General features: G+C 69.9%; 51 protein-coding genes (1 of these 51 running past the window's edge). 22 read left to right on the top strand and 29 right to left on the bottom strand.

All coding sequences use genetic code 11. The features are described from left to right. The 4 genes from OG413_RS42105 to OG413_RS42090 form a co-directional block, all read right to left on the bottom strand. Nucleotides 1-209 carry the 5' portion of a TIGR03084 family metal-binding protein gene (locus OG413_RS42105; protein ID WP_266815092.1) on the bottom strand. 595 nt of this gene lie to the left of the window's left edge, so the window shows 209 of its 804 coding nt (coding positions 1-209); the start codon lies at nucleotides 207-209; the stop codon falls past the left edge of the window. 117 nt (nucleotides 210-326) lie between these two features. Then, complete coding sequence (locus tag OG413_RS42100; RefSeq protein WP_266815090.1) at nucleotides 327-794, bottom strand: thioesterase family protein; 468 nt, start codon at nucleotides 792-794, stop codon at nucleotides 327-329. A 173-nt stretch (nucleotides 795-967) separates the two neighbouring features. Continuing rightward, nucleotides 968-2,626, bottom strand: a complete 1,659-nt coding sequence (locus OG413_RS42095; RefSeq protein ID WP_266815088.1) for an FAD-dependent oxidoreductase — start codon at nucleotides 2,624-2,626, stop codon at nucleotides 968-970. Then, a complete protein-coding gene (locus OG413_RS42090) occupies nucleotides 2,623-3,153 on the bottom strand; it encodes a DUF5987 family protein (protein ID WP_266815508.1) in 531 nt (176 codons plus the stop codon). The genes OG413_RS42095 and OG413_RS42090 overlap by 4 nt, the downstream gene beginning before the upstream one ends. Nucleotides 3,154-3,471: 318 nt before the next feature. On the opposite strand from OG413_RS42090, the gene OG413_RS42085 reads away from it, so the two are divergent. Then, on the top strand, nucleotides 3,472-4,572 hold the full coding sequence (locus tag OG413_RS42085) for a transcriptional regulator (protein WP_266815086.1): 1,101 nt from the start codon (nucleotides 3,472-3,474) through the stop codon (nucleotides 4,570-4,572). Nucleotides 4,573-4,597: 25 nt separating this feature from the next. Then, nucleotides 4,598-5,374 (top strand): helix-turn-helix domain-containing protein, encoded by a 777-nt coding sequence (locus OG413_RS42080; RefSeq protein WP_266815084.1) that lies wholly within the window; start codon nucleotides 4,598-4,600, stop codon nucleotides 5,372-5,374. 65 nt (nucleotides 5,375-5,439) lie between these two features. On the opposite strand, the gene OG413_RS42075 is transcribed toward OG413_RS42080, so the two are convergent. The 9 genes from OG413_RS42075 to OG413_RS42035 form a co-directional block, all read right to left on the bottom strand. After that, entirely contained in the window at nucleotides 5,440-6,789 is a 1,350-nt protein-coding gene (locus OG413_RS42075) for a cytochrome P450 (RefSeq protein WP_266815082.1), read from the bottom strand. After that, the gene (locus tag OG413_RS42070) at nucleotides 6,786-7,334 is read right to left on the bottom strand and encodes a flavin reductase family protein (protein ID WP_266815080.1); all 549 of its coding nucleotides are present in this window, start codon (nucleotides 7,332-7,334) and stop codon (nucleotides 6,786-6,788) included. The genes OG413_RS42075 and OG413_RS42070 overlap by 4 nt, the downstream gene beginning before the upstream one ends. After that, nucleotides 7,331-7,795, bottom strand: a complete 465-nt coding sequence (locus OG413_RS42065) for an acyl-CoA thioesterase (RefSeq protein WP_266815078.1) — start codon at nucleotides 7,793-7,795, stop codon at nucleotides 7,331-7,333. Before OG413_RS42065 ends, OG413_RS42070 begins: the two co-directional genes overlap by 4 nt. Before the next feature lie 5 nt (nucleotides 7,796-7,800). Further along, nucleotides 7,801-13,614, bottom strand: a complete 5,814-nt coding sequence (locus OG413_RS42060) for a type I polyketide synthase (protein ID WP_266815076.1) — start codon at nucleotides 13,612-13,614, stop codon at nucleotides 7,801-7,803. Next, nucleotides 13,611-14,729: an enediyne biosynthesis protein gene (locus tag OG413_RS42055; RefSeq protein WP_266815074.1), complete on the bottom strand. Its 1,119-nt coding sequence runs from the start codon at nucleotides 14,727-14,729 to the stop codon at nucleotides 13,611-13,613. The genes OG413_RS42060 and OG413_RS42055 overlap by 4 nt, the downstream gene beginning before the upstream one ends. Then, the gene (locus OG413_RS42050; protein WP_266815072.1) at nucleotides 14,726-16,654 is read right to left on the bottom strand and encodes a CRTAC1 family protein; all 1,929 of its coding nucleotides are present in this window, start codon (nucleotides 16,652-16,654) and stop codon (nucleotides 14,726-14,728) included. Before OG413_RS42050 ends, OG413_RS42055 begins: the two co-directional genes overlap by 4 nt. Then, nucleotides 16,651-17,637, bottom strand: coding sequence for a DUF1702 family protein (locus OG413_RS42045; RefSeq protein ID WP_266815070.1), 987 nt, complete (start codon nucleotides 17,635-17,637; stop codon nucleotides 16,651-16,653). The genes OG413_RS42050 and OG413_RS42045 overlap by 4 nt, the downstream gene beginning before the upstream one ends. A 95-nt stretch (nucleotides 17,638-17,732) precedes the next feature. Continuing rightward, a complete protein-coding gene (locus OG413_RS42040; RefSeq protein WP_266815068.1) occupies nucleotides 17,733-18,716 on the bottom strand; it encodes a DUF1702 family protein in 984 nt (327 codons plus the stop codon). Between the two features lie 139 nt (nucleotides 18,717-18,855). Next, the gene (locus OG413_RS42035) at nucleotides 18,856-19,299 is read right to left on the bottom strand and encodes a helix-turn-helix domain-containing protein (protein ID WP_266815066.1); all 444 of its coding nucleotides are present in this window, start codon (nucleotides 19,297-19,299) and stop codon (nucleotides 18,856-18,858) included. Between the two features lie 143 nt (nucleotides 19,300-19,442). Between OG413_RS42035 and OG413_RS42030 the strand changes: the two genes are divergently transcribed. Together OG413_RS42030 and OG413_RS42025 are read left to right on the top strand one after the other, a co-directional pair. Beyond that, entirely contained in the window at nucleotides 19,443-20,006 is a 564-nt protein-coding gene (locus tag OG413_RS42030) for a hypothetical protein (protein ID WP_266815064.1), read from the top strand. Between the two features lie 10 nt (nucleotides 20,007-20,016). Continuing rightward, nucleotides 20,017-20,487, top strand: a complete 471-nt coding sequence (locus OG413_RS42025) for a hypothetical protein (RefSeq protein ID WP_266815062.1) — start codon at nucleotides 20,017-20,019, stop codon at nucleotides 20,485-20,487. A gap of 123 nt (nucleotides 20,488-20,610) precedes the next feature. On the opposite strand, the gene OG413_RS42020 is transcribed toward OG413_RS42025, so the two are convergent. Beyond that, complete coding sequence (locus OG413_RS42020) at nucleotides 20,611-21,852, bottom strand: transposase (RefSeq protein ID WP_266815060.1); 1,242 nt, start codon at nucleotides 21,850-21,852, stop codon at nucleotides 20,611-20,613. A gap of 320 nt (nucleotides 21,853-22,172) precedes the next feature. Between OG413_RS42020 and OG413_RS42015 the strand changes: the two genes are divergently transcribed. Then, entirely contained in the window at nucleotides 22,173-22,778 is a 606-nt protein-coding gene (locus OG413_RS42015) for a TetR/AcrR family transcriptional regulator (protein ID WP_266815058.1), read from the top strand. A gap of 78 nt (nucleotides 22,779-22,856) precedes the next feature. On the opposite strand, the gene OG413_RS42010 is transcribed toward OG413_RS42015, so the two are convergent. Continuing rightward, nucleotides 22,857-23,579 carry an SDR family NAD(P)-dependent oxidoreductase gene (locus tag OG413_RS42010; protein WP_266815506.1) on the bottom strand — a complete coding sequence of 241 codons (723 nt, stop codon included), beginning with the start codon at nucleotides 23,577-23,579 and terminating at the stop codon, nucleotides 22,857-22,859. Between the two features lie 171 nt (nucleotides 23,580-23,750). Next, a complete protein-coding gene (locus OG413_RS42005; RefSeq protein ID WP_266815504.1) occupies nucleotides 23,751-24,416 on the bottom strand; it encodes a ScbR family autoregulator-binding transcription factor in 666 nt (221 codons plus the stop codon). Between the two features lie 144 nt (nucleotides 24,417-24,560). On the opposite strand from OG413_RS42005, the gene OG413_RS42000 reads away from it, so the two are divergent. Continuing rightward, complete coding sequence (locus tag OG413_RS42000) at nucleotides 24,561-25,478, top strand: ScbA/BarX family gamma-butyrolactone biosynthesis protein (protein ID WP_266815056.1); 918 nt, start codon at nucleotides 24,561-24,563, stop codon at nucleotides 25,476-25,478. A gap of 642 nt (nucleotides 25,479-26,120) precedes the next feature. After that, complete coding sequence (locus tag OG413_RS41995) at nucleotides 26,121-27,563, top strand: phage/plasmid primase, P4 family (protein WP_266815502.1); 1,443 nt, start codon at nucleotides 26,121-26,123, stop codon at nucleotides 27,561-27,563. A gap of 140 nt (nucleotides 27,564-27,703) precedes the next feature. Here the strand turns inward: OG413_RS41995 and OG413_RS41990 are convergent, their stop codons facing one another. Beyond that, a complete protein-coding gene (locus OG413_RS41990) occupies nucleotides 27,704-28,105 on the bottom strand; it encodes a DUF6009 family protein (protein WP_266815054.1) in 402 nt (133 codons plus the stop codon). Nucleotides 28,106-28,286: 181 nt separating this feature from the next. Beyond that, complete coding sequence (locus tag OG413_RS41985; RefSeq protein WP_266815052.1) at nucleotides 28,287-29,246, bottom strand: hypothetical protein; 960 nt, start codon at nucleotides 29,244-29,246, stop codon at nucleotides 28,287-28,289. 232 nt (nucleotides 29,247-29,478) lie between these two features. On the opposite strand from OG413_RS41985, the gene OG413_RS41980 reads away from it, so the two are divergent. Next, nucleotides 29,479-30,069, top strand: coding sequence for a carboxymuconolactone decarboxylase family protein (locus OG413_RS41980; RefSeq protein WP_266815050.1), 591 nt, complete (start codon nucleotides 29,479-29,481; stop codon nucleotides 30,067-30,069). Nucleotides 30,070-30,097: 28 nt separating this feature from the next. Here OG413_RS41980 and OG413_RS41975 read toward each other — a convergent pair whose 3' ends face one another. The 3 genes from OG413_RS41975 to OG413_RS41965 are packed head-to-tail and all read right to left on the bottom strand — an operon-like array spanning nucleotide 30,098 to nucleotide 33,158. Beyond that, nucleotides 30,098-30,499: a DUF6009 family protein gene (locus OG413_RS41975; protein ID WP_266815048.1), complete on the bottom strand. Its 402-nt coding sequence runs from the start codon at nucleotides 30,497-30,499 to the stop codon at nucleotides 30,098-30,100. Continuing rightward, entirely contained in the window at nucleotides 30,496-32,049 is a 1,554-nt protein-coding gene (locus OG413_RS41970; protein WP_266815046.1) for a phage/plasmid primase, P4 family, read from the bottom strand. Before OG413_RS41970 ends, OG413_RS41975 begins: the two co-directional genes overlap by 4 nt. Then, entirely contained in the window at nucleotides 32,046-33,158 is a 1,113-nt protein-coding gene (locus OG413_RS41965) for a bifunctional DNA primase/polymerase (protein ID WP_266815044.1), read from the bottom strand. The genes OG413_RS41970 and OG413_RS41965 overlap by 4 nt, the downstream gene beginning before the upstream one ends. 747 nt (nucleotides 33,159-33,905) lie before the next feature. Between OG413_RS41965 and OG413_RS41960 the strand changes: the two genes are divergently transcribed. Both OG413_RS41960 and OG413_RS41955 read left to right on the top strand, forming a co-directional pair. Further along, nucleotides 33,906-35,144 carry a ParA family protein gene (locus OG413_RS41960; protein ID WP_266815042.1) on the top strand — a complete coding sequence of 413 codons (1,239 nt, stop codon included), beginning with the start codon at nucleotides 33,906-33,908 and terminating at the stop codon, nucleotides 35,142-35,144. Beyond that, a complete protein-coding gene (locus tag OG413_RS41955) occupies nucleotides 35,141-36,334 on the top strand; it encodes a ParB/RepB/Spo0J family partition protein (RefSeq protein WP_266815040.1) in 1,194 nt (397 codons plus the stop codon). The genes OG413_RS41960 and OG413_RS41955 overlap by 4 nt, the downstream gene beginning before the upstream one ends. Nucleotides 36,335-36,484: 150 nt before the next feature. Here the strand turns inward: OG413_RS41955 and OG413_RS41950 are convergent, their stop codons facing one another. Continuing rightward, nucleotides 36,485-36,880, bottom strand: a complete 396-nt coding sequence (locus tag OG413_RS41950; RefSeq protein WP_266815038.1) for a VOC family protein — start codon at nucleotides 36,878-36,880, stop codon at nucleotides 36,485-36,487. Nucleotides 36,881-37,029: 149 nt separating this feature from the next. Further along, a complete protein-coding gene (locus OG413_RS41945) occupies nucleotides 37,030-37,956 on the bottom strand; it encodes a nitroreductase/quinone reductase family protein (protein WP_266815035.1) in 927 nt (308 codons plus the stop codon). Between the two features lie 1,157 nt (nucleotides 37,957-39,113). On the opposite strand from OG413_RS41945, the gene OG413_RS41940 reads away from it, so the two are divergent. The 3 genes from OG413_RS41940 to OG413_RS41930 all read left to right on the top strand — a co-directional run bounded on the left by OG413_RS41940 (nucleotide 39,114) and on the right by OG413_RS41930 (nucleotide 42,246). Continuing rightward, a complete protein-coding gene (locus OG413_RS41940) occupies nucleotides 39,114-40,163 on the top strand; it encodes a bifunctional DNA primase/polymerase (protein WP_266815500.1) in 1,050 nt (349 codons plus the stop codon). Then, nucleotides 40,160-41,698, top strand: coding sequence for a phage/plasmid primase, P4 family (locus OG413_RS41935; RefSeq protein WP_266815033.1), 1,539 nt, complete (start codon nucleotides 40,160-40,162; stop codon nucleotides 41,696-41,698). The genes OG413_RS41940 and OG413_RS41935 overlap by 4 nt, the downstream gene beginning before the upstream one ends. A gap of 161 nt (nucleotides 41,699-41,859) precedes the next feature. Further along, complete coding sequence (locus OG413_RS41930; RefSeq protein ID WP_073724379.1) at nucleotides 41,860-42,246, top strand: DUF6009 family protein; 387 nt, start codon at nucleotides 41,860-41,862, stop codon at nucleotides 42,244-42,246. A gap of 90 nt (nucleotides 42,247-42,336) precedes the next feature. Here the strand turns inward: OG413_RS41930 and OG413_RS41925 are convergent, their stop codons facing one another. Both OG413_RS41925 and OG413_RS41920 read right to left on the bottom strand, forming a co-directional pair. Next, nucleotides 42,337-42,927, bottom strand: coding sequence for a UbiX family flavin prenyltransferase (locus OG413_RS41925; RefSeq protein WP_266815498.1), 591 nt, complete (start codon nucleotides 42,925-42,927; stop codon nucleotides 42,337-42,339). 115 nt (nucleotides 42,928-43,042) lie between these two features. Then, nucleotides 43,043-44,482 (bottom strand): UbiD family decarboxylase, encoded by a 1,440-nt coding sequence (locus OG413_RS41920; protein WP_266815030.1) that lies wholly within the window; start codon nucleotides 44,480-44,482, stop codon nucleotides 43,043-43,045. Between the two features lie 217 nt (nucleotides 44,483-44,699). Between OG413_RS41920 and OG413_RS41915 the strand changes: the two genes are divergently transcribed. Continuing rightward, nucleotides 44,700-45,725, top strand: coding sequence for an Lrp/AsnC family transcriptional regulator (locus OG413_RS41915; protein ID WP_266815028.1), 1,026 nt, complete (start codon nucleotides 44,700-44,702; stop codon nucleotides 45,723-45,725). 62 nt (nucleotides 45,726-45,787) lie between these two features. Here the strand turns inward: OG413_RS41915 and OG413_RS41910 are convergent, their stop codons facing one another. Next, nucleotides 45,788-46,732, bottom strand: a complete 945-nt coding sequence (locus tag OG413_RS41910) for an NADP-dependent oxidoreductase (RefSeq protein ID WP_266815496.1) — start codon at nucleotides 46,730-46,732, stop codon at nucleotides 45,788-45,790. 114 nt (nucleotides 46,733-46,846) lie between these two features. Between OG413_RS41910 and OG413_RS41905 the strand changes: the two genes are divergently transcribed. Then, nucleotides 46,847-47,806 (top strand): GlxA family transcriptional regulator, encoded by a 960-nt coding sequence (locus tag OG413_RS41905; protein ID WP_266815026.1) that lies wholly within the window; start codon nucleotides 46,847-46,849, stop codon nucleotides 47,804-47,806. A gap of 179 nt (nucleotides 47,807-47,985) precedes the next feature. Then, on the top strand, nucleotides 47,986-48,348 hold the full coding sequence (locus OG413_RS41900) for a DUF1330 domain-containing protein (protein ID WP_266815024.1): 363 nt from the start codon (nucleotides 47,986-47,988) through the stop codon (nucleotides 48,346-48,348). 21 nt (nucleotides 48,349-48,369) lie between these two features. On the opposite strand, the gene OG413_RS41895 is transcribed toward OG413_RS41900, so the two are convergent. The 3 genes from OG413_RS41895 to OG413_RS41885 all read right to left on the bottom strand — a co-directional run bounded on the left by OG413_RS41895 (nucleotide 48,370) and on the right by OG413_RS41885 (nucleotide 50,884). Further along, entirely contained in the window at nucleotides 48,370-49,326 is a 957-nt protein-coding gene (locus OG413_RS41895; RefSeq protein WP_266815022.1) for an alpha/beta fold hydrolase, read from the bottom strand. An 83-nt stretch (nucleotides 49,327-49,409) separates the two neighbouring features. Further along, complete coding sequence (locus tag OG413_RS41890; protein WP_266815020.1) at nucleotides 49,410-50,654, bottom strand: beta-ketoacyl synthase; 1,245 nt, start codon at nucleotides 50,652-50,654, stop codon at nucleotides 49,410-49,412. Further along, nucleotides 50,651-50,884 carry an acyl carrier protein gene (locus OG413_RS41885; protein WP_073724391.1) on the bottom strand — a complete coding sequence of 78 codons (234 nt, stop codon included), beginning with the start codon at nucleotides 50,882-50,884 and terminating at the stop codon, nucleotides 50,651-50,653. Before OG413_RS41885 ends, OG413_RS41890 begins: the two co-directional genes overlap by 4 nt. Nucleotides 50,885-51,129: 245 nt before the next feature. Here OG413_RS41885 and OG413_RS41880 point away from each other — a divergent pair, with 245 nt between their 5' ends. From OG413_RS41880 to OG413_RS41855, 6 genes are all read left to right on the top strand, one after another. Next, entirely contained in the window at nucleotides 51,130-51,795 is a 666-nt protein-coding gene (locus OG413_RS41880; RefSeq protein WP_266815016.1) for a class I SAM-dependent methyltransferase, read from the top strand. A gap of 99 nt (nucleotides 51,796-51,894) precedes the next feature. Beyond that, the gene (locus OG413_RS41875; protein ID WP_266815014.1) at nucleotides 51,895-52,200 is read left to right on the top strand and encodes a hypothetical protein; all 306 of its coding nucleotides are present in this window, start codon (nucleotides 51,895-51,897) and stop codon (nucleotides 52,198-52,200) included. Nucleotides 52,201-52,347: 147 nt separating this feature from the next. Beyond that, nucleotides 52,348-52,707, top strand: a complete 360-nt coding sequence (locus tag OG413_RS41870; protein WP_266815012.1) for a hypothetical protein — start codon at nucleotides 52,348-52,350, stop codon at nucleotides 52,705-52,707. After that, entirely contained in the window at nucleotides 52,704-54,227 is a 1,524-nt protein-coding gene (locus OG413_RS41865; protein ID WP_266815010.1) for a helix-turn-helix transcriptional regulator, read from the top strand. Before OG413_RS41870 ends, OG413_RS41865 begins: the two co-directional genes overlap by 4 nt. Next, nucleotides 54,227-54,799 carry a transcriptional regulator gene (locus tag OG413_RS41860; protein WP_266815008.1) on the top strand — a complete coding sequence of 191 codons (573 nt, stop codon included), beginning with the start codon at nucleotides 54,227-54,229 and terminating at the stop codon, nucleotides 54,797-54,799. Before OG413_RS41865 ends, OG413_RS41860 begins: the two co-directional genes overlap by 1 nt. 80 nt (nucleotides 54,800-54,879) lie before the next feature. Beyond that, nucleotides 54,880-57,369: a DEAD/DEAH box helicase gene (locus OG413_RS41855; protein WP_266815006.1), complete on the top strand. Its 2,490-nt coding sequence runs from the start codon at nucleotides 54,880-54,882 to the stop codon at nucleotides 57,367-57,369. Nucleotides 57,370-57,671 lie beyond the last annotated feature (302 nt).

Raw genomic sequence — 57,671 nt, 5'->3', positions numbered from 1 at the left:
GCGGTGATGGCCTTGAACGCCTGCGGGTCGGAGGCGGCCGTCCTGGCCAGGGTGAAGATGAAGGTGAGGTGGGCGATCTGGTCGGCGACGCTCCAGCCCGGGGCGGGCGTCGGGGTGTTCCATGCCTCGTCGTCGATGTTCTCCACCAGCCGGGCGACCTCGTCGATGTCGGCGGTCAGGTGCTTGAGGACGTCGTTGAGGGTGTTCATTTCTTTCTCCTTCTCATACGGACTTCGAGGTCGGGGTGGGCCGGGACCCCCCGGGGGAAGGTGGGTCCCGTGAAGCAACTCACTGGGCGGGCGAAGGAATCGCCGCGCGGTTCGCGATCAGGCGGCCCGGCCGGCCAGGGAACGGGTCCGGCCCGAGTAGGGCGCGAGCGCCTCGGCCAGGGCCACGGGGATCAGGGAGGGGACGGTGGCGGTGTTCGGGCCGCGCATGCAGGCGATCCGCTGCTTGCCGCGGGCCACCAGGGTCTCGCCGCCGTCCTCGGTCACCTTCACGTAGTCGAAGGTGAACTCCAGCTGGGTCTGCCCCAGTTCGGCCAGCCGCATCCGGATCGACAGCTCATCGAAGGCCGTGATCTCGGCGAAGAACTCGCAGTCCACCTTGAGCGTGAAGAGCTTGAGGTCGTCCTGCACCTCGGCCAGCACCGCCGGCGCCTTCTGCTTGAGGAACAGCTCCCTGCAACGGCCCTGCCAGCGCAGGTAGTTCACGTAGTAGACGTTGCCCACGAGGTTGGTCTCCTCGAAGCCGACCGTGTGGGTGTACTCGAAGTAGTCCGTCGTCGCAGTCATCGTCCGTAGCCCTTCGTCATGATCCGGGTGTCGTCAGGTCGTCAGCTCGTCAGGTCCGGCGTTCAGCGGGTTGCTTGAAACAACTCACTCGCCGGACGCGTCCGCCCGAGGCGATCTCTCGCCGGTCGGACGCGTGGTGTGCCGGGTGCGCGGGTGGGCCGGTGCGCGGGTGCTCAGGCGCGGGTCAGCGTGGGCAGCAGCGGCAGGACCTTCTTACGGCCGCTGCGGGAGCCGTCGGGGGCGGGGGCGCCGTAGGTGACGGCGATTCCCTTGGCCTGGGCGGCCTGCACGATGCCGGGGATGGCGCGCTCGGCGAGCGCGGCGATGGTCATCGCCGGGTTGACGGTCAGCGCACCGGGCACGGCGGAGCCGTCGGTGACGAAGATCCCGGGGTGGTCGCGGAGTTCATTGCGGTCGTCGAGCGCGGAGGTGTGCGGGTCGTCGCCCATCCGGCAGGAGGAGAGCGGGTGGACGGTGTAGGCACCGACCAGGTCGTTGGTCCAGGGCATCACCTTGGCCAGGCCGTCCTTCTCCAGGATCTCCTTGACCTCGGCGTCCGAGGCGTCCCAGGCGCCCAGGGTGTTCTTCGTCGGCTCGTACGTCAGGTTGCCCCGGCCGAGCATCTGCTGCGAGATGCGGTGGGCGTTACCGGTGGCGGGCGGCGGGCCGAAGACTCCTTCGTTGTCGTCCTCGATCATCGAGAAGATCGTGAGCCAGGACGTCCACTTCTTGAGGATCTCCTTCTTCTCCTTGCCGAACCAGCTCGCGCCGGTGGCGTCGGGGACCTGGGCGAGGATCGTGCCGAGGCCCGGCGGGAAGTAGAGCTGTTCCAGGGAGTAGCGGGAGTATTCGGGCAGCGAGCCGTCCAGCTTGTCCCAGCTGGCCACGGTGGGGCCCTTGCCGATCTGGTTGGCGGCGTACGCCAGTCCGTCACCGCGGTCCAGTCCGAACAGCTCGGCCGCCTTCTCCTCGTCGATGATGGCGGTGTTGAGCCGTTCCCCGTTTCCGGAGAAGTAGCGGCCGACGGCCCGCGGCATGGTGCCGAGGTGCGGTTCGCTGCGCTGGAGGATGACCGGGGTGGCACCGGCTCCGGCGGCCATGACCACGATCTTCGCCTCGATCACGCCGCTGCCGGCCTGGAGGCGGTAGTCCTCGTCGTGGATGACGTTGTAGTGGACCTGGTAGTCGCCGTCGGAGGTGCGCGATATGTGCTGCACCTCGTGCAGGGGGCGGATCTCCGCGCCGTGGGCGATGGCGGCGGGCAGGTAGTTGACCAGCAGGGACTGCTTGGCCTCGAAGCGGCAGCCGGCCATCATCCAGTTGCAGTTGACGCACTTGGTGTTGTCGATGGCGACGGCGAGCGGGTTGGCGGTGCGGCCGGAGTGGTTACAGGCGGCGGCCCACAGGCCACCGGCGTAGCTGACGTCCTTCCAGTCCTGCTTGGCGATCGACAGGGACTCCTCGACCCGGTCGTACCAGGGGTCGAGGGTGTCGCGGCTGACCGCGCCCGGCCACATCCGGCGGCCGATGGAGCCCTGCCGGTCGAAGACGAAGCGCGGGGCACGGGGCATCGCGGCGAAGTAGACGACGCTGCCGCCGCCGACGCAGTTGCCGCCGAGGATGCTCATCCCGTTGCCGACCACGAAGTCGAAGGCCCGGGTGTAGGACGAGCCGAGCTTGTAGTCGTGTTCGAAGTCGTTGCTCTCCAGCCACGGTCCGCGTTCCAGGACCGTGACCTTGGCGCCGCCCGCGGCCAGGTGGTAGGCGGCGATCGCGCCGCCGAAACCGCTGCCGATGACGAGGACGTCCGTACGCTCGGCCGTGCTGCTCATGCTGGGCTCCCGGAAGACGTGGTGTCGGGGTGGAGTCGGGCGAGTTCCCGGCCGTAGCCGAAGTCCTTGAAGCGCCACAGGCCGTCCGCGTCGGGATGCGAGAGGCCCATGGCCGCGAGCCCGGGGTGACCGTCCGCCAGTGCCTGTGCGGTGTGCAGGTGCGCGGCCGAGTCGAAGGACATGTTGCAGAAGAGGGAGAGCATCACCCAGAAGTCCTTCTCCGGGTGACCGGGCTTCGTCAGCCGGAGGATCAGGGCGACGCGGTCGGGGTATTCCAGCGCCACGAAGGGCGGTACGGACGGGTCGAGGGTCAGGCCCTGCTCCCCGGCGTAGACCTCGGCGTGCTCGTTGACCAGGCGGGCCAGGTCGTCCAGGCCGTCGTGGATGCCGGTGGCATCCCATTCGAGGAGCTCCAGAGCCCCGGCCTGGACTGCGCCGCCGCCGGTGGAGACACCGGCGATGGCGCGGTCCTCGGGCGAGCGCTTCTGTCCAGGAATGATCGTGTCGGCATAGGCCTCCAGTGTCATCGTCCGGAGTTCGCCGTCCGGCGCCACTCGCTCATTTTCGTTTCGCAATGCTCTCCCCTTTCGGATGGTGCGGAGTGGGGCGCCTTGCGGCGTGACAGAAAGCTAGAACCGGTCTCCTGGTTCAAGCAACTCGCCAAAGTAGTCGTGAGGTTGAACCCGACTCCCCTGAGTTGCCCCGTCACCGCAGCTGAATCAGGCCCATCGGCGGACTGCTCACTAGGCTCAGAACCTGGATGCATTCACCACCCGCACGTGACATTTCCTTCTGCGTCGAAAACGGGATGCGGAAGTGGGCCCGGTCTCATGCTTGGGGGAAACGTGAAAAGTGCAGACGCTGATCTGCGTGTACCGGAACATCCCACGCACCTCGTACGGATCGATGCACTCATTCCCGCGGACTCACCGCGCCTCAATGGCATCGACCCGTCCCATGTGCGCAGGCTGGCGGCCGTCTACACGTCCCTGCCCCCGGTCCTCGTGCACCGGCCCACCATGCGGGTGGTCGACGGTATGCACCGCATCGGCGCCGCCACCCTCAAGGGCCTGGAAGCGGTCGAGGTGAAGTTCTTCGAGGGCGCCGAGGACCAGGTCTTCCTCCAGTCCGTGTCCGCGAACATCTCGAACGGGCTGCCGCTGTCGGTGGCCGACCGCAAGACCGCCGCCCAGCGCATCCTGGCCTCGCACCCGAGCCTCTCGGACCGCGCGGTGGCCACGCACGTGGGCCTCGACGCCAAGACCGTCGCCGGTGTACGGGTCTGTTCAGCTGCGGGTTCTCCGCTGCTGAACATACGTACGGGAGCCGACGGCCGGGCCCATCCGCTCGACCGGACCGCCGAACGCATCCACGCCGCGGCACTGCTGACCCGGGACCCCGCCCTGCCCCTGCGGGCCGTCGTCGAGCGCACCGGCCTCTCGCTGGGGACCGCGCACGACGTCCGCCGCCGGCTGCTGCGCGGCGAGGACCCGGTCCCCCAGAGCCGGCAGGGCACCGTGCCCGCCGCGCGTCAGGACCCGGACCAGGAGCCCGCGCGGGCCCCCGACGCCCTTGTCCCGGCACCCGAACCCGCCGTGGCCGCGGACCCGGCCGCGCAGGCAGCCGTACGGGCCCCCCGGGCACCGTTCTCCCCCAGGTCCCGCGCCCCGATGGACACGCTGCGCAAGCTCGCCAACGACCCGTCCCTGCGCCATACCGACTCGGGCCGCGAGTTCGTGCGCTGGCTGCACACCCGCTTCATCGTCGACGAGGCGTGGCGCAAGCGCGCGGACGCCGTACCTCCGCACTGCGTCGACTCCATGGCCGAGCTGGCCCAGCACTGCTCCGACGCCTGGCGCCGCTTCGCCGAGGACCTGGTCAGGCGCCGGCACACCGGATCGGCGGGCATCCCGGAAATCCGTACGACTCAGCCAACTCGACGTTGACGCCACGCCTCGACAGGGAGATACGGTGACCACCAATACCATCGAGCACGCTGTCCGCCGAGTCATCGGTTACATGCACGTCAACCTCGGCCAGGATCTGACGATCGACGACATGGCGCGCACGGCGATGTTCAGCAAGTTCCACTTCACGCGGATCTTCCGTGAAGTCACCGGCACGTCTCCCGGACGTTTTCTCTCCGCACTGCGGATTCAGGAAGCGAAGCGACTTCTGACCCATACGGATTTCAGCGTCGCCGACATCAGCAGCCAGGTCGGATACAGCAGCGTCGGCACGTTCAGTTCACGGTTCAAGGCGTGTGTGGGGCTCTCACCGAGCGCTTTTCGGGATTTCGGCGGTGTCATGCCGAACTTCCCCGCCACCACGGTCCGTACCCCTTCCGTCGCCCACAGCCTGACGCTGCGCGGCCGCATCGTCCTCGCCCCCGGCCAGGAGCCGGGCAACATCTTCGTCGGGCTCTTCCCCAGCCGGGTCCGTCAGGGCCAGCCGGTGCGCTGGACGATGCTCGACGGACCCGGTTCCTTCGAACTGCGGGGCCTGCCCGGCGGCACCTGGTACGTCCTGGTCCACTCCGTGCCCTACGGCCATGAGCACCGCTCCTTCGGCTCCGACGGCGCCGACATCCTGTCCGTCGGGCAGCACGGCCCGGTCTCGGTGCACCCCGGCGCGCTGCTGCGCCCGGCCGACATGGTGCTGCGCCGCCCGGACGAGCTCGACCCGCCGCTCCTGGTGGCCCGGTTCGCCGAGAACGGCGCCGTACCGCAGCGGGTGGCGACGCACTGACACAGGGGAAAGGGCCGGACGCGGATCACTCCGCGTCCGGCCCTTTCCCCTGTGGCCGCGTGCCGTCAGCCCACCGGGTGCACCGTCATCGGCAGCCCGCCGCGCATCCGCAGCGAGAGCATGGGCTCGGCCACCGCCCGGTGGCCGGGGACGGTGCGCAGTTCGAGATCCCGGGTGACCAGTGCCGTGACGAACACCGCCTCCATCATCCCGAGGTTGCTGCCGACACAGAACCGCGGTCCGGCGCCGAACGGGATGTACGCGTACCGGGGCCGGCTGGCGACCCGCTGCGGGTCGAACCGCTCGGGGTCGAACCGCTCCGGCTCCTCCCACAGGCTCGGATTGCGGTGCATGATGTACGGGCAGATCAGCACGTCCGCCTTGGCCGACACCCGGAAGCCACCGACCTCGTCGGCCTGCTGGGCGACCCTCGGCAGCACCCACACCGGCGGGTACAGCCGCATGGCCTCCTGCACCACCATGGTCGTGTACGTCAGCCGGTGCAGGTCGTCCACATCGGGGACCCGGTCCCCCAGGACGGCGCGGGCCTCCGCGCGCACCGCGGCGCGCACCTCGGGGTGACGCTCCACCAGATGGAGCGTCCAGCCGAGGGTGCTGGCCGTGGTCTCGTGCCCGGCGAGCAGCAGCGTGACCAGTTCCTCCCGCAGCCGCTCGCGGACCTTGGCGGGGTCGCGCTCCTGTTTGCGGGCCGCGACGATGATCCGGGACAGGGCGTCGTCGGCCGGCTCGCCGTCGGCCATCCGCGCGCCGCGGTCGGCCACCAGCAGGTCGACAACCCGGTACAGCTCCCGGCGGGACCGGCGGAAACGCGCCTGTGCGGGCAGCGGGAGCCACCAGGGCACCATGCCCTGGGTGACCATCTCCAGCATGGCCTGGTCCTGGACCTCCTCGAAGGCGTGCGCGACGGTGTCGTGCGCGGTGAGGTCGGAGTCGAGCAGAGTGCGGCCGAGCACCCCGAGGGTGAGTCCGGTGACCTCCTGCAGGACGTCGACCGGGCCGCTGCCCTCGTGGGTGCGCAGCAGGGCGACGAGCTTGGACGCCTCCTCGGCGACGGCGTCGGCCTGCTGGTTGATGCGGCCCGGTTTGAACGCGGGCTGCACCGCCCGGCGCTGGTTGCGCCAGACCTCGCCGTCGCTGGTGAGCAGGCCGTCGCCCAGTACCCGGCGGGCCTGCACCAGACCGATGCCCTTGTGGTAGTTGGCGCTGTTGTCGGCCAGGACGTGCTTGGCGTAGTCGGGCCGGTTGAAGATGTAGAGCTTCTTGGGGCCCATGGAGACCCGGACGGCGTCGCCCAGATCGGCCGCGTCCCGCATCATTCCCAGGCGGTCCACGGCGAGCTTCCTCAGGAGCCCCGGCAGGGCCCGGACCGGCGGTCCGGGCGGATCGAGGCTCATGCCGCCCTGCCTTCGCGTTGTTCGGGGAGGAACCGGCGGAAGCGCCCCTCGGAGAAGAGCAGGGCCTCCCGGACGGGCCAGCGCGCCGCCGTGAGGACCTTGCCCAGGAAGATCGTGTGGTCGCCCCCGTCGTACACCCGCCACTTCTCGCACTCCAGGTGGGCCACCGCCCCGTCGATCAGAGGGGCGTCGCCGACCCGCCCCGGCAGCCAGTCGACGGTGTCGAACTGGCCCGCCCCGGCGGGGCGCGACCGGTTGGCGAAGTGCCGGGCCACCGCTTCCTGGCCGGCGCCGAGCACCGACACGGAGAAGGTGGACGACTGGTCGAGGCTGCGGTGCATCACCGCGTCCTTGTTGACGCAGAACAGCACCAGCGGTGGTGCGAGGGAGACGGAGGTGAAGGAGTTGGCCGTCATGCCCCGTGAGGCCTCCCCGCCGACGGTCACCACGGTGACCCCGGTGGGGAACGCCCCGAACGTTCCTCGTAGTTGTTTGGTGTCCAGCAGGTTGACGAGCTCCGCGGGCGGAGCAGCCATCAGGCTCATATCTGCCTCCCAGCCGACGGCCGCGAACCGGCCGCGTAGAGGGCCAGCGCTCGCGCCAGCACGTCGGGGATCAGTGCGGGAACAGGGGCGGTGGGTGGACCGCTCATGACGGCGACGCGCTGGCGGCCACGGGCCACCAGCACCTCGCCGTCCTCCTTGACGTACTCGAAGACGAGGTCGAACTCGGTGTGGCCGATGTCCGCCACCCGCATCCGGATGGACAGCTGATCGAGCGCCTTCACCACTTCCAGCAGTTCGCAGTCCACCTGGAGGGTGAACAGCCGCGTGCCGTCGGCTCCTTCCTCCGCGAGGCCGTGCGCCTCGCGGAGGAACTCCCGGCGGCAGCGTCCCTGCCAGTTCATGTACGTCACATAGTCGGCGGTGCCGCAGAGATCGGTCTCGGCGAAGGCCACCGTGTGCCGGTACGCGAAGTGGTTGCCCGGGTCCGTCGTCGCCGTCATGGCGCTCACCCTTCCGCCCCCGGAGCCCGCGCGGTGTCCCGGCCGTCCGTGAGGAAGGCGAACACCGCCGGTTCCAGCGCGTTGCGCAGCGCCGTGACGAAGGTGGCGATGCGCAGTCCGCCCGCGGTGAGGACGACCCAGTTGTCGCGGGTCTGCGGGACCAGGGTCAGGGGCACCCCGCCGAGCAGTCCGGCCTTGCGCAGGCACTCGACGGCACCCCACACGCGGGTCGCCGCGGTGTCGGGGGTCTCCCCCGTCTCCCTGGCCACCAGGGCGGCCAGCTCGCCGTGTTCGCCGAGCAGTCCCTCCCAGTCGGCGGCGCTGCGGATGTTGACCGCTTCGACGTCGCAGGCCACGGTCGACGCGGCGACGACCCCGAGGGTCACTCCCAGGCCGTGGGCCGCCGAGAGGTGGCTCCCGCCGTCGAGTTCGGGGCGGCCGTCGGGACGGTAGCGCACCTCGGCGCTCTCGCCCAGGGCCCGCTGAACGGCCCGCGCGGTGGCCGCGCGGCGCTCGGCCGTGGAATCCCCGGTGCCGGGCAGGTCCGGTTCGACGGCGACGTCGATGTGGGTGCCGAGCACCTCCTCCAGGGTCCGCTCCAGGTAGGAGCCGAGCAGCGGGGCGACCCACGGTCCGGAACCGTCCGTCTTGCGGACGGCGTGCAGGGTGAGCCCCTCCCACCGTTCGACGACGGTGCCGTCGGGGGTGCGTACCGCGATGTCGTACACATAGGTGTCGCCGTCCCGGTAGCGCTCGGTGGCGCAGTAGCGCACCTCCTCCGGCAGATCGCTGCCGGCGGCCATCGGGTAGAGCCGCTCGATGCCGGACGGCAGCAGGGTCGCGTCGGGGACGCACACCTGGTTGCCGTGCATCAGCGCGTCCCGCATGCCGGGGTCGGCCAGCAGGAGCGTGCCCGGCAGGAAGCCGGCGAACCAGCCGGACGGCGCCTCGATCGCCACATCGGCGTCGACGTGCCGGGCGGCGGCCCGGTGGAAGCGGCGCAGCCGCTGGAAGCGCTCGCCCTGGAAGAGGACGCCGCCGTACAGGTCGGCCGCCGGGTCCAGCGGGGCGGCCGGGACGTCCGGGCCCACCTGGGCCGGGGGCCCGTCCGGGATGGGCGTACCGGAGTAGTCGAGCCTGGCGCGGAAGTGTTCGGCGACGAAGCCGGTGTCCTCCGCGTGGATGGCCACGTCCACCGTGTCGGTGTCGGTGACGGTGGCCGCGATCCGGATCCGGGTGGTCCCGGCGGGCGGCACCACGATGGGCCGCAGGAACTGCGCCCCCTCGATGACCGGTACGTCGGTGCGGCCGGTGACCGCGGACGCGACCTGGACCATGGCCTCCATGCCGAACACGGCGGGCAGCAGCAGGTTGCCGTCGAGCAGGTGATCGGCGAGGTAGAGGTCGGTACCGGCGTTCAGTTCGACCTCGGTGACCAGCTCGACCCCGTGGTAGCGCACGAGCGGGGCGCCGGTGAACCGCAGCAGCGGCAGCGGCGGCAGGTCCCGGCGTACGGTCTCGATGCCTTCCGTACGTCCGCTGATCACCGTCACCACGGGGGCGTCCGGGTCCGAGATCAGCCGCAGCAGGATCTCGACGCCCTGGTCGGGCGAGACCGGGACGATGCCCTCGCGGGACAGGGACTCGACGACGGAGAGCTTCTCGCCCATGCCGATGCCGGACCACACGGACCATTCCATGCACAGGGCACGGCAGTCCGGGTTGTCGCGGGCGACCTGCTCGGTGAGGTCGGCCAGCCATTCGTTGGCGGTGGCGTAGTGCGCCTCGCCGCGCAGTCCGGCCCGGCCGATGATGCTGCCGAAGGTGACGAGGAGCTTCAGGTTCTCCTCGCCGACGGCGTCCAGGACGATGCGCAGCCCGTCGACCTTGGGGGCGAACGTGCTGTGGACGGTGTCCATGCCGAGGCCGGTGAGCGCGGCGGGTTCGTTGCGGCCCGCCCCGTGCAGTACGGCGGTGACGGGGCCGAGCGCGTCGGTGAGCTCGGCGACGGCCGCGGCGACGCGTGCCGGGTCGGTGACGTCGGCGGCGGCGTAGCGCACCGTCGCCCCGCTGTCCGCCATGCGCCGCAGGTTCGCGGCGAGGTCCTCGTCCCGGGCGGGGTCGGACCGGCCGAGGACGGCCAGCTTGGCACCGGTCCGCCGGGCCACGGCGAGCGCGCACTCGGCGGTGATGCCCTTGCCGCCGCCGGTGACGAGCAGGACGTCGGCGTCGTCGAGGATCTGGTCGCTGCGCTCGGCGCGGACGGGCAGGGCGCGCAGTACCGGGACGCGGCGGCTGCCGTCGGCGGCGAGGTGGACCTCGCTGAAGCGGCCGGTCGCGGCGACCTCGGCGGCCACCCGTTCCGCGGCACCGGCGACCACCGGGGTGTGGACGACGGTGGTCCGCAGGTGGGGTGCCTCCAGATGCAGGGTCTTGGCCAGTCCGGCCGCGCCCCGGCCGTGCTGCACCAGGACGAAGCGGCGTTCGCGGTCGCCCGCGAGGGCGGCCTTGGCCCCGTTCAGCGCGTGTTCGATCTGCTCCCGTGAACAGGCGGGCGGCAGGCAGACCAGGACCCCGGAGCCCACCTCTGCGTTCTCCAGGGCGCGTCGCACGTCCTGGGCGAAGGGGTGGTCCTGGGCGGTGAACAGCTCCCAGGACCCGCTCTCCCCGCCCGGTACGGCGGCGGGCAGCGCGATCTCGTCGAAGTCGACGGCGAAGGGGCGGGCCCAGGCGGCGGAGCCCGCCACGACGGCCGCGGTGCCCGCGCCGTCGCCGCCGGTCTCGGCCAGCGTGGTGAGCGCCTCGGCCAGTTCGGCCACCGTCGCGGTGGCGAAGTTGGTCGGTACGTGGGCGGCGGTGAGGCCGAGCTGGACGGCGGCCTGGTTGACGATCTGGCCGACCGTGATCGAGCTCATGTGCAGGTCGTCCAGGAGGCTGCTGTTCTCGTCGACCAGCTCGGGCGGCAGCTCCGCCCGTTCGGCGACCAGGGCGCGCAGGACGTCCAGTGCCGACTCCCCCGCCGAGCTGCCCGCCGGTGCGGTGGTACCGCCGCCGACGTTCTCCGTACGGGGGGCGCGGGCGGCGGGCAGGGCGACATCGGGTGCCTGCTCGCAGGGGTTGGTGAGGAAGCTGAACTCGGCGCCGATCTCCAGCGGCCGGGTCAGCCGGTCGTTGAAGAGCCGCTCGTGGATGAGCGGGGCGCCCAGCACATAGGCGGCTCCGACGACCTGGAGCAGTCCGCGCAGGGACTCGTCGTCGGTGTTCAGGGCGACGGCCGGTACGTCGGAGGTGGCCGCCGCCATGCCGGCGAGCACCCGGCCGGGGCCGACCTCGATGAACAGGTCGACGTCGGCGGCGGCCGACCGTACCGCCTGGGTGAACAGCACCGGGTCGGTGATCTGCTGCCGCAGCAGCTTGGCGAGGTCGGCGTCGCTCTCCAGTTCCTCGCCGGTGACGGTGGAGACGACCCGGCGTTCCACCTCGTCCAGGCGCGCTCCGTCGAGCCAGTCGCCGAAGGAGTCGGCGGCCGGGGCGACGAGGGGCGAGTGGAAGGCGTGCGAGACCGGCAGGCGGGTGCAGGTGACACCGGCCCGTCCGGCCCGCTCGGCGACGGCGGCGATGGCGTCGACGGGTCCGGCGACGACGGTCTGCTGGGGGCCGTTGTACCCGGAGATGACGACGGGGAGCGCTTCGATGAGCACCCCGGCCTGCTCGGGGGTGGTGGCCAGGGAGGCCATGGTGCCCGAGGCGCTGTGCTCGGCCATGGCCGAGCCGCGGACCCGGGCCGCCTCCAACAGGGTGGCGGAGTCCAGGGCGCCCGCCCAGTGCAGGGCGGAGAGTTCGCCGAGGCTGTGGCCGACGGCGATGCCGGCCTCGATGCCGAGCGCGTCCAGGACGCGCAGTGCGGCGGTGGAGCCGGTGACGATGCGGGGCTGGGCCACGTCGGTGGCGACCATGTCGCCGGTGGTGGGCAGCTTGGCCCGGGTGTAGACCTCGGCGGCCTCGGTGAAGCGGCGGGCGAGTGCGCCGCCGCCGGTCGAGGTGCCCGAGCCCTGGCCGGGGAAGAGGAAGCCGATGCGGGCTTCCTCGGTGGCCCGGCCGAGGAAGGTGCGGCCGTCCGCGGAGAGCGTGATGCCCCCGTCCGCGTCCGTGTCCGTCGCGTCGGCCAGCCGGCGCAGCCGCAGTTCGGCGTCCTCCGGCGAGGTGACGACGACGGCCGCCCGGTGGGGCAGCTCGCGCAGTTCGCGCTGGAGGGTGGCGGCCAGGTCGGCGAGCTGGGCGTAGGAGACCTGGGCGGCGAAGTCCGCGACCCGGGTGAGGCGTTCCTTGAGCGCCTGCGGTGATTCGGCGTCCAGGAGCAGCAGTTCGGCGTCCTGGAGGGAGTTGGCCAGGGTGGTGGCGCGGCGGCTGACGGCCGGCCGCTTGGCGGGGAGCGTCTTGTCGAGGACGACATGGGTGTTGATCCCGCCGAATCCCATGGCGGTGATCCCGGCGCGCAGCGGTGCGTTCTTGGGCCAGGCCTCCGCCTTGCGCAGGACCCGCAGGTTGGCCGACTCGCCGGTGAGCAGCTCGTGCGGGTCGACGCAGCCGATGGCGGGCGGCAGCATCGCGGCGTCCAGGGCCATGGCGGCCTTGATCAGTCCGGCGATTCCGGCGGCGGCCTTGGTGTGGCCGATCATGCCCTTGATGGAACTGATGACGGCGGTGGGGGCGTTGGGGTCGGCCTGGGCACGGGCTCCCATGATCGCCGTGAGTTCGGTCGCGTCGCCGACGGCGGTGCCGGTGCCGTGGCCCTCGAAGAGCGGGACGGTGTCGATGCCGAAACCGGCCCGCTCGTAGGCGCGGGCCATGGCGAGCTGGTAACCGCTGACCTCGGGGCGGGTGATGCCGCCCTGGCCGTCGGAGGAGATGCCCCAGCCCGCGATGGACGCGTAGACGCGGTGTCCCGCGGCGAGTGCGTCCTCCTCACGCATCAGGACGATCATTCCGCAGCCCTCGCCCGGCCAGAAGCCGTTGGAGCCGCGGTCGTACAGCCGCATCTCCTTCTTGGCGAGTGCTCCGGTCTTGGCGAAGCCGATGATCTCGAAGGGGTCGATGGACAGGTCGACGCCACCGGCGACGGCGACGTCGAGGTCGCCGTTCAGCAGCGAGGTGGAGGCGGTGGTGACCGACAGGAGCGAGGAGGAGCACGCGCCGTCGACGGTGTAGCCGCCGCCGTTGAGGTCGAAGTGGTTGCAGATCCGTCCGGCGATGGTGTTCGACAGGCCGCCCGCGAGGGTGTCCTCGTCGATGGCGGGGAACGGCTTCTTGTAGGCGTCCTCCACCCCTTCGAGGAATTCGCCGAGACGGTCGTCGCCCCAGTCCTGTCCCTTGAGGGCGTCGGCGAGCACCCGGCGTACGTACGGCCAGCGCAGCCGCATCACGTTGGCGCGGGAGAACTCACCGGTGAGGGTGTTGCCGACGATGACGCCGGTGCGCTCCTTGGGCAGTCCTTCCCCGACCGGGAACCCCGCGTCGGCCAGCGCCCGGGTGGCGGTGTCCAGCGCGAGCCAGTGCGTCAGGTCGGTGGAGCGGTAGGTGCTGCCCGCGATGCGGTGGGCGATCCGGTCGAACTCGTACCCTTCGAGGACCGCGGCGTTCCGGGCGTAGAACTTGTCCGGGACCGTGGGGTCCGGGTCGTAGTAGTCGTCCAGGCGCATGCGTACGTCGGGCAGCTTGCGAAAGGCGCGCCGTCCGGCGACCGCGTTCTCCCACAGTTCGCGTGGGGTGGTGGCATCGGGGTAGCTGCACGCCACCCCGACTATCGCGATCCTGCTCATACGGGCATCGCCACCTTTTTGTCGTTCTCCGCCCGTGCTGCCGCGCACTTGCCGTGGAAGCAGGTGCCGTCCTGGCACGGGTCACCGGAGGGGACCGCCGCGACGACGGGTACGGGGGCGTGCGCCGGTACGTGAGCCGGTACGGCGGCGAGCTGCTCGGCCGGTTTCGCCGGGGCCTTCTCGGCCTGCTGTGCCCGCTCGGCCTCGGCCGCGCGCTGCTTGGCCAGGAAGTGCAGGCCCCACAGGTAGGCGCCGCGGATCAGGCAGACCAGGGCGGTGGCGAAGAAGATGCCGTACGCGATGCCGAGCCCGGTCAGCACGCCGTACATCGCTGCGACGCCGCCGCCGAAGGCGATCTGGGAGGAGCGCTTGGAGGGCGAGGTGCCGGGGTCGGTGACCATGTAGTTCGTGAAGAGGATGAAGGCCACCCCGGTCATCATGCCGAGCGCCGAGGGGATGGAGGTCCCCATGACGAGGCCGCGGATGACGGCCTGGAGGGCGAAGCCGACCAGCCAGGCGCTGATCAGCCACATACGGCCCGTCAGCTTCGCGTTCAGCATGGTGCCCAGGATCAGGATGATCGCCGGGAGGACCCAGTCGGCGGGACCGTACAGGTACTCGGTGAAGTGGTACGGCGGGGCGATGCTGGCCCACGGGAAGAGCAGCAGGATCATCGCGATGCCGAAGTTCGACGGGTTCATGTAGTGCCGCATGCGGCCCTTGAGCGGGGCGCGGAGCACCCACTTGGTGCCGACGGCGACGATGACGCCGAACATCATGACCCAGACGCGGTCGTTGACGTACGTGAGCATGTTCACCGCGAGTCCGGTGATGTGCGCGGGGAAGAGGAACTCCACCATCCCCTTGAAGCCGCCGCCCGCGTAGCGGGGGGCGCGCTTCTCGCCGCGGGCGCTGAGCGCCTCCAGGCCGATCTCCACCGTGTAGGCGGTGATGACCGCGATGAAGGGCCACAGCCAGGGCTGCTCGAAGCCGAGGAAGGTGTACCCGGCGATGTTGAGGACGGAGATGGAGATCGCGAACCGGCGGAGCGCGGTGATGACTTTGACGTTGTGCCGTGGGGCGGCACCGGTGGTCTGTTCGGCAGGCACGGTCACTTCTCCTTGGCATCGGTGCCGAGCTGGAGGGAGTGCCAGCCGGGGCTCAACTGGAGTTCCTTGTTGCGCACCTGTCCGGTGCGGTCGCGCCAGGTCAGGTGGGTCTGCACCGGTCCGTCGGCCTCCTTGCCGAGGCCGATGTGCACGTCCTGGCTGCGCTTGCCGGAGTGGCCGCTGCCGCCGTCGACGCGGCCGATCCGGGTGCTGCCGTCGGAGAGGGTGACGGTGACCTGTGCGCCGATCACGGGCGAGCCGGCCTCGTCGGTGAGGTTGAGGCCCAGGAAGTCCCCGGCGTTCTGACTCATGTTGCAGTAGAAGACCGGGTCCTCCCACTGGCGGGCCACGACCAGGTCGAGGCGGCCGTCGCCGTCGGCGTCACCGGTGGCGATGCCGCGGGTGGGCACGGGCACGGCCAGGCCGAGCTGCTTGGACAGGTCGCTGTAGGCGTCGCCGTCCTTGTTCTTGACGTAGAAGCGGATGTGCTGGTCACCGGCGAGGTCGTCGCCCTCTTCCACGTTGGGCCAGAAGTAGGGGTGCTTGACCAGCCCGTCGTTGGCGGTGGCGAGCTCCTGGAGCTGGGCCCACCGGTTGCGCTTGCCCTTGACGAAGCCGACGGCCTGGGTGATCTCCTGGATGCCGTTGTTGTCGAAGTCGCCCATCTTCACGTCCCAGCCCCAGCCGGACCAGGCGAGGTTGAGCGGGGCGCTCTCGTCCTTGTACGGGGCGACGCCGTCGCGGAACTTGGCCCGCAGGTCGGCCTTGTCCTTGGCCGTGCCGATGAAGGCGAAGTTCGACTCCTGGATACCGAAGGACGTGGTGATGTTGGAGACGAACGCGTCGTACACGCCGTCGTTGTCCAGGTCGCCGAAGTCGACGCCCATGCCCTTGAAGGAGCTGCGGCCGATCTCCTTGGACTTCGGGGTGGTCGCGGTGTGCTTGGCCTTGACCTGGCTGAACTTGAACTTCCCGGGCGTCGACTTGTTGTAGAGGAGCGCCGAGGTCCCGAAGTCGTGCGCGAGGTAGATCTCGGGGCGCTGGTCGCCGTCGAGGTCGGTGGCGGAGACGGCGAGCGTCCAGCCCTTGTCGATGGAGTCGGGCAGGACGTTCTTGATCTCCTGGTAGCCGGACGCGGTCCAGCGGAAGAAGTGACCGCCGCCGCCGTTCTGGGCGTGCGACAGCGAGTCGTTCATCGTCACGCCGCCGTCCTTGGTGTCGTCCAGGACGGGGCTGTCGGGGAAGTAGTTGCCGATGTAGATGTCGTTGTGTCCGTCGCCGTCGAAGTCGGCGACGGCCGCGGCGTTGGAGTTCCACAGCGGGCCGGTGTAGACGCTGTCGCCGCTGCCGGGCACCAGCTCGACGGGCTCGAAGCGCTCGGCGGTCAGCGGTGCCCCGGCCTCGACGGCGTCCTTCTTCGCCTGGAAGATGACGGGGGTGCGGCCCCAGTAGTAGACGAGGAGGTCGGTGGCGCCGTCCTCGTTGTAGTCGCCGGGGACACAGCCGATCGGGGCCGTGATGTCGCTCTTGGGCAGCGGCGACGGGTCGAGTACGAACGGGGCGTACGTCGGGCTCTTGCGGCCGGGCACCGGCGCGGGCGTGACCACGGCCTGGTCGATCTGCGGGTCGGTGATGCAGAGGTCGTTGGGCAGGCCGTCGCCGTCGATGTCGTTCATCGCGACACCCGCGCCGACCGAGGAGATCCACGCCTCGATGTGCTTGTACGCCTTGTTCACCTTGCGGACGGTCTGCTGCTTGAATCCGCCCGGCATGGCTATCGCCATCGGCTCGAAGGCGAAATTCTGGGCCAGTTCCGCTTTCTCCGCAGCACTCGACTCATGCGGCTTCACCGCATAAAACGTGCTGACCATGAGAGCCAGTGCCACGACTCCGGGCGCCTGCTTTCGCAGCCAGGAAATTGGGTGTGTCATGCGACGGCGCCTTTCTGCGCGTGCGGAACGGAAGTGATCGCAGCGGCGATATGCCGCCGCCAGGTCTCGAAGGCCGGGATGTCGCCGCCGTCGCAGCCCGCGGGCACCGAGTCGGTGCACACCCGCGCGGCTTCCTCGGGGGTCCGGCCGCCACACAGGACGCGGGCCGCCACATGCGTATGGGCGATCGTCGTGCCCGCCCGCTCGCGCGCCTCGCAGGCGAACGCGGAGCCCTGCGCCAGGTTCGACCGGTGCACGCCCGCGTGCTCGGCGAAGCGCAGCAGTTCGTCCGCGTCGGCGCTGCCCGCGTAGGTGCAGGCGAGCCCGGCACCGGCGTACATGTCGCCGTGGCGGTGGGCGGGGTAGGCGCCGATGAGCCCGGCGACGACGTCGGGGTCGGTGCCGCCGACGAACCACAGGGCGCGGCCGATGCCCTGGTCGATGACGCGGGCGCTGTAGGCGTCCGGGCCGCCCTTCCAGCTGAAGGGGTGGTCCTGGCCGGGGTCGCGGACGTAGGAGTCGGTCTTGAAGTACGCCTGGTGGAAGCCGTATCCGTCCAGGATCAGCCAGCGCAGCACCGGGTCGATGCCGGTCACGTCGGGCCACAGGAACTTCGGCAGCCTGGCCATCGCCCAGCCGATACCGACGTAGATCATGTAGTTGTGGTGCCGGCCCTCGCCCTCCAGGATTCCGGTCAGCCGCTTGTCGCTGCCCGTCAGCGAGTCGAGCATGACGGCGCCCATACCGGCGCCCTCGTAGGCGAACCCGCGGAAGGCCCGGGGAACGGTCTCCAGCCATTCGACGGCCTGGTCCGCGGAACGCGCCTCGACCGCGTAGGCGTATCCCTGGAGGAAACTCGCCCCGACAGATTCCAGCTGCTGTTTGGCCTCCGCGTTCTTGACGTGGAATCCGCGTGTTTCCAGCTGCGTTTCCCGGACATTGGGTGTGAGGACTCGGCGCCTCAGCGCACGCAAGATGGACACCTAAAAGACCGCCCCTCGATTCCTTTACCTGAATTTCCCGTACACTTAATCGAACATATTCAATCGGTGCACCCGGGCGTCTACTCCAAGAATGCTCAACGGGCATTCACGAGCAGTTGTTCACGCACCGCGCGACGCCAGAGTTCGTACGTGGGGACCTCGCCGTCCGCGCTCGGCGCGGGCGCGGCGTCGTCCGCGAGCGCGGCCGCCGCCTCGACGGTGATCCCGGCCAGCGCGTGCAGCGCGGTCCGGGTGTGCTCGGGGACGGTGGCGGAGAAGTGACGGGCCTTCGCCGCGAAGACGGAGCCCTGCGCCACATGGCCGCGCAGCTCGCCGGCCTCGGTGCGCAGCGCGGCCAGGTCGTCGGCCGTGGAGCAGCCCGCGAAGGTGGCGGCCAGTCCGACGCCCGCCCACAGATCCGGCCGGCGTTCGGAGGCGAACCTGCGCACGGCGGAAGAGACATGCTCGACCTGCGCGCCGTGGATGAACCACAGGGCGCGCCCGATGCCCTGGTCCACCGCCCGCTGGAAGTAGTCCGGGTGCCCGTCCCAGGCGTACGGGGTGTCCAGGCGCTGCCCGTCGACCCAGCGGGCGGGGTCGAAATAGGCGCGGTCGAAGCCGTAGCCGTCGACGGCGAGCCAGCTCATCGGCGGGTAGAACTCCTCGCCGTCGAGCTCGTCGGGCATGACCTTCTTCCACAGCGGTCTTGGCAGCTTCGCCATGGCGAAGCCGATGCCGATGTAGTTGAGGAAGATGTGCCGTCGTCCGGCGCCCTGGAGGAGTTCCCGGGTGCGCCCGCCGCGGCCGGGCATCGAGTCCCGGATGACCGAGGCCATGGTCGCGCCCTCGTAGGCGAAGCCCTGCACCTCCAGGTCGACCAGGGACAGCCGCCGCTCGATCTCCCACAGGTCCTTCGACTCGATGCCCCACTCGAAGCCGGTCACCACCGCCTGCGGGATGCTTTCCAGCTGTCTGGTGGCGGCGGTTTCGACGACCGGAAAACCGCGGCCGGCGAAGCTCACGTCACGCAGGGACGGAGCCATGATCAGTCTGCGCAGAGAGCCCATTGCCGTTGCCACGCGGTGCCTCCTCGACCGGCCACCAGGGGGGTGGCGACGGGCCTCATGGTCGGGCGGCGGCAAAGATCAGGGCATCTTCGCAAATGCGCAACACCGGTGCGCTGAAAGGGGTTTGGGGCCCCCGGAAGGGCGTGTCAACTCAGCGCGTGCGGCGCACCGCGACCTCTTCGTCGTGGATGTCGCGGCCGCACGAGACGCACCCCATCCGCACCTGTACATCGCCGTCGCAGCCGATGTGCTCGGCGCGTCGCGGCGGGCCCAGCTCGGTGGGAAGGTTCCGGTCGCCCCACTGCATCAGGGCGACCACGGCCACGGTCAGGTCCCGCCCCATGGGGGTGAGCGGATACTCGTGGCGCACCGGCTTGTCCTGGTACGGCACCCGTTCCATGATGCCGAGATCGACGAGGCGGGCGAGCCGGTTGGTCAGTACGTTGCGGGCGATCGGGAGATGGCCGAGGAACCCGTCGAACCGTTTGACCTCCAGGAGGGCCGAACGGACGATCAGCAGGGTCCAGCGCTCCCCGATCACTTCGAGGGCACGGGCCAGCGAGCAATCCTGTCCTTCATATGTCCGTGGCAGCATGTCCGAACCGTAGCGCGTGAGTTGCGTGAAAGGACTCGATCGAGTGCCCGCGCGGCCGGATTCGGCAAGCAGGAAGAAGCCCGTACATGTGCGCGACTGCTGTGCTGTGATGAGCCACCGGTCCCGGATCATGGAGGTTCAGCATGGCAACGAGTACCGCAGCGCCGCCGCACGGGGTGCGGGGCCGGATCGATTCGCTCAACAGCAGACACCACCAACTCGGCCTTCGTATCTTCATGTTCATCGTGGTCGCACACTGGGCGGAGCACCTCGTCCAGGCGATCCAGATCTACGTCATGGGCTGGCCGATACCGGAGGCGCGCGGCGTCCTCGGGGTGCCGTTCCCCTGGCTGGTCACCTCGGAGTGGATGCACTACGGCTACGCGCTGGTGATGATGGTGGGCCTCTTCCTCCTGCGCTCGGGCTTCACCGGCCGCTCGGGCACCTGGTGGAAGACGTCGCTCGGCATCCAGGTGTGGCACCACTTCGAACACCTGCTGCTCCTGGTCCAGGCGCTCGCCGGCACGTACCTGATGGGCAAGGCCGCCCCGACGAGCATCATCCAGCTCATCGCGCCGCGCGTGGAACTGCACCTCTTCTACAACACGCTGGTCACCATCCCCATGATCGTGGCGATGTACTACCACACCCGTGCGGGCCGGGCCGACAACGCCGCCGCGCGCTGTGCCTGCGCCCCGAAGGACTGAGACGGCGGCCGTGAGCACGAGCGGGAAGAAGAGGAAACCCTCGGGGTTCGTGTCCCTGCTGCTCCTGCTGACGGGAGTTCTGCTGCTGTACGTGTCGCTGCCCAATCTGGGCAACGCCGCCAGGGCGGCGACCGCCGACGGGCCCGAAGGCACATTCACCGCGACCCGGCTCACCTGCATGAGCCACCCCGGGCACGAGACGTGTGAGTGGTCGGGGTCGTTCCGGTCCACCGACGGAACGGTGGAGCTGCGGGGCGTCAAGCTGTACGGCAGCGGCCGGGACACGTTCGAGGCCGGGCAGCGGACGGCAGCCGTGGACGTGGGCAACGCGGGGCGGGTCTACAACCCGTCCGGTTCCAACGAGTGGATCTTCACGGCGCTGCTGCTGATCGCCGGATACGTCCTGCTCGCGGTCGTGGCCGGTCGGCATCTGATGCCGCCGCCGCTGCCCCGGCGGACAGCACGGCCGGTGTCCGCCTAGGCGCACCGGAGAGCGAAACAGCGGGTGTGCCCGGCGAAAGGCCGGGCACACCCGCTGTTGTTCGCTCCCCGTCCGGCGCGCGGGCCGGTCCGGCGCGCGCGGCCGGTCGGGCGGGTAGGGCGATCAGGCGGGTACGGGGGTCAGCGCGGGCACCGCCGCCGACATGACGGGCATCGGCGGCAACGACGGCATCGCGGCACGCGCGTTGTTCAGTTCGAGCCGGCTGTAGGCACCCGCCGCGGACACCAGCGTCATGTGGTGGTGCCAGCCCGGGTAGGAACGCCCCTCGAAGTCGAGCAGGCCGAAGTCGTCCTCCAGCCCCTGCACCGTGGCGCCCGCCCGGCGCTGGAGCCTGGTCAGCGCGGCCAGTTCGTCGGTGCGCCGGTGCGTCATGTTGGTCAGCCACATCCGGGTGGAGCGGCGTCCCGCGTAGGAGCGGACGGCGAAGAGCCGGTAGGTGTGGTGCGGCGTGTGGCGGGCGAGCCGCACCTCGGGCAGGCGCACCAGGGCGGTCATCACCGAGGTGCGGTCCGCCCGGCCGCCGAGGCCGTCATGGGTGTCGAGCCGGAGATGGCCACTGTGCTTGAGCTCGAACAGGCGCTGCGCCTCGACGGCCGCGGGCAGCTCGGAGGCGTACGCCTGCGGGGGCATCGACCGGCCGACGGGGACCACCGGGGTCCGGCCGGGCAGGGCGATGACGAAGTCACGGCCCCGGGTGCTGAGTCCGCGCACCAACGAGGTCACACCGGTGTAGTAGCTGAGGTCGGCGACGACCGGCGGGGGGCTGAGGTGGGTGCTGTCGCTCAGCGCGTCGACCAGGTCGAGCGCGTGCTGCTCGATGGTGCGGTGACCGGCGTCGTCGGGAATGCGGGCGCGGGAGCGGCGCTGCTCGTCGTTGACCCAGGCTCCGGGCAGCAGCAGGCCCCAGTGGACCGGTACCGCTTCCCTCTCGGTCGCCAGGAACGCGCCGATGCCGAGCTGGCAGTTGACCGAGCGTCCGGTGGCCGGGACGAAGCGGCGGTGCACACCGCAGGAGTGGTCGCCCCGCTTGCGCAGGACCGCCACGTCGAGGGTCCAGGCGCGGGGGGTCAGCCGCTGTTCGACCCACCGCATCAGCTCGGCCCGCGCCGGGGCCCATTCCCAGGGGCTGGCGTTGACGAACTGGTGCATGGACTGTGAGGCGGTCGGCGATCCGGAGACCGTGGCGGCGATCCGCCGTACCGACTTCTTTCCCTCGGTGGTGAGCAGGCCCGTCAGATACGCCTGGGCCCACGCCCGCTGATCCGCCCTCGGCAGGTGACCGAAGATCTGTTCGGTGAACGCGGAGACCGGCAGGTGCGCGCGGTCCAAGTCCTGTGCCGCCATGGCTGGTTCCTTCCGGCTTCGGTCATCCGATCGACTACCACTATAGAATAGCGAACGTTATCTTTTTTTCCAACGGAGGAGCGGCACTCCTCCTCGGCGGAAGGAGAAAAGATGCGGCCAGGAGCGGGGTACCAGGACGCTGATCACCACGCTGACCAAGGGTTTTTCCTACTTCGGCAACTCCGCGTTGCTCTCCCGCGGCCGGTCCGCCCAAGCTGGGCCGGTTCATGTCGTCCGGCCGAAGGGAACACCGGAACACCGCATCGGCTGCCAGGTACCGCGCCAGGGGCGCCGTACCCGCCGGCGCTTTCGGAGACACCATGGTGAAACAGGAGAGGGCCGCGAGGACCCGCGAGGGCCTGGTACGTGCGGCGGCCGCACAGTTCGACCAGGACGGTTACGCGGGGGCCTCGCTGGCCAAGATCAGCCGGGCGGCGGGCATCTCCCTGGGCGCGGTGACCTTCCACTTCCCGTCCAAGGCGGAACTCGCCGAAGCCGTCGAGGAGGAGGGCCGCGCCGAGGTCACGGGCGCCCTGCGACGGATGGCGGACGCCTCCAACACCCCCCTGCAACAGCTGGCCGACCTGACCCTGGAGCTCGCCCGGCTCATCGAGCGGGAGGACACCGTCCGGGCCCTGCTGCGGCTGGAACGGGAGCGGGCGGCCACCGACCACTGGACGGAAATCTGGCTCCCCACGGCCGACGAACTGCTGCGGCGCGCCTACGACAGCGGCGACCTGCGCGCCTCGGCGCACCCCGAGGCCATGACGACCCTGGTCGTGCACCTGGTGGCAGGGTCCGAGATCGTGCTCCGCCGCCACCGCACCGCCGGGGCCCCGGCGCACGAGAGCGCCGTGGACATGCTGGCCCGTATCTGGCAGCTCGTCCTGACGGGAATCTCCGCGAGCGAGGCGGCGCGCCTGTGAGGCCGTGGTCCCGCAGGAGCCGGACCACGGCCGGACACGGACCGGCCCCCGAGCGTGTCGCGGGGACCCGGCGGCGGATCAGACCGCGCTGCACCCGCCGTCCACCGGAACGGCGCCACCGGTGACGAAGGACGAACGGTCACTGCACAACCAGGCCGCGGCCTGGGCGATTTCGGTCGGATCGGCCAGCCGGTGCTGAATGGCGCGCGCGGCCACGAGCCGCCCCGATCCGGTGCTCCCTTCCGTGAGTTCGGTACGGGTGCTGCCCACCATCAGGGCGTTGACCCTGATCCCCCTGCCCCCGTACTCGGCGGCCGCGGCCTTCGTCAGCCCGAGCACGGCGTGCTTGGCAGCCACATAGGGGGCCAGCGCACCGGTGGCGAAGAGCCCCGCGGTGCTGGAGGTGTTCACGATCGTCCCGCCCGTCCGCTGGTCCAGCATGAGCGGAATCTGACGGCGCAGGCAGTTCCACACCCCTCGTACGTTGACGTCCATGATCTGGTCGTACGCGGCGTCCTCCGTCTGATGCAGATCGGTTCCCCTGGCCCCCCAGCCCGCGTTGTTGAACGCCGCGTCCAGCCCCCCGAAACGCTCCACCGCCACCGCGACGACCCGCTCGACGTCTTCGGAGCAGATGACGTCCCCGGTGACCGCGACGGCCCGGCCCCCCGAGGCGTGGATCTCGTCCACCAGGTCGCACAAGGGTTTCTGCCGTCGTGCCATCAGGATGACCGACGCCCCCTCGGCGGCGAAAAGACGCGCCGCAGCGGCCCCTATCCCACTGGACGCCCCCGTGATCATGACTCTCTTGCCGTGCAGTAATCCACTCGAAATCGCGTTCATCGACCCCTCCCCCGCACACCCGGCCGACGACCGAGTGTGATAGCGGTCACCGCATTCCCTGGGGGGATGACCATAGCGGGCAGTGGATGAACCCCCAGGGCCTGTCGGCAGAATTCTAGGGCTGCCGGTTCACCCGGCCACGGACTCGCTCTTCTTCCGGCGGGACGCCGGCCTGCCGCGCGCCTCACCGAACTCCAGCTGCCCGGCGACGCCCGGCCCCGCGATCGCGGGAAGGATGCAGTGCCAGATCTCCTCGACCCGGTCGGGCAGGTCCCGCCGTCCGGATTCCATCTGCGCGTGCATCTGCGCTCCGGTGCAGGCGCTCACCAGCATCCGCGCGAGAGCCGGGATGTTGACCCCGTCCTGGAGCTGCCCCAGCTCGTTCGCTTCGGCGAATGCCGACATGGCCACCACGGTCCACTGCTGATGCGAGTTCTCCTCGCTGGAGATGAAGAGCTCCTGATCCGTCACCAGCCGGGCGCCGGCCAGCAGCAGCGGCTCGTCGAGCATCTGGTAGGACCAGGTCAGCGTGATGTCGACCAGCTTCTGCAGACCGTCCGACGGGATCGGCGGCGAGACGATGTCCGGCTGGCTGCGGACGATCTCGCGCGCCAGCGCCTCCTTGTTCTTGAAGTGGAAGTACATCGCGCCCAGCGTCACGCCGGCCCGGTCCGCAATCCGCGAGACGCTTGCACCAGCGAAGCCACTCTCGGCGAACACCTCTGCGGCGGCTCTGATGAGGCTCGCCCGCGTCCGAAGTGCGCGCTCCTGCTTCACGGGACGTTTGTCAGGCAATTCGGACACGAAGCCTCTCCCTCGTAGACAAAAAAAAGAATAATCCTTATTTTACAGCACAGGTGCCTGACGTCACGTTCGAGCACCTGCACATCCAGGCACCCAAGCACGGTCAGCTTCGATGATCCACGGGGAGTGCACGTGATGACTTCATTCAGCGGCCACGGCTCGACCGCCCTTCACCCGCAGCGGTCCACCGTAGCCAATCACCTGGTTCGCAAGACCGACCCCACCGAAGTGCTCGTCACCGCGTGGCACGGCGTCTCGGACACCGAGCACGTCGTCACCACCGAATGGCCCTGCTCACACCCGTTCTATACCCCGGAGCAGGAGACCCACAGCCCGCTGCTCTTCACCGAGAGCACACGGCAGGCCCTGGCTCTGCTGTCCCACACCGAGTTCGGCGTCCCCCTGGACCACCGGCTGGGCTGGGAGTACGTCAGCTGCTCCACCACCCCCGAAGGACTGCGTACGGCTGGGCCCCCGGCGGAGGTGGAACTTCACATCACCCACACCTCGGTGAGCCGGCGCCGCCTGGGCTGCGCCCGCCTGACCGCCGAGATCGAGGCCACCCGCGACGGGGTGCGGATGGGCAGCGCCCAGATCAGGTACACCGCCTACCCGGAGGCGGTGTACCGCCGGCTGCGCGGGCAGTACGCCGGTGCGGCCGAGTCCTGCGCCAGAGCACTGCCGCCCGGCCGCCCGGTCTCCCCCGCCCTGGTCGGCCGGGAGTCCGACAGCGATGTGGTCCTCAGCCCGACGACCCGCGCAGACCTGTGGTTCCTGCGGGCCGACCTCACCCATTCCGTGCTGTTCGACCACCCCCACGACCACATCCCGGGCATGGTGCTCCTGGAGGCGTTCAGCCAGGCCGCCAGGTCGGTCTGCGCACCGCGGCGCGTCAGACCCCTGTCCTTCGACTCGGTCTTCAAGCGGTACGTGGAACTCGACCAACCCTGCCTGATCGAGGCGGAGGCGCTCACCCGTTCCAGTATCAAGCTGGTCGCCACCCAGGGCGACACGGTCGCCGCGTCGGCGATGGTCACCACCGCCCCCGCGTAGCCAACTCCGCGGCACCCACGGCACATACGGCACCCGCACCGGCCGTTCCCTGCCCGCCGACGCACACCGTACGAACACATTTCTGACACACACATGGAGATAGGCGTCGACAACTAAACCGAGTAGCCGTTATGTTATTTCCGTTCCGCAGCTATCACGCGGTGGGAACAACCACCGTGGTACTCGCGCCTTGCTCGGCACATGGTCTGGCCCTTGAGTCGCTACGGTCGCTGAGAGGAAGCGCATTGCCCCTTCACCTGGAATTTCACGGAAGTGGCTCGGGATCGCGCACCCCTCACCCCGGCCACGCGGAGCCCGCCGCGAAACATGGGCCCGCCGCAAGGGCGCGGAGCCCGCGGACCACACGATTACGGCGGACACCTGCTCGGCCGACGGCGGGGAGAGACCGTGGCTGAGGGCATCAGACACGAGGCGGAAACTGCCCTCGCCCGGCAGAACGCCGCCAGGGAGCCCGGACGTGAGAACCGGCTTCTCCAGATCGTGCACAGTGCCCCCGCCGGTCCGGCCGCCCCGGCCGACCGTCCACGGCAGGCCGGTATCCGGCAGTCGTCCACCCGCAGGACCGGGAAGCGGATCATCACTCCCCCGGATTCCGTCAGCACGGGCCTGTTCGGCCAGGCCGTGGCGCACCCGCACCCGCACCCACGCCCCTCGGCACCCGAACAGGCCGATACGGCAGGGCTGTTGCCGGACACGCTGACGGACCGGGGCAGCGCGAAGCTCTTCGCCTCCCTGCACAGCAAGCGGTTCCGCCATGTGCCGGGCCTGGGCTGGTACAGCTGGTCGGGCAGCCGCTGGCAGCTCGACGAGAACGAGTGCGTGCTCTGGGCGGCCGGGGAGATGGCCGAGTCACTGGCCCTGTCCGACCCCTCCGGGACCCACACGGCCGCGGCCCTGCGCCGCCACCGCCGACGGGCACTGTCGACCTCCGGCATCAGAGCCATGCTGGTGCAGGCGAGGTCGGCGCCGGGGATGGTGTTGAGTGCGGGGGTGCTGGACGCGGATCCGTATGTGCTGTGTACGCCTGCGGGGGTGGTGGATCTGCGGTCGGGGGTGCTGCGGGTCCCGGACCCGGACCGGGACTTTCATTCACGCTCGACGTCGATCGGTCCGCGGCGGATGCCGACCCCCCGCTGGGACCGGTTCCTGACCGACACGTTCGGCGACGACGACCAGGGCGCGGAAATGATCCGCTTCCTCCACCTCCTCCTCGGCTACTCCCTCACCGGGGACGTCGGAGCACAGGTCATGCCGTTCCTCTTCGGCTCAGGAAAAAACGGCAAATCCGTCCTCCTCGACGTCCTGATCAAACTCCTCGGCGACTACGCCGACGCCGCACCACCCGGATTCCTCATGGCCCGCCCCTTCGAAGGCCACCCCACCGACCTCGCCGAACTCCACGGCCGCCGCGTCATCGTCTGCTCCGAAGTCAAACCCGGCGACCGCTTCGACGAAGCCCGCGTCAAACTCCTCACCGGCGGCGACCGCATCAAAGCCCGACGCATGCGCCAGGACTTCTTCTCCTTCGCCCCCACCCACAAACTCTGGCTCCTGGGCAACCACCGCCCCGAAGTCGGCACCGGCGGCTACGCCTTCTGGCGACGCATGCGCCTCATCCCCTTCGAACGCGTCGTCTCCGACCACCGCAAAATCGACAACCTCGCCGACATCCTCGTCACCGAAGAAGGACCCGGCATCCTCAACTGGCTCATCACCGGAGCCCACCACTACCTCAACAGCCCCCGCGACCTCACCGGACCCGAAACCGTCCGCATCGCCACCACCGCCTACGCCGAAACCGAAGACCACACCGGCCGATTCCTCAACGAATGCTGCACCCACCAACCCCACCACCGCGTCGAACAAGCCCACCTCTACAACGCCTACAAAACCTGGTGCAGGCTGGAGGACGCGAGCCCCGTCTCGTCGAGGGCCTTCGCCGGCCGGGTCCGTGAATCGGTCGGCCTCGCCGATCACCGCGTGATGATGCTGTCGAACCAGCGCAAGTACTACCCCGGCATCGGGCTTCTGACGGACAGTGAGTTCCTGCCCGAACCACAGTGAACGGTGGCCCCGGGCCGCGGTGTTGGCGCCACCGGCACCGGGCCGGCACCCCTCACGAATTATCACGGCGTGATAATTCACCGCCGGTCCGGATTATCACGCCGTGATAATCGACGGTCGCCGCCGCCCCGCCCGTGCGCCTACTTCGGCCGGGTGATGCCCAGTTCACGCATGGCGCTGGAGGGCGGCCCGCCCTCGGAACGCTCCGTCTTGTAGCCCTTCGTCCCCGTGGCCAGGGTCCGGGGATCGACCGACTCGGACGGGGCGCCGGTCGCGTACAGACCCTGGGGGTCGATGTCCCGGTCGTGGGGCAGCAGCCAGAACACCCGCCGCCGGAACGTCCCCGACGACCTCGACGCCTTGGCCTCCGGTCCCAGGACCGCGTATCCGACCATGCGGCCGTCGCGGTGGTAGGCGGGCCTCCCCCGCCGGGTGGGCAGCCGGTCCAGACTCTGCCGTACGTAATCCAGTACGGACACGTCCTCCAGCCAGACCAGCTCCGCCTCGTCGCTGATCTCTTCCTCGCCGATCAGAGCACTCACTCTGCCTCCTCCTCGACGAGCCGTCGCACGGGCTCATTCTGACACCCGGCACCGGCCAGGGGCAGCCCGGCGGCGCATGCCTCACCCGGACGGGGCCGAGCGGCCGGGGCGGACGTGGCACCGGTGCCGGTGCCGGACGTGGTCACGGCACCGGCACCGGCCGGTCAGATCCCCGCTCCGCTCACGCCGCCCACGGCGCGATCGGGTACCAGGGGATGATCTCGCGGCGCGCGAGCATCCTGACGTCCCAGTAAAGGAAGGTGAAGACGCCCGCGACGATCAGGGTCACCGCCGTCACGGCGGCCATCCGCCCCGGCTTCGCCGTCATCCAGGCGGCCAGGCGGCCTCCGGCGAAGTACGCCATCAGGAAGAAGAGCACCGCGATGATCACCACGTTGCCGACCGACTGCAGCACGAAGACCGCCGCCCCGTAGAGCGGGTTGCCGCTCTCGGCCGCATCGCGGAAGAGCTGCCGGAAGAGCGGATAGGGGCGGCCGACGAGGAAGCCGCCGACCAGCACGCCCATGAACACCGTCTGGGCGTGGGGGAATCGGCGGGCCACCTTCGCGAACGGATCACGGGCGTACCCCAGCGAGCTCAGCCCCAGGTAGAGCATCGCCAGCCCGATGACCCCGAACGTGATCATCGACTGGAGGGTACGCCCCGACAGCACCCCCGGCGCGGCCTGCGCCTGGGAGAACTGCGGCATCGACGTACCCACCAGGCCGACCACCGCGCCGTACACGGCGGAGACCACGGCCATCCCGAGGAAGAGCCAGCCGAGCGGCTTGAGCGCCTGGACGGCCCGGCCCGTACGGCTGTTCACGGTGCCCAGCATCGGGGCGACCGTGCCGAACACCGCGATGTTGCACGCGGTGAACGTCCCGGCGAGACCCGAGGTGAAGGCGAAGGCCGTTCCGGCCGCCACCGAGGCGAGCGAGGACGTCTCCGGGTCATGCCCGAGGATCGAACCGGCTATGTTGCCGCCCACGGTCTTGTCGACGAACTCGGCCGACCAGATCACGGTCAGGAGAAATCCGGCGACCGTACTGAGAATCAGCAGCAGTCCGCGCCGCCGCACCTCGTCCCCTCCCCCGAGGGCCGCGCGTTCACGAACCGGTAACTCATCGATACGTGCCACAGCGGGACTCCTTGTCAGCTGTCGGACGGGTGACAGCGTAGGGAGGACGGAAGGCCGTTCGGTTCTTCGAGGGTGCCGAATACCCCTGCGCCGCCCGAAAAGAACGCGGAACAGCGGAGGAAGAATGCCGAACGGTCGGCCCAACAGCCGTCAGCAACGCAGGGGTTGCGCGCAAACGCCGTAGTCAGGAGCATGAGCGTTTCCCGCTCGCGCGACTCATGAGGATGTCTCTGTGCCACACATCACGATCACCAACGACCTGCCCGGCATCCGCGGTCTGATGGCCCACCGCCGGGACACCGCCGCGCCGCTCAACCACCTCGCCAACACGCTGTTGCGGGAGCCGGCCTCCCTGAGCCCCGGAGAGCGCGAGCTGATCGCGGCGTACGTCTCCCACCTGAACAGCACGCCCTTCTGCTCGGGGACGCACGGTGCGGCGGCGGCCGCCCAGCTCGACGGCGGCCAGGACACGGTGGAGGCCGTGTTCGCCGGCCCGGACAGCGCACCGGTCGCACCCCGGCTGCGGGCCCTGCTGCGGATCGCGGCCGAGGTGCAGCAGCAGGCCCGTCCGGTGTCCGACGACGCGGTGGCCGCCGCCCGCGCCGAAGGTGCCGAGGACAGCGACATCCACGACACCGTGCTGATCGCCGCGGCCTTCTGCATGTACAACCGCTACGTCAGCTGCCTGGCCACCGAACTCCCGGCCGAGGACAGCTACTACGGCGAAGCGGCCCACCGCATCGTCGACCAGGGCTACGGCACGGGATACCCGCAGGCCGGCTCCCGGGACACCGCTCCGGCAGCCGAGGCCCTCACCACCTGACCGGGGCGCACCACCGCCCCTCCCCCACTCACAGCGGAAGCGTTATGCCCAGTTCCCGCATGGCGGTGGAGGGCGGCCCGCCCTCGGAACGTTCCGTCTTGTAGCCCTTGGTACGGGCGGTCAGGGTGCCCGGGTCCACGGCTTCGGCGGGTGCCCCGGTGGCGTAGAGGCCCTCGGGGTCGGTGTCCCGGTCGTGGGGCAGCAGCCAGAAGACGCGGCGGCGGAACGTCCCCGACGACCTCGACGCCTTGGCCTGCGGGCTGAGCAGGGCGTATCCGACCATGCGGCCGTCGCGGTGGTAGGCGGGCCTCCCCCGCCGGGTGGGCAGCCGGTCCAGACTCTGCCGTACGTAATCCAGTACGGACACGTCCTCCAGCCAGACCAGCTCCGCCTCGTCGCTGATCTCTTCCTCGCCGATCAGAGCACTCACTCTGCCTCCTCCTCGACGAGCAGACCCACGCCCGGGTAGTACTTGCGCTGGTTCGACAGGATCATCTCCTTCGGTGACGAGAGCCCTGCCAGCTCTCGCACCCGCGCGGCGAACGCCCGGGAGGAGACAGCGGAAACGCCTTCATTCTGACACCAGGTTTTGTAGGCGTTGTAGAGGTGGGCTTGTTCGACGCGGTGGTGGGGTTGGTGGGTGCAGCATTCGTTGAGGAATCGGCCGGTGTGGTCTTCGGTTTCGGCGTAGGCGGTGGTGGCGATGCGGACGGTTTCGGGTCCGGTGAGGTCGCGGGGGCTGTTGAGGTAGTGGTGGGCTCCGGTGATGAGCCAGTTGAGGATGCCGGGTCCTTCTTCGGTGACGAGGATGTCGGCGAGGTTGTCGATTTTGCGGTGGTCGGAGACGACGCGTTCGAAGGGGATGAGGCGCATGCGTCGCCAGAAGGCGTAGCCGCCGGTGCCGACTTCGGGGCGGTGGTTGCCCAGGAGCCAGAGTTTGTGGGTGGGGGCGAAGGAGAAGAAGTCCTGGCGCATGCGTCGGGCTTTGATGCGGTCGCCGCCGGTGAGGAGTTTGACGCGGGCTTCGTCGAAGCGGTCGCCGGGTTTGACTTCGGAGCAGACGATGACGCGGCGGCCGTGGAGTTCGGCGAGGTCGGTGGGGTGGCCTTCGAAGGGGCGGGCCATGAGGAATCCGGGTGGTGCGGCGTCGGCGTAGTCGCCGAGGAGTTTGATCAGGACGTCGAGGAGGACGGATTTGCCGTTTTTTCCTGAGCCGAAGAGGAACGGCATGACCTGTGCTCCGACGTCCCCGGTGAGGGAGTAGCCGAGGAGGAGGTGGAGGAAGCGGATCATTTCCGCGCCCTGTTCGTCGTCCCCGAATGTGTCGGTCAGGAACCGGTCCCAGCGGGGGGTCGGCATCCGCCGCGGACCGATCGACGTCGAGCGTGAATGAAAGTCCCGGTCCGGGTCCGGGACCCGCAGCACCCCCGACCGCAGATCCACCACCCCCGCAGGCGTACACAGCACATACGGATCCGCGTCCAGCACCCCCGCACTCAACACCATCCCCGGCGCCGACCTCGCCTGCACGAGAAGTGCGTTCATCCCCGAGGTGCTCAGGGCGCGACGGCGGTGCTTGCGCAGGGCGGCGTCGGAGTGGATGCCGCGGGGGTCGGTGGTGGCGATGCTCTCCGCCATCTCCCCCGCGGCCCACAGCACGGTGTCGTCCTCGTCGCTCTGCCAGCGGGTGTTGTCCCAGCGGTACCAGCCCAGGCCCGTGACATGCCGGTAGTCGTGCGCGTAGAGCTTCACGAAGAGCTTCGCGTTGCCCCGGTCCGTCAGGGTGTCCGGCATCAGACCGGCGGCCGAGACCTGTTCGGGGAGCAGCGACGTCCCGGACTGCGCGGGTACGGGTGCGGTCCCCGGTCCTGCGGACGCGCCCGGGGACACGGTCGCGCGGGCCGTCGTCTGGGCGATGATCTGGGCGGCCACGGCCTGGGCGTCGAAGTCGAACAGCGAACCGTCACCGGTCGACGTCATCCGTGCCTCCCCAGGTACAGCGGCCGGCGCGAACCGGCGCTCATTCCACTACGGATGATCTGGGCGGCGCGCCGGTCCTGCCCCGGGCGGGCGACAGCGGCAGCTGACTGAAGGATCTGTTCGGCCTGTTCATGAGTGAGGTGTCCGGCGGTGACCAGTCCACCGGCGGTGTACGAGGCACGGTTGAGCTTCTCCGAGAATCCGGCGCCCTCGGCGACGGCCGCGCAGGCGGTCACTTCGGCCAGTACGGCGCTCAGCGCGCCGACGGTGCGTTCCCGGCCGCCCCCGGCGGCGATGACCGCCTGACGGGCCCGGGAGGGAACGGGCCTCGGGCCGGGAAGCCGCTCCTGGGGCAGGTGTCCCGTGCGTTCGAGCTCCTGGGCGAGCCAGCCGGGCAGGAGTGCCGGACGCCTGGTCGTGCCGAGTGCTGTGTAGCTGCCCGCCGCGGTGGTGGTGCCGGGCGCGATGATGTAGCCGCCGTGCGCGCGGACGTCCACCTGCCAGGCCAGGGCGCGCCCGTTGCCGGACCCGGTGGAGCACTGCCAGGGGCGGGCGTCGGGGGCGCGGTACCAGACGTGGAGGCCGCCCGAGGGGGTCCGTACCCGCAACGTCGATGCGTCGGCGGCGGGGTCGGGGGCGCCCCGCAGCGCGGCCAGGACGGCCAGGGTGTGGAAGCCGTGGGTGAGGCCGGTGAGGTCGACCTGTTCGGGGATCGGGATGCCCGGCAGCAGGCGGTCCCGTGCGGGCAGGCTCTGCGGGTGGGCGTCGATGTCGATGACCACCAGCCCGGCGGGGCCGCAGGAGACTCCCACCCCGAACTCCGGGTTGCTCCCCCACCATTGACCGATCCTGTCGGGGTCACGGGTGGCGGCGTGGAAGCCGTGGCACCAGCGACCCTCGGCGGCGCAGCCGCAGCCCCGGTGGGTGTGACCGGGCCGACGGCAGGCATCGCAGTTCCCGGCGGGCGTCTTGCGTCCGGCGGCGAGCGGGTGCACCGGCCAGCCCTGCTCGGCACACCACCGGGCGGTGGCCACCGCCTGGGGAAAGGCCGGGGGCACCGGGGCGGGCCGCGAGGAGTCGAGGTCTGCAACACGCAGCTCAGAAGCCATGTGCACCCCCCTGATAGCGACCGAAGCGACTCAACGACGAACATAGATTAGCGAAGACATGCCCTGGGTACGGAACGCAGCTGCCCGAATCTTGCATCGTGTCGAACATGGGACTGTCCACATTCGGACGACCGGCACTCCAGCGACCGGAACGGTTGAGTCGCTGCCTGCCACAGGTAGGCAAAACACCAGGTCAGCGCATGTGCCTGGACTTCAACAGCGACTGAAGCGACTCAACTCACCTATATATGACGCACACGCGCACACAGGAATGTCTTCATATACCCCCACCTTCGGTCGCTTCAGTCGCTGTCCAGCCGTAGACACGCCTCTGACCTGGTGTTTCTTTAACCTGATGGGCAGCGACCGAGGGTTTGTCCGGTCGCTGGCCCTTCGGTCGCTGCGGCGGGGAAGCCATCGCCGCCGCTCCTGCGGCAGCGACCGAACGACTCGCCCCGTTGGGTCGCTGCTGCGGGAGCGGCCCCGACGGGCCCGGAACAGCGACCCAAACCTTCACGCCCCCCCCTGACGGCAGGTCACCTCCAGACCCGTCCCGGTCCCCCGCCACTCCCCCGGTGCTGGGCGCCTGCGGACCAAGATCATGAATTATCACGCCGTGATAATCGCCCTCCGCCCCGTCTCCGTGCCGGTCCGTTGATTATCACGGCGTGATAATTCCCCATCTGGGCAGTGAAAACTAACGTGTCGCGCCTCCAACAGCGCCGCTTCGTTAGTAAAGTTCACTGCATGGCTTCCCCCGCTACCCCCGGCGACCGCGAGAAGGTCGTCTCCAAACTGCCCGGACAGCTCCGGCAGGACCTCAAGGTCCGCGCCGCTCAGCTCCGTATCGAGATCCAGACGGCCGTCGAGCAGTCCGTCGACATCTGGTGCGGTCTCGCCTCGACGTCGGCCGCGGTCGACACCTCGGGTGCCGACTCCTTCTCCACCTGGCTGCCCGTCGGCCAGTGGGACATCTTCAAGTCCACGGCGGCCGATCGCAGGGTCTCCCTCATCCAAGGTCTCGCGCAGGCGGTCCAGGTCTGGCTCCGGGCCAACCCGGCCCCCACCGTGGAACGCCCCGAGACCCCCCGCCGCATCATCGTCTGCAACCAGAAGGGCGGCGTCGGCAAGACCGCGATCACCGCCGGGACCGGCGAAGCCCTGGCCGAGGACTCCGGCGCCCTCTATCCCGTACGGGTCTCCAAGCACTTCGCCGCGCTCCTGGACGAGAACGGCTCCGACCCGCTGACCCTCGAAGACCTCCCCGGCATGGGCCTGCGGGTCCTCCTGGTCGACTTCGACCCGCAGTGCCACCTCACCAAGCAGCTCGGCTACACCCCGCTGCCGATGGACGGCGACAGCCTCACCAAGCACATGGCGGGCGACGCCACCGGTGAGCTCCACGATCTGATCGTGCCCATCGAGGAGGAACGCTTCGGGCAGCGGCTCCACTTGCTGCCGAGCTGCAACGACGCCTTCCTCCTCGACGTACGGCTCTCCGGTGTACGAGCGAGGGAAGCGGCGCTGGAGCGGGCCCTCTCCCCCGTGGAGGCGGACTTCGACGTCATCATCGTCGACTGCCCGCCCAGCCTGGGCCTGAGCATGGACGCCGCCGTGCACTACGGCCGCCGCCGGGGCAACGAAGCGCCGGGCTCCTCCGGCGCACTCATCGTGGTCCAGGCGGAAGACAGCTCGGCCGATGCCTACGACCTGCTCACCACCCAGATCGAGGACCTCCGGGGCGACCTGGCCCTGGAGCTCGACTACCTCGGGATCGTCGTCAACCACTACGACGCCCGCCGCGGTTACATCGCCACGTCCTCGCTCCAGGCGTGGATGGACATAAAGGAACCCCGTGTCGTCGGTGTCATCGGGGACCTGAAGGAACAGAAGGAAGCAGTACGGCTCAAGCGGCCCCTGCTCGCGTACGCCCCCAAGTCCGACCAGGCGGTCGGCATGCGTGCCCTCGCACGGGAGATCTCATGAGCAAGGCCGACAAGCTCGGGGCCGGCGCGTCGTTCGGCCAGGCCCGTGCCGTCAGTGCACGGCGCGCCGCGATCGGGGCCGCCACCGGTGCGCCCACGACGGGTGTTCCGAACCCCACGGAACTGCCCGTCGGCGTCATCAGCCAGAACCCGGACAACCCGCGCGACCACCTCCGGGACCTCGAAGGGATGGCGGAGAGCGTCCAGGAGCTGGGTGTCGTCAACGCCATCACCGTCGCCGCCGTCGAGGCCTACCTCCGCGAACGCCCCGACCGGGCGGCCGATCTGGACGAAGGCGCCACCTATATCGTCATCGACGGCCACCGCCGTCTCGAAGGTGCCCGCCGCGCCGGGCTGAAGACCATCAAGGTCCAGGTCGACAACGCACGGGTCGCGACCGACGAGGCACTGCTCGAAGCCGCCTTCGTCTCCAATGTGCAGCGCGACAACATGACCGATCTGGAACAGGCCCACGCGCTCGATGCCCTGGTGACGTTCTACGGAAGCCAGACCAAGGCCTCCAAGCGCCTCGGGCTCTCCCAGGCGTCGATCTCCTCCAAGCTCTCCCTGCTGAAGCTGGCACCGGATCTGCAGGCCGAACTGGTGACGGGGGAGCGCCAGGTGGAACACGTACGCAACCTCGGCAAGCTGAGCCCGGAGGAACAGCGCGCCGCGGCCGACGCACGAGCCTCGGAGGCTGCGCGGCGCCGACGCCGGTCGAAGCCCGCGAGCACGGCGGAACCGGCCGCGGATTATCACGCCGTGATAATCCGGGACGACCGGCCGACGGGGGAGCCCGCATCCTCGGGCGATTATCACGGCGTGATAATCGCTGACACCGACCCGACGGGGGCGACCGACCGGGACATGGATTATCACGCCGTGATAATCCGCGACGAGGAGTCGGTGGGAGAGCCGACTGGGGAGCCTGACCGTGCCGACGATTATCACGCCGTGATAATCGCTGACACCGAAGCGCCCGATGCCGACCCGAGCGCCCCCGCTCTGCCGTCCCAGCCGGGCAACCACGAGACAACCTCCGGGGCAAGGGATGCCGCAGCCGGCGGGGGAGTGCCCTGGCACGATCCGGTCGCTCTCGCCGCGATGATCTGCGCGCACATGCCCTACCAGGAGCGCACCCGGCTGACCCTGCTCCTGGCCGAGAAGAACCGCGCCGAGCTCAAGGGCTGAATCACCACGGTGTGGGGCGGTCCGTGCGGCAGGAGCACGGACCGCCCCACACCACGCCTGTACGCACAAGGTGTCCGGGACCGCAGCCGCCGCGCGAGGGCCTTCAGGTCGATTTCACCGATATCGACTACGTGGAGCTGGACTTCTGACTCAGATCTCCGCGCCCTCCGCGTCCTGCGGATACCAGCGCAGCTCGACGGTGTTGCCATCGGGATCCTGTACATAGACCGACTGCGCGGAGCCTCGCGCCCCGTAGCGGTCCACTGGGCCCTCCAGCACGGTGAAGACGCCCGAGTCGATGACCCGCTGCCAGTCCAACGGCTCGACGACCAGGCAGATATGGTCCACGTTCGACTCGGAGCGTGGGCGGTCGAGAAGATCGATGATCGTCGTCGGACTGATCCGTACCGACGGGAACGGGACCTTTCCGGCCCGCCACTCCTCCACCCGGACCGGCTCCAGGCCGAGCGGCCCGCAGTAGAACGCCAGGGCCCGCTCGACGTCCTGCACGTTGAGCACCAGGTGATCGAAATCCTTGACGCGCACGTGCGCTCGCACTCCCATGAAACAGCCTTCCCATGATCCGGCCCGGTCCACTGCGGACCGGCCCCTCCGATCGGCCCACCACGTCGGCGACGGGCCGCCGGGGCGTGGCCATCCGAAGAACCGGACAGCCACGCCCCCGTCTGTCCGCGTCAAGCATTGCCGACCGGGGGAGCCGGGGCTGCGGGGGGCCAGGGAACATCGGCGAGGAGGGGAAGAATCGACGCCTCCTCATAGTCGAGGTGCGCGTTCAGTTCCGCCGCCATCGCCGCCAGCTCGGCACGGAAGCGCCGAGGGTCGGCGATGGTGATCCCGGCGAGCAGGGACGCCAGTTCGCCCTGAATGCGCGCGACCGTACGGTGCCCCTCACGAAGCCGGTCGAAGGTGTCGCCAAGGCCGGGGTGAGAGCGCGCGATCCCCGGGAACAGATGCTCGTCCTCGCTGTTGTGGTGGAACTCCAGTGCCTGGCAGAACGCCAGGCACCGCTGCCGGATCTGCAGCCCGAGCCCAGGGGCCTGTGGCTGACCGGACCCCTGGTGAGCCGCGCGGACGGCGAAGTGGGCCTCGACCTCCGCGCTCACCTCGCGCAGCTGGCCGCGCAGCCAGGTATGCACCTCCATGACCTTGTCGGCGAGCGTACGGACGTCGCGGGGCTTCTCCCAGCCGTCGGGCTCGGCCCGCTCCAGCACCACCACCGGCAGCACCCGGGCGGTCCGGTCCCGGTAGTCGCCGTATTCGGGCTCCGTCCGCACGACATGGGCGAACAGCTCGTCACGCCGCGCCCCTTCGGCGGGGACCGCGAGGGCTTGGAACGTACGCGTACCGATCTCCACCCGTACGACGGGGTGGGCGAGCAGGTTGTGGTACCAGGCGGGATGAACAGGGCCGCCGAGGTTGGACCCGACGAGCAGGAGCGCTTCGTCGTGGCGGACGTAGCCGAGGGGAGTGGTCCGCTCGACCCCCGACCTGGCGCCGGTGGTCGTCAGCAGGAGCAGGTTCCCGCCTTCGAACGGGCCGCCGAGCTTCCCTCCGTTGGCGCGGAACTCCTCGATGACGGATTCATTGAAAGACATGGGCATGCGGTGTGTGTCTCCGGAAGACGCGGGGATCCGCAGGGGCTGCGGAAACGCGAGTGGGTCCGCAAGGGCTGCGGACATGGCCGGTGGTGACCTGCGCAGGGCGCAAAGACGGCCGCACGGCTCCCGCACCCGGACGGCCCGGGGCACACAACGGCGGTGCCGGGAAACGCGAAGGGTGAAGGAGGAGGCGCGGCTGCGCTACGTCAGATACAGGGCGCGGAGCAGAGACTCATGACGGACCCCTTGATGAAGGGTGCTCGCCCGACCACCGGCCGGCCCACTGCTCATTGACCGGCGCCACGCGGCACCGATCCCATTACATGTACGCGGACCTGGCCTGTCAACACGGACGATCACACACCGGCTGCCACGCCGCCTCACCGGCTTCTTTCCTCACCGGCCGACCACCACCGAATGGGCAGGGAGGGGGGAGGACACCTGAAGGGACTAACAGGGGACAGGGCCCGACAGTGGCTGAGTCCCTTTCGGTCCCTGCCCTTCAGTCCCTGTATGAAAGTGCAGGTCAGAGACGTTCCGAGGCCCGGATCAGGGACTGAAGGGACTCAACTTCCTAGTTATAACTCCACTAGCGCGTAGGCGCGTGTATGCGCGGGCGTATGAATGAATGTATGTATGCCTTGTATCTAGACTGGCTCATAATTAGGGATTTCAGTCCCTTCAGTCCCTGATCCGGTAGGTACTACCCCTCTGACCTGCGGTTTTCCCAGGGACTGAAGCACAGGGACCGAAAGGGTCCCAGCCCTGCTTTTCGCCGTTCAGACCCTCTGACAGTCCCCTTCGCTCCGACGGAAGGCACGCGGCGCCCTCCGGGAGGCCGTTCCCCGGCAACTCGCCCGGAGGTTCCTGTCGGTCCCTGCGCCCGGTCGGTCCCTGCCTCCGGCCGCACGGCGCTGAAGGGACTCAAGGGACCGGGAATCTGATAGAACGGCACGCGGGTCGAAACAGTCATTCCTTGCGGATCCACGTCATAGACTCTCTTCCGAAAGTGAGTCCCTTCGGTCCCTGTCCAGATCAGGGAACCCCCTGTGAGCAGCAGGCTTCCGGCAGGGAACCAAGGCCCGACGACCGGATCCGACGAGGACGACTGCGTGCAGCGCCACGGTGAGACGAGCTCGACCGCTCCCCCCGCCAGGTCGGTGGCCCCGCTTGCCCTTGCCCGCTGGTGCGCCGGAAACGGCTGGCCGGTCCATCCGCTGGCCGCAGGGCGGAAGACACCGGCCGCCAACTGCCCCTCCTGCAGGGACCGGCACCACGATCCCGCGACGTGCCCGTGTCTCCCCGCAGGACGCCCCTGTCACGGCTTCCACGCGGGCACCACGGCCCCGGACAGGATCGACCGCTGGTGGAGCGACAGCCCCCGTGCAGGGGTCGGTGTTGCCTGCGGTCCGGCCGGCCTGGTCGTCATCGACATCGACGCGCACTCCGCCACAGTCCCGGACCGGGGCCGCCTGCTCCCGGGCATCGCGATCCACGAGTCCGTCGACCTCGACGGACTCGCCTCGGGCTTCGACACCCTGGCGCTCCTCGCGGCACTCCGGAGGCAGCCGTCCCCCGCGGAGGACGAAAGCACCCTGAGGGTCCGTACGCCGTCGGGCGGGCTGCACGTCTGGTACCGGAACCCGGCCCCCGCCCTGCGGTACCGGTCCTCGGCCGGGTCCAGCCCGAAGGTCGCCCTCGCCTGGCAGGTCGACGTGCGGGCCCACGGGGGATACATCATCGCCCCTGCGACCCGTACCTCCCAGGGCACGTACGAAGCCGTCGGCGCCACCCGGATGCCCGCCCCGCTGCCGGAGTGGCTCGCGGCGGAACTCACCCGCACCGGACACGTCCTGACCCCCGATCGACCGAAGACCCCCAGCGCCCCGTTCGCCGCCCCGTTTCCCCGTGCGCGCGGCGCGCGCAGCCCGCAGCGCGGCCAGCGGGTGCTCGACCCGCTCGTCGCCGCCGTCCGCGAGTGCGCGGCGACAGCCGAGGGGGCCGGGTTCACGGAGAAGCTGAACCGCGCCGCGTTCACGGCCGGGGGCCTGGTTGCCGCCGGGCACCTGGACGAACAGGCCGTCCGCCCACTCCTGGTGGACGCGGCCGATGCCGCCAGGCCCTGGCAGACAGCGCGCAACGAGAAGATCATTCATGACGGTCTCGCCGCCGGGACCGTCCGTCCGCTCCACCTCGAAGGACGTTCATGAGCAGCGCCGAAAGCAAGCGTTTTGACGCAACTGCCGCCGCTCAGCAGATGCTCGATCTTCAGGACGACATCCCGGCCCTGCCCGCGCAGACGTCGGCCGAACAGCCGCCCGCGCCCGCGGCCCCCGCCGCCCCTCCGGCCGGGGTCGCGGACGGACAGCTGCCCACCACCCTCACCGACCGCGGCAACGCGAAACTGTTCGTCCGCCTCTACCGCGACGCGTTCCGGCATGTCGAGGGCCTGGGCTGGTTCTGCTGGGACGGCTACCGGTGGAAGCGCACCGGAGGGGAGAAGGCCGCGCTGTGGGCTGCGGGGGAGATGGCCGAGGAGATGCCGGAGGCCGACCCCCGCGGCGTGTTCAGCGACCGCGAGCTGTACACCCACAAGAAGCGCACGCTGTCGACCACCGGCATGAAAGCGCTCCTCGTCCAGGCCAAAGCCTCCCCGGACCTCTCCCTGGACCCCGACACCCTCGACGGCGACCCCTACGCCCTGTGCACCCCCGAAGGCGTCGTCGACCTGACCACGGGCAGGCTCCGCAAGCCGGACGCGACCCGGGACTTCCACTCCCGCGCCACCAGCGTCGCCCCCGAGGCCATGCCCACCCCGCGCTGGGACCGCTTCCTCACCGACACCTTCGGCGACGACGCCGAAGGCCGGGAAATGATCGACTTCCTGAACCTGCTCCTCGGCTACTCCGTCACCGGCGACGTCGGGGCCCAGGTCCTGCCCTTCCTCCACGGCCAGGGCAAGAACGGCAAGTCCGTCCTCCTCGACGTGATGATCCAGATCCTGGGCGACTACGCGGACGCCGCCCCGCCCGGCTTCCTCATGGACCGCGGCGCCTTCTCCGAGCACTCCACCGAGCTCACCGAACTCCACGGCCGCCGCCTCATCGTCTGCAGCGAACTCAAACCGAACGACAAGTTCGACGAAGCACGTGTCCGCCTCCTGACCGGCGGCGACAAGATCAAGGCCCGACGCATGCGGCAGGACTACTTCTCCTTCACCCCCACCCACCACCTCTGGCTCCTCGGCAACCACCGCCCCGAGGTCTCCACCGGCGGCTTCGCCTTCTGGCGCCGCATCCGCCTGCTGCCCTTCGAACGCGTCGTCCCCGACGCGCACAAGATCGACAACCTGGCCGTCGAGCTCGTCCGCGACGAAGGCCCCGGCATCCTGCACTGGCTCACCGAAGGCGCCCGCCGCTACCTGGCCACCCGCGACCCCCTCACCGGCCCCGACCGGGTCCGTATCGCCACCAGCGCCTACGCCAACACCGAGGACCACATCGGCCGCTTCCTCGCCGAATGCTGCACCCGCGACACCGAGACCCACCCCGACCTCCGCGTCGAGCAGGGCCTCCTCTACAACGCCTACAGCTCCTGGTGCACCGCCGGAGAAGGCATCCGCCCCGCCACCGCACGCACCTTCGCCACCCGGGTCCGGCAGGAACTCGCCCTCGCCTCACCCTCCGACATGATCAAATCCAACGGCAGGAAGTTCTACCCCGCCCTGGCCCTGGTGGCCGAGTAGATGCCGCCCGCCGACGCAGCGCCGCACTCATACCCCGGACCCCTCTACGATGAAGGGGCCCATCCCAGCGCGGACGTCCCCGCCGCGCCCCGGGCAGGGACACAACAAAAGCACCGGACGGACCACCACCGGCGCAGCCCCACACAGGAGGGAACGCGGCCATGAGCTCGCTACTGACCGAGAGCGACCTCAGCGACGAAGCCCGCATCGTGTGGCTGGAGAACCCCGACGCCCTCGACTACGTCCGCCAGGCCCTCGACAAGACCCCCCGCCGCCGCAACAAACCCCGCTACGCCCGCGACGGCCGGATGATCGGCTACACCGAACTCGACGAGACCGCGGACGCCGACCCCGACAGCGGCCTCTACCGGCGCCGGGTCTTCTTCCTGCTTCCCCACGACCGCGACACCGCCCCCGAAGGCGTCTACCGCCAAGGAGCGCCCGGTGAGGCCGTCGACCCGCGGACCGTCGAGGCCCGCAAGGTCGGCGAGAAGACCCTCCGCTCCCAGCAGGGCGCCGCCGCGTCCGTGTCTTCCGCGAGCCGCTGACACACCGGGCCGCCCGGTGCCGCAGCGGCACGGACCGGCGGCGTCAACCTGGCGGGAGTCCGCGCCGGGCCGGATTCTCCGTACGGCGGATCACCGCCCGCTGCGCGCGTCGCCCAGGCCCTGCCACCGCGCAGCGATGTCCGCGGTGGGCGCGGGGAGCTGGAACTGGTCGAGTATCCGCATCACGATGTGGTCCACGACGTCGCTGATACCGCGCGGGATGTCGTAGAAGGCGGGCATCGGCGGGACGATGCGGGCTCCCATCCGGGAGAGGGCGAGCATGTTCTCCAGATGGATCTCGTTCAGCGGTGTCTCCCGCGGCACGAGGACCAGCGGGCGGCGCTCCTTGAGCGTGACGTCGGCCGCGCGGGAGATGAGGTTGTCGGCGAATCCGTGACGTACCGCCGCGAGGGTCTTCATGCTGCACGGGACGATGACCATGCCCGCGACCGGATAGGAGCCGGAGGAGATCGTGGCGCCCTGCTCACCGAACTTGTGACTCACATCGGCGAGTTCGGCGAACTGCCGGCTGGTGCGGGACGTCTCCACCTCGATGGTGGAGCGGGCCCAGGTGCTCAGGACGAGATGGGTCTCCACCTCCGGCACCTCCCGCAGGACCTCCAGCAGGCGGAGGGCGATCGGGGCCCCGGTGGCGCCGGTGACTCCGACAACGATCCGGATGGGGACGTGTGTGGGGGTGGGTGCTGTCACAGCGTGCTCCTGGTACGGAAGGGGAGAGGGCGGATCGGCAGGGAGGGAGGGGGCACACGGTGGCCCTCCCTCCCTGCGGTGCGGGCTACAGCGGCAGGACACCCGCCCAGCGCCTGCGCAGGTCCTCGCGGGTCGCGTCGTCGACGCGGTTGGCCGCCGGGTACTGGTCCTTCCACGCGAACGGCTTGGTCGCGTCGATCAGCACGATGCCCATCGAGAGGTCACCGTCCGCGCGCCTGGCGGGCGACAGGCGCGGATCGATCGCGGTGGTGGGCGCGCGCAGCACCTGGAGGGACTCGGACGGGTCGACACGCGTGAACATCGCCCACAGGACGTGGTTGATATCGGTGATGTCGATGTCCTCGTCGACCACCACGAAGTACCGCTCCATCCCGCCGGTGCGCTTGCGCCCCGCCGCCGCGAGCAGCGCGTGCATGGCGTCGCCCGCGCCGGTCTGCTCGATGGAGACGACCATCATGAGCTGCCGGGCGTACGCCCACACCCCCTTGATGTTCTGCACCCCGGAGGCTTCCAGGTGGTCCCAGGTCACCGACGCCGAGTACAGCGGGACGGCCTGGTCACCGGCCGGAACGGTCGGGAGCATCGGCGGGGCGCCCAGGATGACCGGGTCGTCGCGGTGCAGGATCCGGGTGACCCGGACGACGGTCTCCTGCCCCGAGTGGGTGTAGTAGCCGGTCCACTCCCCGAACGGGCCCTCCAGTACGGACTCCTCCTCGACCGGCGGCAGTTCACCCTCGATGACGATCTCCGCGTACGCCGGGACGGGAAGGTCGCTGCCCGGTGCGTACAGCACCTCGACCCCCTGCCCGCGGAGCCCGCCCGCCAGGTCGTACTCCGACATCCCGGACGGCGCGGCGATCGCCGCAGCGGTCGAGAGGATCGGGTCCTGGCCCACCACGACCGCGATCGGGCAGTTCAGGCCGCGCTGCCAGTACTTCTCGGCGATGGCCTTGGCGTGCCGGTTGCCGAGCATCCAGAGCGAGAGCCGGTCCCGGCCCTGGGCGCAGGCCCGGTACGTGCCGACGTTGACCCAGCCGCTGTCGGGGTCCCGGGTGATGACCATGCAGGCGGTACCGATGTAGCGGCCACCGTCCCCGTCGTGCCACCGCGGCGCGGGGAAGATACCGAGGTCCACGTCATCGCCGACCAGGACGTTCTCCAGCACCGGGCCGGTGGCGACCTCCACCGGGGGGATCGGTTCGAGCCGCTTGCTCAGGTCCTTCCACTCCCGCACGATGTCCAGCTTCCCGGTCTCCGGCGGCAGCCCGAGGGCCACCGCCGTACGGGCGGCCGTACCCATGAAGTTGGTGAACACCCGGTACCCCGCCGGGAAGCCGGGGATGTTGTCGAACATCAGGGCGGGGCCTTCCTTCTCCGCCATCAGTTCGGTGATGCCGCCGATGTCCAGGTCCCGGTCCGCGCCGTCGATCCGGAGGACCTCGTCCTTCCCGAGGGTCCCGGTGATGTGGTCGATGTAATGCCGAAGATCACGGAATGCGCTCATGTGCCGTCGGGAGCCGGGCGGCAGGCCCGGGGGCTCCCGTCCTCCTCATTCTCGAAGGCGGCCGGCTGCGCCTGAAGCAGCCGCCGCGAAGCGTGCGGTTCCCGCCCGGGTACGCGACCGGGCGGGGCCCGCACACCGAGGATCCGCACCGCCCCCGAGTCGGAACAACGAGCAGGGGCGCGGATGCCGGTTCTCGCGAGATATAGAGTCGGAATACATGGAATCCCTCGATCTACAGCTCATTCACGCACTGAGGATCGACGGCCGTGCCCCCTTGCGCCGGATCGCCTCGGTGCTGGGTGTCTCCGACCAGCTGGCCGCCCGACGTTACGCCCGGCTCCGCGAGACGGCCGGGCTCCGCGTCGTGGGACGGCTCAACCCCCGGCCCGTGGGACAGACCGTGTGGGTGCTGCGCCTCCAGTGCGTCCCCAGCGCCTCACACGGCATCGCCCGCGCACTGGCCGAGCGGGACGACACCCGGTGGGTCCAGCTCGCCTCCGGCGGGACCGAGGTCATCTGCCACCTCGCGGTGCACGGCGACAGGGACCGGGACGCCCTGCTGCTGGACAGGATCCCCGCGAGCCGCCGGGTCACAGCGATCACCGCGCACCGGATGCTGCGGCTGTTCAAGGGCGGCCCGACCACCTGGCACGGCCCCGCCTCCGCGCTCAGCCGGGAACAGAGCGACGCCCTCGCCCCCGGGTACCCGCCTCCCGACGCCCAGGCGCCGCCGGTGCACCTCACGGATCTCGACCAGGTCCTGCTGGCCACGCTGACCCGCGACGGCCGTACGCCGCACGCCCGGCTGGCCGCCGAGGCCCGCTGCCACGAGTCGACCGTGCGCCGCCGCATCGCCCATCTGCGTACGGCCGGGGCGCTCTTCTTCGACGTGGACGTCGACGAGAGCATGCTGGGCGACCCGGCGGCCACGGTGATGTGGATGGCCGTGCGGCCCGCACGGCTCGCAGCCGTGGCCGCCGCGCTGGCGGATCACCCGGAGGTGGCGTACGCGGCGGCCACCACGGGGCGTACCAACCTCTTCGCCAAGGTCCTCTGCCCCGACGACGAGTACCTGTACACGTACCTCTCCGAACGCGTCGGAGCCCTTCCCGGCATCGACACGGTCGAGACCGCCCCGGTCATCCGAGTCTTCAAACGCTCGGGCGCCGTCGCCCGCGTCCGGGGCCGGCCGGTGGGCGCGAGCGGCGAACGACGAAGCGCACAGGGGCATTCACCCTCATGAGTGACGCACCGACCGGTGCCCCGCCCAGGACACCGGTCGGTGAACTCCGCCTGACCGCGCGGTCAGGACGCCTGCGGTCCGACGGTGAGCACGATCTTGCCCGTGGTCCGGTCGGTCTCTCCGAGGGCGTGCGCCTTCGCCGCTTCGGCGAGGGGGAAGACGGCCTCGATGTGGGCGCGCAGCGAGCCGGCTTCCACCAGGTCCGCGATCGCCCTCATGCCCGCGTGGTCCGCCTCCACGAGCAGGGTCTCGACGCGGACACCCAGCCCGTCCGCCCGCGCGGCCTCGTCCGGGTCCGTCCCCGGCAGGAGGGAGACGAGGACGCCGCCGGGGCGCAGGATGCCGAGCGACCGGGCGCGGGTGTCGCCGGAGAGGGGGTCGAGGACGACATCGATGTCCTGGACGGCCTTGGCGAAGTCGACGCTGCGGTAGTCGATCACCTCATCGGCACCGAGCGAGCGGACGAAATCGTGCTTGGGAGCGCTGGCGGTGCCGATGACGTACGCGCCGCGGGCCTTGGCGATCTGGACGGCGAGATGGCCGACGCCACCGGCGGCCGCGTGGACGAGGACCCGCTGACCGGGGCGGACCCCGGCGGTGTCGACGAGCGCCTGGTACGCGGTCAGGGCGGCGAGCGGGAGGGCCCCGGCCTGGATGTGATCGATGCCGGCGGGCTTGTGGGCGAAAGCGCGCGCCGGGGCGGTCACGTACTCGGCGTGGGAGCCCACACCGTACGGGTAGGGGAGCATGCCGAAGACCTCGTCGCCGGGCTTGAACAGGGTGACGCCGTAGCCGACGGCTTCGACGACTCCGGAGACGTCCCATCCGAGGACGAGCGGCAACCGGTCGACGAAGCCGCTGCCGGCCCGGTGCTTCCAGTCGGTGGGATTGACACCGGCCGCGCGGACGGCGACCGAGATCTGGCTCGGTCCGGGGACGGGCTTCGGCAGGCGGACCTCCTTGAGGACGTCGGCGGCGCCGTGGATGTCCTGGCTGATGGCGCGCATGGTGGCGGCGGCCGGTGCGGTGTTGTCCGCTGTGCTGTGACTCATGGGTCCAGCGTGGCGGACCGGCCCGTTCCGTACCATGGCATGATTGCCATCTTTCGACAGGATCCTGCCATGGGACATGTTCACCGCGTCGTCGTCCTCGCACTGGACGGCGTGTACCCGTTCGAACTGGGTATTCCGAGCCGGGTCTTCGGAGCCGCGGACGGCCGGTACGAGGTGGTCACCTGCACCGTCGACGGACGCCCGGTGCGTACGAACTCCGATTTCTCGGTCCATGTCGAGCACGGCCCGGAGGTGCTGGCCACGGCCGACACCGTCGTGATCCCACCGTTCGACACCTCACTCATCACGCGGGAGGTGCCACCGGCCCTCGCCGGAGCCCTGGCCTCCGTTCCGGCGGGCGCGCGCGTCGTGTCGATCTGCACCGCCGCCTTCCTCCTCGCGGCCGCCGGACTGCTCGACGGCCGCCCGGCCACCACGCACTGGGCGCTCGCCCGCGTCTTCCAGCAGTGGTTCCCGCACATCGCGCTCGATCCGGACGTGCTCTTCGTCGACGACGGCGACGTGCTGACATCGGCGGGCGCCGCCTCAGGGGTCGACGTCTGCCTGCACCTCGTACGCAAGGACCACGGCACCGAGATCGCCAACTGTGTCGCGCGCGCCTGCGTCGTACCGCCGTGGCGGGACGGCGGGCAGGCGCAGTACATCGAGCAGCCGGTGCCCGAGACCTCGGCGAACGGAACCGCGGCCACCCGCCAGTGGGCGCTGGAGAACCTGCGCGAGCCGCTGACCCTGGCCGAACTCGCCGGCCACGCCCGCATGAGCCTGCGGACCTTCGCCCGCCGCTTCGGCGAGGAGGTGGGCATGAGTCCGGGGCGGTGGCTGATCCAGCAGCGCGTCGCCAGGGCACGCCACCTGCTGGAATCCACCGACTTCCCGGTGGACGACATCGCCGCCCAGGTCGGCTTCGGTACGGGTACGTCGCTGCGCCAGCACCTGCACACGGCCATCGGCGTGACCCCGCTCGCCTACCGGCGCACCTTCCGGGGCGTACCGGCGGACATCCGCTGAGTGGGCGAGCGGCGGGAGACCGAACGGGCGGGAGACCGAGCGGGCGGGAGACCGAGCGGGCGGCAGAGCACCCGTTCGATCTCGGCCCCGTCCATGATGATGTGTGAGGTAATCGCGGCTCCGACCGCTCCCGGCTAGGTTCGTCACCGCTCATGTCCCCGGAACCAAGGAGCCCGACCGTGCCGGCTTTCGGCTTCGCCCATCTCCGCAGCCGCCGTCATCACTCCGACATCATCGAGTACCTGGAGCGCATCCAGGCGACCCTCGACCCCTTCGAGGGCCGCTTCGTCATCCACGGCCCGCCGGCCGAAGTGCTGGAGGGGAACTGGCCCGGCACCATGGTGCTGATCGAGTTCCCCGGCCTGGACGTGGCCCGCGCCTGGTACGACTCCCCGGCCTACCAGGAGATCCTGCCGCTGCGCAGCGACCACATCGAGGGAGACCTGCTGCTGATCGACGGCGTCGGGCCGGGCTACGACCCGGCCGACCGGGCGCGCGGCCTGCGCGCCGAGGCCGAACAGGCGGGGGAGCGGGACGCGTAGGACCGCAGGAGGAGCGCCGCCCTACCGGGAGGCCACGCCCACGATGCCGGCGCGTGACGCGCTCTGCTCCGGCAGCACGCCGTTCTGCGCTGCCGTGCCGTACCCCGTGCCGTTCTTCTCGGGCAGTACGTACGGCGCGTCCTTCAGCGACCGGCCGGTGAAATAGCGCAGTGCGAGGTCCGCCACGTCATGGGCCCGCTCCAGTACGACCCAGTGGTCCGAATCGCGCACCTGAAGGAACGTGCCGTGCTCGATCGTCGAGGCGAAGGCCCGCTGCTCGTCCACGGGGGTGAGGTTGTCGTGCTCGCCGCTGAACACCAGCGTCGGTACCCCGTCGAGCCCACCCTCCAGGGAGGGGACCGCCGTGCTGAGTGCCCGCTCCAGGGAGGCCTGGGCATGCGGCGTGCGGGAGTACGTCTGGTACACGGCCCGCTTCACATACCGGTAGGCGAGGTGCCGGTGGAGCACGGGCAGGGCGGGGTCCCTGCACAGCATGGACTCGGCGAACAACGCCGCGAATTCGTGGAGACGGCCCGCCTCCAACTCCTCGGACAGCTCCTGGAGACGGGCGTACTGGGCGTCGGAGAGCGAAGTCGGTACGCCGCCGAGGACCAGCCGGGAGACCAGCCGGGGCCGACGCTGCGCACACAGGTAGGCGATGACCGCTCCGAAGGAGTAGCCGAACAGATTGACGCGGTCCACGCCGAGGTCGTCGATGATCCGCTCGGTCGCCCGGCAGAGCAGCGGGAGCGCATCGTGCGCGGCCAGCGGGTCGGCGCTGCCGGTCCCGGGCAGGTCGGCGGTGATCACGTCCGTCACCGAGCCGAGTCGGTCCTCGATCTGGGGCCACCCGTACATCCCCTGCAACGCGCCGCCCAGGACGAGTACCGGGTCGGTCCGGGTACGGGGCCCGGGGACCAGCCGGTAGGAGTAGGACAGGCCGTCCACGGTCAGGGTACGGACGATTTCTTCGGGCATGGCTTCCTCATGTTGATGGCCCGCGCCGGGCGGAGCGACGGCGGTCTCAGGGCGGCGGATCATGCCCGCGTGAGCACGGCGGATCATGCCCGCGTGAGCACCAGGGCGGCGGTGAACCCGCCGAACCCCATCGACGACTTCACCGCGCAGTCCAGACGGGCGGGCCGGGCCTCCTTGGCCACCACCTCGACCTGGACGGCGGGATCCAGGGATGTGAGGTTCGCGGTGGGCGGGACGAGCTGATGACGCAGCGCCAGCACGGTCAGGGCGGACTCGATCCCTCCGGAGGCACCGAGGGTGTGTCCGGTCATCGCCTTGGTGGACGTGACCAGCGGACGCGGTCCGCACACCCGGGCGATGACGGCGCTCTCCACGAGGTCATTGAGGACCGTTCCGGTGCCGTGCGCGTTGACGTGGTCGACGTCGGAACCGGTCAGACCCGCATCCGCGAGCGCGGCACGCAACGCCCGTTCCAGACCTGCTCCGTCGGGGTCCGGCGCGACGGTCGCGTCGGGGTCGGTGGCCGCCCCGTAGCCGGTGAGCTCGGCCAGGACGGTGGCGCCGCGCGCACGGGCGTGCTCGGGGCGCTCCAGAACCAGCAGACCGGCGCCCTCGCCGAGGACGAAACCGTCGCGGTCGGCATCGAAGGGCCGGCACGCGGCCGTCGGGTCGTCCCGGCGCGTGGACAGGGCTTTCAGCTGATTGGCACCAGCCACCAGCAGCCGGCTCGCCGCGGACTCCGCACCGCCCGCGATGACGATGTCGCAGGCCCCCGACCGCAGCAACTGGTGTGCTGTGCCCAGCGCGTGCGTGCCCGAGGCGCACGCCGTGGAGATCGCGAAGCTGGGCCCGCCCGCCCCGAGATCGCGGCACACGCTGTCGGTCGCGCCACTGACGGGCGTGAGCAGACCCACCTTGGGCGAAACCCGCCGGGCCCCGCGCTCGCCGAGCACGGCGATCTGTTCGTCGTAGAAAGGCACACCGCCGTGGCCCGACCCGATGACCACGGCGACCCGGTCACCGTCCCACACGCGGTGGTCCAGCCCCGCCGCCGATACGGCCTCGCGTGCCGCGACCACCGCCAGTTGGGAGAAACGGTCCATCAGCCGGGACGTGGCGACCCCGAGCAGCGCCGCGGAGTCGAACCCGCCGACGGTATAGGCGAAGTCGCAGGGCATCCCCGCCAGCGCCGGGTGCGGGCCCACTCCCGACGGTGTGGTGGAGTGCGTGATGTGGTGCCACGTCCGCTCGGCACCGATTCCGGCCGCCGTGACCAGGCCCACGCCGGTCACCGCCGCCGCGAACCGTGCGCCGCGCGCCGCGTTCACAGGGCCGCCTTGAGGCCCACGAGATCGATGAGTTGGGCGACGGTGTGCCGAGAGGTCAGATGCACGTCGTCCAGGTCGATTCCCATCCGGTCCTCGATGATCACCCGCAGCTCCTCCAGGGCCAGCGAGTCCAGACGCAGCTGATGCAGCGGAGTGTCCGCGGGGACCGCCTGTGAGTCGACACCGAAGTTCTGGGTCAGTACGTCTCGGACGTGTTGCGCGGCGCCCACGGTTCCTCCTTCACACAGTGGTGCCCGACCACCGTTTGGCAGGCCCTGTTGCTGAACGCCGGAACCGGCGAGCGGTTACGCTCCCGGCGCCCCGCACCGGGCCGCTCGCACACCAGGACGAAGCACCGGGCGATTTTGTCGATGCCCGACCGGTCCGGCAGGCATCGCGCGACGACCGGGGAGCAGTTGATCCTTGTTCCGGAACGGGGGGGGTGCACGCGGCCGGGACTTGATGGACTGGGCGGATGAAGATCTTGTCGCCTCGTGTCCTGGGGGCTCTCGAACGGTTCAACGCCGCCTATCCCTGGGATCACAACGCCCACTACCACCGCTGGATCCTGCGGCAGCTGCCGAGACGCTTCGACCACGCCCTGGACATCGGCTCCGGCAGCGGCGACCTCGCAAGGCTCCTGGCCGGTCGTGCCGCCGCAGTGAAGGCGGTCGATTCCGATCCGGTGATCACTGCCCAGGCCCGGAAGCTGACTCCCGCCGCGCTTCCCGTGACCTACACGGTCGCGGACGCCGTAGCCGAGTTCCCTTCCGGCTCCTACGACGTCATCACGTGCGTCGCCGCGATCCACCATCTGCCGTTCGTCCAGGCGCTCACCTGCTTCCGTCGTCATCTGGCGCCGGGAGGAGTCCTGGTGGTCGTCGGCCTGTCCCGCGCCCGGACGCCTGTGGACCACCTGCTCGGTGTCGCGTCCATTCCGGCGAACGCGGCCATGGGCTGGCTGAAGAACAGAGGCCGTCCCTCGCCCCGGCCCCTCTCCATGACGGCTCCTGTTCGCTCAGCGGACATGACCTTTGACGACATCGTTCGTGAAGCCGGAGACACCCTCCCCGGCGTGCGGCTGCGACGACGGCTGTTCTGGCGCTACACGCTTGTATGGGACCAGCCCCGAGCAGCCTGAGACTTCTGGGATGTCGCGCTCCGTCTCGGCGGCAGTGCGGCAGATGTAATGATCATATGGACGTCCGGCGTGGGTCCGGTGCACAGGGGAGGGACGACCATGAGGCTTTACCTGGCCATACCTGTTGTTCTGCTGGCGTTGCTCATCGCCGCCTCCGGCGTAGCGGCACTCACCCGCGGTTGGGTGCTCCCCACGAACCGGCTGCCGGTCCGACGCCCGCGCCTCTATGGCTGGGGTCAGTTGGTGGTTGCCCTCGCCCTGTGCTGGCAGGTGGCCTTCCTGCTGCTGCTCAGCGACCCCGACACCCGCCAGTGGGGGACCCTCACGGGCAGCGTGCTTCTACTGACGGGCCTCCTCGTGATGATGGTGAGCCGACGTACGGGTGGTCATCGGCAGGATGCCTAGAGGCGTTCGCTGTCCCGCCGATCGACGTACGGAGGGCTCCGGGCCTCAGGGCCGCATGTCAGCGGGGGAGGGGTGTTACGGGAAGGTGGGCCACAGGTGGAGTGATAACTTTGCAACAAGTTAAAAAGTCGGGAAGAGGGGCGGGCGGTGCTGCAGATTCAGATCGGCCCGGGACGGGCCGCGCCCGACGGTGACGACCTCGGCCGCACCTTCCTCGGCTGGCGCGCGGGAATGAGCGAAGACGAGGCGTGGGAAGCCGGCCGGGGTGTGTGGAAGTTCAGGGCCGACCGGGCTCTGGCCCAGCAGGAGGCCCAGATCATCAACACCGAAGGCATCGTCCTCGCCGTCGCACGGATCACCGGAGTCACCAAGTGCCATGACCGCTACGCCCTCGAGGGTGAACTCTTGCACGGCGACTCCCGCACCGGCAGGCCCAGCCCGTATCCCCACCTGTCCCGTAACCCCGTCGCCTACATTGACGAGAACCAGAAAAGGGTCACGCGGTGAGTGACTTCGATGCGATCGACTCGCTCCTCGCCTCCGTGACACCCGAGGCCGAGCTGCCCGCCCCGCCGGTGCGGCGTGAACTGCGCGAACAGGCGCACCTGTCGAAGGCGCAGGCGGCCAGGGCGCTCGGCGTGAGCCCGTCCACGCTCGCTGCCTGGGAGGCGGGCCGGGAACCGGCCGGTGAGGTGCGCGCGAAGTACGTCTACCTGCTCGACGGTCTGGCGGCGAAGCTCGCAGCGGCCGCGGAGGAAGCGGCTCCGCCGGTGACTGAGGCGGAGGCGGAGGTGGCGCCCTCGCCGGTACCGGGTACCGCCGTGGGCGATGACGCGGACGATGTCGAGCTGCTGACCGAGCCTGAGCTGTGCGTGCTGTGCGGCGAACCGGCCGTACAGCGGGTGGCGGGCTTCCCGCAGCACCTGGATGCGGCGGAGTGCGGAGTTCCGGTCACCCGGCCGCAACCCGAACCTGTGGCGCCGCAGTCCCCGAAGCCGGACCGGCACGCGTCGCGCACCTCGGGCAGTACCGCCTCCACGCCACCGGCCCGCCGCGCTTTCCAGCCCTCGTCCGAGCCGGTTGACCTGATCGGCCGATCGGTGCGGGCCGCGATCGAGGCGCACGGCGGTGATGTGGCGGCGGCGACGGCGGCGTTGGTGAAGAAGGCGATCCCGGACGCGATGGCGTTGTTGGACGCCACCCGCAAGGGCGGCAGGTACGACGTGATCGCGCACCCGTGGATGCCGGACATCCTGAAGAAGCAGTCCTCGCGCGGCGCCGACCAGGTGTGGGAGGCCCGCCCGAAGTGGACGCGGGCCGAACTACCGCCCGGTGAGCACGGGGTGACCGCCCTCGATATCAACGGTGCCTACCTGTCCGCCCTCAAGACGCACCTGCCGCTGGGGCAGTTGGAGCACTCCACGGGGTTCGACCACGACCGACGCCGGGCCGGCGTCCATCTGATCACGCCACCGAGCTGGGACCACGAGGACGTGCTGCCGAACCCGGTCGGACAGCGCGACGAGCCGGGTCCGCTGTGGGTCACCGAGCCCACGCTGCGTCTGCTGCTGCGCCTGTCGGGGCCGAAGCACGGGCTGTGCGAGCCGCCCGAGATCCATGAGTCGTTCACGTCGGGGGCCACCGAGGGGCTGCTGGAGAAGTTCCGCATCGCGCTCAAGGACGCCCGCGACACGGCGATCGCCACGGATGACGAGGTGACGCTGGAGTACGTGAAGGCGATGTACTCCAAGTTCGTCTCCACGATGGGGGAGTCGAACTACAACCGGGAGCTCTACCGCCCGGACTGGATGCACCTGATCCGCTCCCAGGCCTTCGCCAACCTGTGGATGAAGGCCCTCAAGGCCCACGACGAAGGCCTCACCGTCGTCCGCGCCATGGGCACCGACGAACTCCACGTCATCGGCGACTGGCGCAAGGTCTTCCCCGAGGGCCGCGGTGTTGCCGAGGTGAAGGTAAAGGACGAATACGCTGCCGGTACCGCTAACTTGGCGGGAGAGGAGGGCTGATGCCGGACCGGAACCATGAGTTCGGGAAGTTCGGTGCCCATGGCACCAAGGGAAGCGAACTGGTCGCCCGCCGACTGGACGCGCTGGTGGACTTCATCGCCACCCCCATCACTACCTCGCGTGGCCTGCTTGCCCGCCTCCGCTACCTGACGAAGTCACCCACGATACTGAAGGCTGCCCGCGCGGCCGGGCTGACCGTCACCGACCGCACGCTGAAGGCATGGCTCTCCGGCACACGGAAGCCGTCGAAGGCCAATCTGGAACGTATCGAACAGACCTACCGCACGGTGCGCCGTCACAACGTCGCCCGGCACCTCTTGAAGCGTCTCAATTCCTCCGGTGGCACCCGGGTGGAGATTCACCCCCTCAACCAGTCCCAGGTCCCCAGGCCGCACCAGCGCACCCTTGAGTTCCGGCGCATCAACGTCCGCCGCTGGGACGGCATCGTGACCGCCTGGGCAACCGGCGACAGCCGCGCCCTCGACGACGCCTGGACCACCGGCGTCCTGCCGGACCTGGGCAGTCAGTGGGGTCAGTACGAGTACGTGACGAACATCGGCTTTGCCGCCTGACGCCGCCACCCCCTTGGCTGTGCTGCTGACTGTCGCGGATCCGCCCCCACGTTTCCTGCCGTGTCTTGAGGAACTACCTGATGTCCACTGACCCCAGCCTCGGCCCCGGCCCTGACAGTCCGCCTATTCCGGTTTATCCCCAGCGTCGGGTGCTGCGTTCCGATCAGCGGGCTGCGGTGGGCAGCGCGGCCCGGCATCTGAAGGACCCGGGTTCGCGTGGGCACATCGTCTCCGCGTGCGGGACCGGTAAGACCCTGATCGCGTTGCGTACGGCGGACGCACTCGACGTCCGTCACCTCCTGGTGGTGGTGCCGTCCCTGGACCTGCTCGGACAGTGGGCGGCCGCGGCCCGCGCGGACGGACGCCGTGAGCCGCTGATGGCGGTCTCTTCCTTCGACGCCGGCAAGCACCCGCTGCTCGCCGCCGCGGGGGCGGTGAGCACGAGATCGGGGGAGTACCTGGCGTACTGGCTCGCTCAGCGCACCAAGCGGCGTGAGCGGGCGACCGTGCTCGTCACGCTCGATTCCCTCCCCAGGATCGAGGAGACCCAGCACACGGTCTTCCCTGTCCCCCTCTTCGACCTCCTGATCGTGGACGAGGCCCACCGCACCGCGGGCAGCTGGGACAAGCAGTGGACGATGATCCACGACCAGACCCGGATCCCGGCCGACCGCCGCCTCTACCTGACCGCGACCCCTTACGAGTGGGAAGCCCCTCGCCTGACCGAGGCCCCTGACACGCGCCCGCAGCCCAAGCGCACCGCGGCCACCGCACCACAGTGGGAGGCCCCGTCCCTGATCGCGTCGATGGACGATCGACAAGTCTTCGGCCCCCGCCTGCACACCTACTCCCACGCGGACGCGATCGACGACGGCGTCCTCGCGGACTACCAACTCCTGATCCCCACGATCACCGACACCGACCTGCGCACCCACCTCACCAACACCGGCACGCGCACCGGGTCCGGCCCGACAGCCCGCCGGACGAGCGCCCTGCATCTGGCCGTCCTCAAAGCCATGACCGAGCATGACCTCAGGCATGTGATCGTTTACTTCCAGCAGATCGCTGACGCGAGCGATTTCGCCCGCCAGTTTCCCCATACCTTGTGTACCGTTTCTGCGGGCCGATGCCCTGTCTGGGCTGCTGATGTGAGTGTGCAGTCGATCAACGGTACTCATACCCCTGACCAGCGCCACGCCATTCTGACCCGTTTCACCAACGCCGACCGGGGCGTGCTCACTAACGCGCAGGTCCTGGGCGAGGGTGTTGACCTGCCCGGCGTGGACGCGATCGTGTTCGCGGACCGTACCGCGAGTGTGCGCCGTATCGTCCAGGCCCTGGGCCGTGCCCTGCGTAAACCCCCCACCACCGACCATAAAACAGCGAGCCTGGTCATCCCCGCCTACACCCGGCCCGACGCCGACCCCACCGACCTCCTCTCCACCCCCTACGAAGCCCTGTGGCTGGTCACCGCGGCGCTCCGGCATCATGACCAGTCGATCGCCGCCCGCGCGCCGCGCGGGAACACCAGGCGCCGCCTGGCGACCGATACCCACCAGCTGCTCGCTCGCCGCTTCCGCTTCGACTTCACCCTCGACACCGACCGCATCGCCCAAGCGATGGACCTGATCGCCTGGCCCGCAGCCGGCGCCGCCCTGTCCGCGCCACGCCGGGCCGGCCTCGCAGCCGCCACCCGCTACCAGGCCGAGCACGGCCACCTGCATATCCCGACCTCCTACGAAGACGCCTACGGCTACCGCCTCGGCTCATTCATCGACGGACAGCGCACCGCCTACCACCAAGGCACGCTCACCGCCCAATGGATCACCGAACTCGAAGACCTGGGCATGACCTGGGACGCTCACGAAGCCGCCTGGCAGGGCCACATGGCCACCGCCGAAGCCTTCCACACCGCCCACGGCCACCTCGCGATCCCCACCACCGAACCAGGCGGCCAATTCCTCGCCGACCAACGCACCCTCGCCCGCAAGAACAACCTCGACCCCACACGCGAAACCCAACTCACAGCCCTCGACGCCCACTGGACGCTCCCTCACGGCCCGGACTGGCACCGCAAATACCACCTGCTGCGCCGCCACATCGAAGCCGGCCACGCCCCTGCCACCCTGCACCGGGACCTGGTGATCGAGGGCGTGAAGGCCGGCAGCTGGCTGCACCGTCAGTTCACCACCTGGACCCGGCTCGAGGACGGCCGGCGCACCCTCCTCACCCACCTCGGCCTGACCCCCGGTCAAGTCCCGTCTCCCGCACAGAGCGCGAGCGCCACGCCCAGGGCCCGGACCCGCCGTTCCTTCCACCAGACCGCCGAGCTCCTGCGCCTGTTCGTGGAGCGCCGGGGACGCCCGCCCCGTGCCCGGGAGTGGATGGAAGCCGACGGCGAGCGCGTCATGATCGGCCCATGGCTCTGCAAGGTGCGCACCAGGCGAAATCTCCACCAACTGTCCGAGGAGAAGAGCCAGTTGATGAGGGAGATCCTCAAGGACGATTGGATCACGGCAGACCATGAACCCTCCACAGAGGAGCCCGGCCAAGTCCCGGAGATCCCATAGTTTTTTGCTTCCATAGAGTGCACAGTTCAACCCGAAGCCGCCAAGGCAGAAACCCCGGACTCCCAGCGGCCGGAGACAGCCCCTTCACCCGGACGACATAAGCACCCCGAAAAACAAAACCCGACAGCAGCCCAACCACCCCACCCAACAGCCGCGTTGAGGAATCCGCGAAGCGGATTCCGTCAGCTCGGATCGCGGAGCGATCGAGCTGACGGTCAACGGGTTGACCGCCGGTCAACGGAGTTGACCACCCAGCCGCGCGGAGCGCGGCTGGGTTCCGTCGCGTAGCGACGGCGCGTCGT

The organism is Streptomyces sp. NBC_01433, assembly GCF_026340105.1.
Classification (GTDB): domain Bacteria; phylum Actinomycetota; class Actinomycetes; order Streptomycetales; family Streptomycetaceae; genus Streptomyces.
The sequence above is the reverse complement of the archived record's forward strand: the minus strand, read 5'-3'. Positions and strand labels throughout refer to the sequence as shown.

Excerpts from the sequence above, each read along its gene's own strand:
- OG413_RS42065 (WP_266815078.1), bottom strand. The coding sequence starts at position 7,795 with ATGACGGCGACGACGGACCCGGGCAACCACTTCGCGTACCGGCACACG.
- OG413_RS42090 (WP_266815508.1), bottom strand. The coding sequence starts at position 3,153 with ATGACACTGGAGGCCTATGCCGACACGATCATTCCTGGACAGAAGCGC.
- OG413_RS42030 (WP_266815064.1), top strand. The coding sequence starts at position 19,443 with ATGGCAACGAGTACCGCAGCGCCGCCGCACGGGGTGCGGGGCCGGATC.
- OG413_RS41965 (WP_266815044.1), bottom strand. The coding sequence starts at position 33,158 with ATGGCTTCTGAGCTGCGTGTTGCAGACCTCGACTCCTCGCGGCCCGCC.
- OG413_RS42095 (WP_266815088.1), bottom strand. The coding sequence starts at position 2,626 with ATGAGCAGCACGGCCGAGCGTACGGACGTCCTCGTCATCGGCAGCGGT.
- OG413_RS42000 (WP_266815056.1), top strand. The coding sequence starts at position 24,561 with ATGACTTCATTCAGCGGCCACGGCTCGACCGCCCTTCACCCGCAGCGG.
- OG413_RS41955 (WP_266815040.1), top strand. The coding sequence starts at position 35,141 with ATGAGCAAGGCCGACAAGCTCGGGGCCGGCGCGTCGTTCGGCCAGGCC.
- OG413_RS41880 (WP_266815016.1), top strand. The coding sequence starts at position 51,130 with ATGAAGATCTTGTCGCCTCGTGTCCTGGGGGCTCTCGAACGGTTCAAC.
- OG413_RS41945 (WP_266815035.1), bottom strand. The coding sequence starts at position 37,956 with ATGCCCATGTCTTTCAATGAATCCGTCATCGAGGAGTTCCGCGCCAAC.
- OG413_RS41935 (WP_266815033.1), top strand. The coding sequence starts at position 40,160 with ATGAGCAGCGCCGAAAGCAAGCGTTTTGACGCAACTGCCGCCGCTCAG.
- OG413_RS41930 (WP_073724379.1), top strand. The coding sequence starts at position 41,860 with ATGAGCTCGCTACTGACCGAGAGCGACCTCAGCGACGAAGCCCGCATC.
- OG413_RS41855 (WP_266815006.1), top strand. The coding sequence starts at position 54,880 with ATGTCCACTGACCCCAGCCTCGGCCCCGGCCCTGACAGTCCGCCTATT.
- OG413_RS41960 (WP_266815042.1), top strand. The coding sequence starts at position 33,906 with ATGGCTTCCCCCGCTACCCCCGGCGACCGCGAGAAGGTCGTCTCCAAA.
- OG413_RS41920 (WP_266815030.1), bottom strand. The coding sequence starts at position 44,482 with ATGAGCGCATTCCGTGATCTTCGGCATTACATCGACCACATCACCGGG.
- OG413_RS42015 (WP_266815058.1), top strand. The coding sequence starts at position 22,173 with ATGGTGAAACAGGAGAGGGCCGCGAGGACCCGCGAGGGCCTGGTACGT.
- OG413_RS42010 (WP_266815506.1), bottom strand. The coding sequence starts at position 23,579 with ATGATCACGGGGGCGTCCAGTGGGATAGGGGCCGCTGCGGCGCGTCTT.
- OG413_RS42070 (WP_266815080.1), bottom strand. The coding sequence starts at position 7,334 with ATGAGCCTGATGGCTGCTCCGCCCGCGGAGCTCGTCAACCTGCTGGAC.
- OG413_RS41970 (WP_266815046.1), bottom strand. The coding sequence starts at position 32,049 with ATGACGTCGACCGGTGACGGTTCGCTGTTCGACTTCGACGCCCAGGCC.
- OG413_RS42100 (WP_266815090.1), bottom strand. The coding sequence starts at position 794 with ATGACTGCGACGACGGACTACTTCGAGTACACCCACACGGTCGGCTTC.
- OG413_RS42035 (WP_266815066.1), bottom strand. The coding sequence starts at position 19,299 with ATGCTGCCACGGACATATGAAGGACAGGATTGCTCGCTGGCCCGTGCC.
- OG413_RS41860 (WP_266815008.1), top strand. The coding sequence starts at position 54,227 with ATGCCGGACCGGAACCATGAGTTCGGGAAGTTCGGTGCCCATGGCACC.
- OG413_RS41915 (WP_266815028.1), top strand. The coding sequence starts at position 44,700 with ATGGAATCCCTCGATCTACAGCTCATTCACGCACTGAGGATCGACGGC.
- OG413_RS42020 (WP_266815060.1), bottom strand. The coding sequence starts at position 21,852 with ATGGCGGCACAGGACTTGGACCGCGCGCACCTGCCGGTCTCCGCGTTC.
- OG413_RS42050 (WP_266815072.1), bottom strand. The coding sequence starts at position 16,654 with ATGACACACCCAATTTCCTGGCTGCGAAAGCAGGCGCCCGGAGTCGTG.
- OG413_RS41875 (WP_266815014.1), top strand. The coding sequence starts at position 51,895 with ATGAGGCTTTACCTGGCCATACCTGTTGTTCTGCTGGCGTTGCTCATC.
- OG413_RS41895 (WP_266815022.1), bottom strand. The coding sequence starts at position 49,326 with ATGCCCGAAGAAATCGTCCGTACCCTGACCGTGGACGGCCTGTCCTAC.
- OG413_RS41905 (WP_266815026.1), top strand. The coding sequence starts at position 46,847 with ATGGGACATGTTCACCGCGTCGTCGTCCTCGCACTGGACGGCGTGTAC.
- OG413_RS41910 (WP_266815496.1), bottom strand. The coding sequence starts at position 46,732 with ATGCGCGCCATCAGCCAGGACATCCACGGCGCCGCCGACGTCCTCAAG.
- OG413_RS42075 (WP_266815082.1), bottom strand. The coding sequence starts at position 6,789 with ATGAGCCTCGATCCGCCCGGACCGCCGGTCCGGGCCCTGCCGGGGCTC.
- OG413_RS42060 (WP_266815076.1), bottom strand. The coding sequence starts at position 13,614 with ATGAGCAGGATCGCGATAGTCGGGGTGGCGTGCAGCTACCCCGATGCC.